General features: G+C 51.7%; 41 protein-coding genes, 1 tRNA gene, 3 rRNA genes, 1 other RNA gene and 1 other annotated feature (2 of these 47 only partly in view). Of the genes, 21 read left to right on the forward strand and 25 right to left on the reverse strand.

Translation table 11 applies throughout. The features are described from left to right. The 3 genes in view from iolC to iolB are tightly spaced (at most 14 nt apart) and all read left to right on the forward strand, a layout consistent with a single transcriptional unit that may run on beyond the window. On the forward strand, positions 1 to 1,876 hold the 3' portion of the coding sequence (iolC, locus tag IB222_RS05715) for a 5-dehydro-2-deoxygluconokinase (protein ID WP_149385056.1). The gene continues 29 nt to the left of window position 1, outside the view; 1,876 of the gene's 1,905 nt are visible here — the last part of the coding sequence; the start codon falls outside the window, past its left edge; it ends in the stop codon at positions 1,874 to 1,876. Positions 1,877 to 1,890: 14 nt separating this feature from the next. Next, positions 1,891 to 2,781, forward strand: coding sequence for a myo-inosose-2 dehydratase (iolE, locus tag IB222_RS05720; protein ID WP_003826107.1), 891 nt, complete (start codon positions 1,891 to 1,893; stop codon positions 2,779 to 2,781). A gap of 9 nt (positions 2,782 to 2,790) precedes the next feature. Continuing rightward, on the forward strand, positions 2,791 to 3,609 hold the full coding sequence (iolB, locus tag IB222_RS05725; RefSeq protein WP_149385055.1) for a 5-deoxy-glucuronate isomerase: 819 nt from the start codon (positions 2,791 to 2,793) through the stop codon (positions 3,607 to 3,609). 194 nt (positions 3,610 to 3,803) lie between these two features. On the opposite strand, the gene IB222_RS05730 is transcribed toward iolB, so the two are convergent. After that, positions 3,804 to 4,160: a hypothetical protein gene (locus IB222_RS05730; RefSeq protein WP_003826111.1), complete on the reverse strand. Its 357-nt coding sequence runs from the start codon at positions 4,158 to 4,160 to the stop codon at positions 3,804 to 3,806. A 166-nt stretch (positions 4,161 to 4,326) separates the two neighbouring features. Further along, positions 4,327 to 5,438, reverse strand: a protein-coding gene (locus IB222_RS05735; protein WP_126317629.1) for an IS3 family transposase whose coding sequence is annotated in 2 segments (ribosomal slippage) — positions 4,327 to 5,177 and positions 5,177 to 5,438 — 1,113 coding nt in all. Because the reading frame shifts where the segments join, the coding sequence is not laid out codon by codon here. 125 nt (positions 5,439 to 5,563) lie between these two features. Between IB222_RS05735 and IB222_RS05740 the strand changes: the two genes are divergently transcribed. After that, entirely contained in the window at positions 5,564 to 6,079 is a 516-nt protein-coding gene (locus tag IB222_RS05740; RefSeq protein WP_149385190.1) for a phage polarity suppression protein, read from the forward strand. A 614-nt stretch (positions 6,080 to 6,693) separates the two neighbouring features. Here the strand turns inward: IB222_RS05740 and IB222_RS05745 are convergent. The 10 genes from IB222_RS05745 to smpB all read right to left on the reverse strand — a co-directional run bounded on the left by IB222_RS05745 (position 6,694) and on the right by smpB (position 28,839). Further along, entirely contained in the window at positions 6,694 to 7,602 is a 909-nt protein-coding gene (locus tag IB222_RS05745) for a hypothetical protein (RefSeq protein ID WP_149385191.1), read from the reverse strand. Between the two features lies 1 nt (position 7,603). Further along, positions 7,604 to 8,671, reverse strand: coding sequence for a DUF3696 domain-containing protein (locus IB222_RS05750; protein ID WP_149385192.1), 1,068 nt, complete (start codon positions 8,669 to 8,671; stop codon positions 7,604 to 7,606). After that, the gene (locus tag IB222_RS05755) at positions 8,664 to 9,860 is read right to left on the reverse strand and encodes a DUF262 domain-containing protein (RefSeq protein ID WP_149385193.1); all 1,197 of its coding nucleotides are present in this window, start codon (positions 9,858 to 9,860) and stop codon (positions 8,664 to 8,666) included. Before IB222_RS05755 ends, IB222_RS05750 begins: the two co-directional genes overlap by 8 nt. 8 nt (positions 9,861 to 9,868) lie before the next feature. Beyond that, the gene (locus tag IB222_RS05760) at positions 9,869 to 11,062 is read right to left on the reverse strand and encodes an integrase domain-containing protein (protein ID WP_149385194.1); all 1,194 of its coding nucleotides are present in this window, start codon (positions 11,060 to 11,062) and stop codon (positions 9,869 to 9,871) included. A gap of 183 nt (positions 11,063 to 11,245) precedes the next feature. Continuing rightward, positions 11,246 to 11,609, reverse strand: a transfer-messenger RNA (tmRNA) gene (gene ssrA / locus IB222_RS05765). Between the two features lie 72 nt (positions 11,610 to 11,681). Continuing rightward, entirely contained in the window at positions 11,682 to 12,845 is a 1,164-nt protein-coding gene (locus IB222_RS05770; RefSeq protein ID WP_122973896.1) for an HlyD family efflux transporter periplasmic adaptor subunit, read from the reverse strand. Between the two features lie 7 nt (positions 12,846 to 12,852). Beyond that, positions 12,853 to 15,039: a type I secretion system permease/ATPase gene (locus tag IB222_RS05775; protein WP_148361621.1), complete on the reverse strand. Its 2,187-nt coding sequence runs from the start codon at positions 15,037 to 15,039 to the stop codon at positions 12,853 to 12,855. Further along, on the reverse strand, positions 15,036 to 16,445 hold the full coding sequence (locus IB222_RS05780) for a TolC family outer membrane protein (protein WP_003826391.1): 1,410 nt from the start codon (positions 16,443 to 16,445) through the stop codon (positions 15,036 to 15,038). The genes IB222_RS05775 and IB222_RS05780 overlap by 4 nt, the downstream gene beginning before the upstream one ends. Positions 16,446 to 16,545: 100 nt before the next feature. Further along, positions 16,546 to 27,771 carry a BapA/Bap/LapF family large adhesin gene (locus tag IB222_RS05785; RefSeq protein WP_149385195.1) on the reverse strand — a complete coding sequence of 3,742 codons (11,226 nt, stop codon included), beginning with the start codon at positions 27,769 to 27,771 and terminating at the stop codon, positions 16,546 to 16,548. Positions 27,772 to 28,356: 585 nt separating this feature from the next. Continuing rightward, positions 28,357 to 28,839, reverse strand: a complete 483-nt coding sequence (gene smpB / locus IB222_RS05790; protein WP_003031211.1) for an SsrA-binding protein SmpB — start codon at positions 28,837 to 28,839, stop codon at positions 28,357 to 28,359. A gap of 154 nt (positions 28,840 to 28,993) precedes the next feature. On the opposite strand from smpB, the gene ratA reads away from it, so the two are divergent. Continuing rightward, positions 28,994 to 29,437, forward strand: a complete 444-nt coding sequence (gene ratA / locus IB222_RS05795; RefSeq protein WP_003826396.1) for a type II toxin-antitoxin system toxin RatA — start codon at positions 28,994 to 28,996, stop codon at positions 29,435 to 29,437. Beyond that, complete coding sequence (locus IB222_RS05800) at positions 29,421 to 29,717, forward strand: RnfH family protein (protein WP_008785525.1); 297 nt, start codon at positions 29,421 to 29,423, stop codon at positions 29,715 to 29,717. Before ratA ends, IB222_RS05800 begins: the two co-directional genes overlap by 17 nt. A gap of 49 nt (positions 29,718 to 29,766) precedes the next feature. On the opposite strand, the gene bamE is transcribed toward IB222_RS05800, so the two are convergent. The 3 genes from bamE to nadK form a co-directional block, all read right to left on the reverse strand. Further along, complete coding sequence (gene bamE / locus IB222_RS05805) at positions 29,767 to 30,111, reverse strand: outer membrane protein assembly factor BamE (RefSeq protein ID WP_003826401.1); 345 nt, start codon at positions 30,109 to 30,111, stop codon at positions 29,767 to 29,769. 149 nt (positions 30,112 to 30,260) lie between these two features. Beyond that, on the reverse strand, positions 30,261 to 31,922 hold the full coding sequence (gene recN / locus IB222_RS05810) for a DNA repair protein RecN (RefSeq protein ID WP_003826404.1): 1,662 nt from the start codon (positions 31,920 to 31,922) through the stop codon (positions 30,261 to 30,263). Positions 31,923 to 32,007: 85 nt separating this feature from the next. Then, positions 32,008 to 32,886, reverse strand: coding sequence for an NAD(+) kinase (nadK, locus tag IB222_RS05815; protein WP_003826406.1), 879 nt, complete (start codon positions 32,884 to 32,886; stop codon positions 32,008 to 32,010). Positions 32,887 to 33,008: 122 nt separating this feature from the next. Between nadK and grpE the strand changes: the two genes are divergently transcribed. Continuing rightward, the gene (grpE, locus tag IB222_RS05820; RefSeq protein ID WP_003826408.1) at positions 33,009 to 33,602 is read left to right on the forward strand and encodes a nucleotide exchange factor GrpE; all 594 of its coding nucleotides are present in this window, start codon (positions 33,009 to 33,011) and stop codon (positions 33,600 to 33,602) included. A 49-nt stretch (positions 33,603 to 33,651) separates the two neighbouring features. Here grpE and IB222_RS05825 read toward each other — a convergent pair whose 3' ends face one another. Both IB222_RS05825 and IB222_RS05830 read right to left on the reverse strand, forming a co-directional pair. Then, a complete protein-coding gene (locus IB222_RS05825; protein ID WP_008324538.1) occupies positions 33,652 to 34,941 on the reverse strand; it encodes an HlyC/CorC family transporter in 1,290 nt (429 codons plus the stop codon). A gap of 18 nt (positions 34,942 to 34,959) precedes the next feature. Next, positions 34,960 to 35,751 carry an inner membrane protein YpjD gene (locus IB222_RS05830; RefSeq protein WP_003031224.1) on the reverse strand — a complete coding sequence of 264 codons (792 nt, stop codon included), beginning with the start codon at positions 35,749 to 35,751 and terminating at the stop codon, positions 34,960 to 34,962. Between the two features lie 165 nt (positions 35,752 to 35,916). Between IB222_RS05830 and ffh the strand changes: the two genes are divergently transcribed. From ffh to rplS, 5 genes are all read left to right on the forward strand, one after another. Next, complete coding sequence (gene ffh / locus IB222_RS05835) at positions 35,917 to 37,278, forward strand: signal recognition particle protein (RefSeq protein WP_003031226.1); 1,362 nt, start codon at positions 35,917 to 35,919, stop codon at positions 37,276 to 37,278. Between the two features lie 249 nt (positions 37,279 to 37,527). Next, a complete protein-coding gene (gene rpsP, locus IB222_RS05840; RefSeq protein WP_003031228.1) occupies positions 37,528 to 37,776 on the forward strand; it encodes a 30S ribosomal protein S16 in 249 nt (82 codons plus the stop codon). An 18-nt stretch (positions 37,777 to 37,794) separates the two neighbouring features. Next, positions 37,795 to 38,343, forward strand: coding sequence for a ribosome maturation factor RimM (rimM, locus tag IB222_RS05845; protein WP_003031230.1), 549 nt, complete (start codon positions 37,795 to 37,797; stop codon positions 38,341 to 38,343). A 44-nt stretch (positions 38,344 to 38,387) separates the two neighbouring features. After that, positions 38,388 to 39,155: a tRNA (guanosine(37)-N1)-methyltransferase TrmD gene (gene trmD, locus IB222_RS05850; protein ID WP_003031232.1), complete on the forward strand. Its 768-nt coding sequence runs from the start codon at positions 38,388 to 38,390 to the stop codon at positions 39,153 to 39,155. A gap of 39 nt (positions 39,156 to 39,194) precedes the next feature. Then, a complete protein-coding gene (gene rplS / locus IB222_RS05855) occupies positions 39,195 to 39,542 on the forward strand; it encodes a 50S ribosomal protein L19 (RefSeq protein WP_002914145.1) in 348 nt (115 codons plus the stop codon). Between the two features lie 132 nt (positions 39,543 to 39,674). On the opposite strand, the gene IB222_RS05860 is transcribed toward rplS, so the two are convergent. The 4 genes from IB222_RS05860 to IB222_RS05875 all read right to left on the reverse strand — a co-directional run bounded on the left by IB222_RS05860 (position 39,675) and on the right by IB222_RS05875 (position 42,440). Then, the gene (locus IB222_RS05860; RefSeq protein WP_126317543.1) at positions 39,675 to 40,157 is read right to left on the reverse strand and encodes an OmpA family protein; all 483 of its coding nucleotides are present in this window, start codon (positions 40,155 to 40,157) and stop codon (positions 39,675 to 39,677) included. A 15-nt stretch (positions 40,158 to 40,172) separates the two neighbouring features. Beyond that, on the reverse strand, positions 40,173 to 41,396 hold the full coding sequence (dgcN, locus tag IB222_RS05865; protein ID WP_149281624.1) for a diguanylate cyclase DgcN: 1,224 nt from the start codon (positions 41,394 to 41,396) through the stop codon (positions 40,173 to 40,175). Beyond that, positions 41,389 to 41,907, reverse strand: coding sequence for a YfiR family protein (locus tag IB222_RS05870; protein ID WP_003826451.1), 519 nt, complete (start codon positions 41,905 to 41,907; stop codon positions 41,389 to 41,391). The genes dgcN and IB222_RS05870 overlap by 8 nt, the downstream gene beginning before the upstream one ends. A 158-nt stretch (positions 41,908 to 42,065) precedes the next feature. Then, entirely contained in the window at positions 42,066 to 42,440 is a 375-nt protein-coding gene (locus IB222_RS05875; RefSeq protein ID WP_003826452.1) for a DUF2799 domain-containing protein, read from the reverse strand. A 215-nt stretch (positions 42,441 to 42,655) separates the two neighbouring features. On the opposite strand from IB222_RS05875, the gene aroF reads away from it, so the two are divergent. Both aroF and tyrA read left to right on the forward strand, forming a co-directional pair. After that, positions 42,656 to 43,726 (forward strand): 3-deoxy-7-phosphoheptulonate synthase AroF, encoded by a 1,071-nt coding sequence (gene aroF / locus IB222_RS05880; RefSeq protein WP_003031241.1) that lies wholly within the window; start codon positions 42,656 to 42,658, stop codon positions 43,724 to 43,726. A 10-nt stretch (positions 43,727 to 43,736) separates the two neighbouring features. Then, positions 43,737 to 44,858, forward strand: a complete 1,122-nt coding sequence (gene tyrA / locus IB222_RS05885; protein WP_003826456.1) for a bifunctional chorismate mutase/prephenate dehydrogenase — start codon at positions 43,737 to 43,739, stop codon at positions 44,856 to 44,858. A 96-nt stretch (positions 44,859 to 44,954) separates the two neighbouring features. On the opposite strand, the gene pheA is transcribed toward tyrA, so the two are convergent. From pheA to bamD, 4 genes are all read right to left on the reverse strand, one after another. Then, positions 44,955 to 46,115, reverse strand: a complete 1,161-nt coding sequence (pheA, locus tag IB222_RS05890) for a bifunctional chorismate mutase/prephenate dehydratase (protein WP_148361627.1) — start codon at positions 46,113 to 46,115, stop codon at positions 44,955 to 44,957. Positions 46,116 to 46,137: 22 nt separating this feature from the next. Beyond that, positions 46,138 to 46,263 (reverse strand) — a sequence feature (Phe leader region). Further along, complete coding sequence (pheL, locus tag IB222_RS05895) at positions 46,215 to 46,262, reverse strand: pheA operon leader peptide PheL (RefSeq protein WP_100250063.1); 48 nt, start codon at positions 46,260 to 46,262, stop codon at positions 46,215 to 46,217. (Overlaps the previous feature by 48 nt.) Positions 46,264 to 46,365: 102 nt before the next feature. Continuing rightward, on the reverse strand, positions 46,366 to 46,704 hold the full coding sequence (raiA, locus tag IB222_RS05900) for a ribosome-associated translation inhibitor RaiA (protein ID WP_003031244.1): 339 nt from the start codon (positions 46,702 to 46,704) through the stop codon (positions 46,366 to 46,368). 269 nt (positions 46,705 to 46,973) lie between these two features. Further along, on the reverse strand, positions 46,974 to 47,711 hold the full coding sequence (gene bamD, locus IB222_RS05905; protein WP_003826460.1) for an outer membrane protein assembly factor BamD: 738 nt from the start codon (positions 47,709 to 47,711) through the stop codon (positions 46,974 to 46,976). A gap of 131 nt (positions 47,712 to 47,842) precedes the next feature. On the opposite strand from bamD, the gene rluD reads away from it, so the two are divergent. From rluD to rrf, 7 genes are all read left to right on the forward strand, one after another. Then, positions 47,843 to 48,823 carry a 23S rRNA pseudouridine(1911/1915/1917) synthase RluD gene (gene rluD / locus IB222_RS05910; RefSeq protein WP_003826464.1) on the forward strand — a complete coding sequence of 327 codons (981 nt, stop codon included), beginning with the start codon at positions 47,843 to 47,845 and terminating at the stop codon, positions 48,821 to 48,823. Beyond that, positions 48,820 to 49,551: a purine nucleoside phosphorylase YfiH gene (gene yfiH, locus IB222_RS05915; RefSeq protein WP_063941895.1), complete on the forward strand. Its 732-nt coding sequence runs from the start codon at positions 48,820 to 48,822 to the stop codon at positions 49,549 to 49,551. The genes rluD and yfiH overlap by 4 nt, the downstream gene beginning before the upstream one ends. Before the next feature lie 129 nt (positions 49,552 to 49,680). Beyond that, on the forward strand, positions 49,681 to 52,254 hold the full coding sequence (gene clpB, locus IB222_RS05920) for an ATP-dependent chaperone ClpB (RefSeq protein WP_003826468.1): 2,574 nt from the start codon (positions 49,681 to 49,683) through the stop codon (positions 52,252 to 52,254). Positions 52,255 to 52,697: 443 nt separating this feature from the next. After that, positions 52,698 to 54,239: ribosomal RNA gene (locus IB222_RS05925) — 16S ribosomal RNA — on the forward strand. A gap of 85 nt (positions 54,240 to 54,324) precedes the next feature. After that, positions 54,325 to 54,400: transfer RNA gene (locus IB222_RS05930), tRNA-Glu, on the forward strand. Positions 54,401 to 54,621: 221 nt separating this feature from the next. Then, a 23S ribosomal RNA gene (locus tag IB222_RS05935) occupies positions 54,622 to 57,529 on the forward strand. Positions 57,530 to 57,626: 97 nt separating this feature from the next. Continuing rightward, positions 57,627 to 57,671 (forward strand): 5S ribosomal RNA (gene rrf, locus IB222_RS05940); it runs 71 nt beyond the window's last position. The 16S, 23S and 5S rRNA genes sit together here with 1 tRNA gene alongside, the layout of an rRNA operon.

Here is a 57,671-nt window from a genome sequence, read left to right on the forward strand (position 1 = left end):
GGGCCGCGTGGCGGTTGACCTCTACAGTCAGCAAATTGGCGCGCGCCTGGAAGATGTGTCGAGCTTTGCCAAATACCTTGGTGGTTCGTCCGGCAACGTGGCTTACGGCACGGCACGCCAGGGACTGCGTTCTTCAATGCTGGCGCGGGTTGGCGACGAACATATGGGGCGTTTCCTGCGTGAAGAGTTAAACCAGGTAGGCTGCGATACCAGCCATCTGATCACTGATAAAGACCGCCTGACAGCGCTGGTGCTACTCGGCATTAAAGACCGGGACACCTTCCCACTGATTTTTTACCGTGATAACTGCGCGGATATGGCGATTACCGCCAGCGATGTTGATGAACAGTACATCGCTTCTGCTCGTTGTCTTGCCATCACCGGAACGCATCTTTCTCATCCGCAAACCCGCGAGGCGGTGTTGACGGCGCTCAAATACGCCCGACGTCACGGCGTGCGCACGGCGCTGGATATCGACTATCGCCCGGTACTGTGGGGGCTTACTTCCTTAGGCGACGGTGAAACGCGTTTTATCGCCGCCGATCAGGTCACCCGCCAGTTGCAGGAGGTGCTGCATCTTTTTGATGTGATTGTCGGCACCGAGGAGGAGTTTCATATCGCGGGCGGCAGTACCGATACGCTGCAGGCGTTGGCGCAGGTTCGCGGCGTGAGTAACGCGACGCTGGTCTGCAAGCGCGGTGCACTCGGCAGCTCGGTGTATACCGACGCGATCCCGCCCCGGCTGGACGATGGCCTGACGGTCACCGGCGTACGCGTAGAGGTGCTGAACGTGCTGGGGGCGGGGGATGCGTTTATGTCCGGTCTACTGCGCGGCTATCTCAACGATGAGGGATGGGAGCAGGCGTGCCGCTATGCCAACGCCTGCGGTGCGCTGGTGGTGTCGCGTCACGGCTGTGCGCCGGCAATGCCGAGCAAAATTGAACTTGATGATTATCTTTCTCGCGCCGCAGAGGTTCCTCGTCCGGATCTCGATCCGCATCTCAACCATTTGCATCGCGTGACGACTCGCCGCCGCACATGGCCGGAGCTATGCGTAATGGCCTTCGATCACCGTAGCCAACTGGAAGAGATGGCGTTGCAGTGCGGCGCATCTTTGAAGCGTATTCCGGCATTGAAACAGCTTATTTTGCAGGCCAGCCGTGAAGCGGCGAACAGCGCCGGGCTGGAAGGTAAAGCCGGACTGCTGTGCGATGGCACGTTTGGTCAGGATGCGCTGAATGCGATAACCGGAGAGGGCTGGTGGATTGGTCGCCCTATCGAACTGCCGGGGTCGCGCCCGCTGGAGATGGAACACGGCAATATAGGCTCGCAGCTCATTAGTTGGCCGCAGGAACATGTGGTGAAGTGTCTGGTCTTTTTCCATCCGGAAGATGCCCACGCGTTGCGCCTGGAACAAGAACAGAAAATCGCTGAGGTGTACCGCGCCTGTTGCCAGTCCGGTCATGAGCTGCTGCTGGAGGTGATTTTACCGGCCAGTATGCCGCGCAGTGATGAACTGTATTTGCGCGCCATTTCCCGTTTCTACAACTTAGGGATCTACCCCGACTGGTGGAAACTCCCACCGCTGACATCTGCTGGCTGGACGGCGTTGAGTGACATTATCGAACGGCGCGATCCGCACTGCCGTGGCGTGGTGATCCTGGGCCTGGACGCACCGGCAGAGCAACTGCGTGCTGATTTTAAAGCGGCTGCGGGTCATGGGGTGGTGAAAGGATTTGCCGTGGGACGCACGCTGTTCGGCGACGCTTCCCGCGCGTGGTTGAAACACGATATTGACGATGCGCAACTGGTGGCGCGCATTAAAGATAACTACCTGCAGCTTATCGCCTGGTGGCGCGAGCGCGGACAAGCATAATTCAGGAGAAGATGATGACGGTACAATTAGGTATTAATCCACTGACATGGACGAATGACGATCTTCCTTCACTGGGCGCTGAGACGTCGCTTGATACGTGTCTGAGCGAGGGCAAAGAGGCTGGATTTGCTGGTTTCGAACTGGGTAATAAATTCCCGCGCGAGGCGCGACTGCTCGGCCCCATTTTGCAGCGCCACGACCTGCAACTGGTTTCCGGCTGGTACTCCGGACGTCTGCTGGAACGCAGCGTGGAGGAGGAGATTGCCGCCGTGCAGTCACATCTGACGTTACTGCGCGAACTGGGAGCGAAGGTGCTGGTCTTTGCCGAAGTCAGTGGATGCATTCACGGCGAGCAGCAGACGCCGGTACATCTGCGTCCGCGCTTCCCGCAAGAGCGCTGGCAAGAGTACGGTGAAAAGCTCACCGAGTTTGCGCGTTACACCCAGCAGCAGGGGGTACAGATTGCCTATCACCACCACATGGGAACGGTGATTGAATCTGCTGAAGATGTGGATAATCTGATGACGTATACCGGTGATGAGGTTGGCTTGTTGCTCGATACCGGGCATTTGACCTTTGCGGGTGCCGATCCGTTGGCTGTGGCGCAGCGCTGGGCATCACGTATCAACCATGTTCACTGCAAAGACGTGCGTGCCGACGTGCTGGCGGATGTCAAAAACCGCAAAACCAGCTTCCTCGATGCGGTGCTGAGCGGCGTCTTTACCGTGCCGGGAGATGGCTGCGTTGACTATCCGCCAATTATGGCATTGCTGAAGGCGAACCAGTATCAGGGGTGGCTGGTGGTGGAGGCGGAGCAGGATCCAGCCATCGCGCATCCGCTGACGTATGCGCGTCTGGGCTATAACAACCTTAGCCGTCTGGCGCGGGATGCTGGGCTTATATGAGGAGGTGATATGTCACGTTTATTATCACGCTGGCAGCAGCCGGACGCGCAAGGGTGTACGCAGTCAGTGACGCCGGAAAGCGCCGGTTGGGGATATGTTGGCTTTAGAGCGTATGAACTGGAGGAAGGGCAGCAGCTTACGCTGCCCGCCGTCAGCGAAGAACGTTGTCTGGTATTGGTTGCCGGACGCGCGACCGTCACTACGCCGGGCGCAACTTTTACGGATATTGGTGAGCGGATGAGTCCGTTCGAACGGATCAAACCGTGGGCGGTTTATGTCACTGCTGGTGAAACCATACAGGTTCAGGCGGTGACCAGACTGGAGCTGGCAGTCTGCGCTGCGCCGGGGAAAGGCACGCACCCAACGCGGCTGATCGCACCTAAGGATATTGACGGGGAAGCGCGTGGCAAAGGTCACAACCAGCGTTATGTGCATAACATCTTACCGGAAGATAAACCCGCAGATAGCCTGCTGGTGGTGGAGGTGTGGACCAACGAAGGTTGTACCAGTTCTTACCCAAGCCATAAACATGACACCGATAATCCCCCGCAGGAAACCTATCTGGAGGAGACTTACTACCATCGCCTCAACCCGCCGCAGGGATTCTGTATGCAACGGGTCTACACCGACGACCGGTCGCTTGACGAGTGTATGGCAGTCTATAACCGCGACGTGGTGATGGTGCCGAAAGGGTATCACCCGGTGGCAACCCTGGCGGGATATGACAGTTACTACCTTAACGTGATGGCCGGCCCGGTTCGCAAATGGATGTTTACCTGGGAAGATGAACATGCGTGGATTAACAGGGATTATCCGGTTGATCAGTAAGGATGAAAGCGTTTGGCGAGAGTGAAACAGGATTTGCTGTCGCCACTCGTGGAGTTAGGGGCTGTGCGTTACAGTGGCCCTGATCTGGTTTAACTTTAGAAACAGATTGCGATGAGGCCCGATGCTTGATTGCGGCTTATTCCTAATAATAAAAAACCGCTTTCGCGGTTTTTTATTATTCAATGTTTGGAAGATTATTCGCTGACTTTTTTCTCAACGGAGGCAGCACCTTCTTTAGTCTTATTCCAGCCTTTCTCGGTACCTTCTTTTGTTGCATTCCAACCTTTTTCAGTACCTTCTTTGGTTGTATTCCAGGCTTTTTGTGAACCTTCACTCACCTTGCTGCTCAGGTCATCTTGTTTACCTTCAGCAGCATGTTTGGCTTTTAATTTTTGCTCTTCGCCCTGATTCTGCGCCTGATGCAGTTTTTCTTTTGCAGTATTGGCATTTTCGTGTGCGGCGGCTACATCATTATCGGTTGCGTGTGTTGTTGCGGCAATAACCGGAGAAGCCAGCAGAATTGCAGATAATGCGATAATTGTCTTTTTCATAATATCCTCGCTTAGCGTTATAAGTTATTAGCGTGGTTAAGCATGGCATACAAACGAAGCGCTGGCTTTAGGAAAAAACTGTAAATGCTGATAACGGTATTTATCTATTTTGTGCAATTGCGAGTAATTAATACGTTTTTTTTGTTGGGGTGTAAATAGACCCGTTTTAGTTCCAGGCATTTTTTGAGATCCCGGCCAAATGATTGTGTTGCCGATATTCCTCCGGCGTCATATTGTTCAGTGATTCATGCGGGCGTTCACAGTTATATTCTGACACCCATCTTTCCGTGATTTCCCGCACTTCATTCAGCGTTCTGAACAGATAAAAATCGAGTATTTCTGTACGGTATGTTCGGTTAAAGCGCTCAATAAAAGCGTTCTGCGTCGGCTTACCCGGCTGAATAAATTCCAGTTTTACTGCATGTTGCTCTGCCCATTCAGCCAGTGCAAGTGAGATAAATTCCGGACCATTATCCATGCGTAGCATGACCGGATAGCCGCGATTTGCCGCGATCCTGTCGAGTACACGGACCACGCGCAAAGCTGGCAGATTCAGATCGATTTCAATCGACAATGCCTCACGGTTAAAGTCATCAACGACATTGAACGTGCGAAAACGACGGCCACAGACCAGAGCATCATGCATAAAATCGACAGACCAGCTCTGGTTCAGCGCTTCCGGTGTGGCCAGTGGCGAGGGATTACGCACCGGCAACCGTTGTTTGCCTTTACGGCGAAAATTCAGCTTCAGCAGACAATAAATACGATGGATCCTTTTGTGATTCCACGGGTATCCCTGCCGCCGCAGAACCTGGAAAAGTTTTGGAAAACCGTACCGTGGGTATCGCTCTGCCACTGCCTGTAACGCGACAATAACGGGTTCGTCACGCGTGGTATCCGGACGGTAATGGTAAACCGTTCTGCTCAGGTTCAGACTCCGGCAGGCCTGACGGATACTGAGTCCAAATGTCGTTATCAGATGAGTGACCAGCTCACGCTTAAAGGCTGGTTTTAAAGCTTTTTTTCGATAACGTCTTTCAGCGCCCGGTTCTCAGGGCTCAGGTCGGCAAACATCTGTTTGAGACGTCGATTCTCGTCCTCAAGATCCTTGATCTTTTTAATATCAGAAGCCTCCATGCCGCCGTATCTGGACTTCCAGTTGTAGTAGGTGGCTTCAGAGATACCGGCCTCCCGGCAGACATCTTTAACGGTTCGCCCGGCTTCAACCGATTTAATTACAGCAATGATCTGATGCTCAGTAAAACGGGCTTTACGCATAGCGATCTCCTTTGTTGGCAGAGTGATTATGCCGGAGGGTCTCTAAATGTGAATGGCACGATTATGCGGGATACTTACAACTGGAACAGGCCTTTGAAACCTGTCAGAAGAATAAATTGGACTGGATGAGCAGCAAGTCAGCACTGGCGCGGGCTGAAATGGCGCTGAAAGAGCTGGAGCTGACCTGCACCCGTTATGAACCGGAGGCAGCACAGGCGCTGCGGGATGATATTGACCTGAAAACATGGGCGGTAAATCAGTCGGCCGGGCAGTACATCCGGTCACATGAGGCCGTGCAGCGTATCAGTATCCGGCGACAGCTTCACGCATTTATGCAGATAAGCGGCGATGCGCTGGCCGCTGCACTGGCACCGGAATTAATGCACCTCAGCGAACAACCTGACATCGTCAGAGAACGGGCTCTCGACCGGGCGGCCGCCAGTGTTCGCGAAGCGCTGTCCGTTCATGTAACCCGCGGAGGAAATATTGATTACGCAGAGGAAGAACGCGACATTCTGACAACCATCGGTTTCCGGCCTGACAGAGCATCGAGAGACGACAACCGGGCAAAATATACGCCTGAACAGAGTCAGATTTTCATGTGTCGACAGGCCGCGCAGACCCGCAAAAAATCCGCATAAAACGCCCCGAAAATACCCGTCTTTTTAATAAAAATAGCCATGCATGCCTACGCTGCATGGCTTTGCATGCAAAAACCTGAATTTTCCACACCCTGCCGCACCAGTACTGGCGCGGCCTGAGCCCCTTCATGCTCCTGCATTAAAAACGCCCCACGAAGCGGGCAGGCGTGGCGGGGAGAGCATTGCGCGCCAGCAGTAATGTGCATATTTTTTACTGTTGTTGTTGAGATTCAAACAAGAGAGCTATAAATAGTGACAACAAGTTATTGGTAGGTAGGGGGATGTGGGATACTTACAGGACGAGGGGGCTCGCATCGTGAAGGCATACTTATTGGCGTCATGATCGCAACTCATAGATTTTAGAACGAATTATATGTGTACGTGCAATAATCCATCTTCGCAAATTAGATCCTGACACGTACTCTTACATTAAAATCGGCCCACGATGTAGATTGTGTGATATTTAAGAAGTTATTCTGCCGCTATACATGTGAATATTGTTATTGATTTATTTATTTGAAAAAGTGCTGATTTTTTATTAGGGGGGTTATTGAAATGAATAGGTGCCACTTATCATGAGTGATTAAAGTGGCAGCTTAATATTGAGTCGCTAATTAAGTTGATAAGTGTTTGCACACAATGCCAACTATTAGACGACCTCCGCTTAATTTATTTATTTTTTCGCTCAGGCTTGAGCCTATATGAAAATGGATTCTGCCTTTTTCTCTACTGAGTTTGGTGTGTAATTCAAAGAAAAGAGCCTCCTCATTTATTTTTTTTGTTCTTTCTTTAACTGCATCTTGGTTTCGTTTTGTACTGCTGCTTTCTCTAGATAGTTCTACACCATGAGAAAGTGCTTTTTGCTCAAACTGTTCTGGATCTATAAGGTAGTCATATTGTGCATGATCATTAAGATATGATAAATGCTTTATAATAACCGACAGTTTCGTGTCGTTTTTTTCGCTAATATCTGTTTTAGAAAAATCTCTCGCATCATCGAGAAAATATATATTTGGAAAGCATTTTTCTAGATAACTATCAAATTCGTCTAGACCCATATTGTGGTAAATAGGAAGTTTTCGGAATAAAGAAAGTATTTTGTCTTGGCAGTCAATTAATATCATAGAACTATCATCCCACCAAGGTAACTCTTCATTTTCTTTATATAAAAGGCCTCCTGTCTTATTATGGTGTAAAACCGCGTGAGCTTCTGAACTATATGCGTGAGTTTCAGGTTTGTCTATTTCATAACTATCAGCTTCATCAATGATTCTTGCCAGTCTTAAAAGGTAATCCCTTAAATCAGGATCTTGATTTAAAGGGCCGTATAAGATGTCACATAAATCATCGTGCCCGCATTTAATTATCCATATATTTGAGGTGAGAGAGAGGCTTGAACGCCCGCAGCTTTTCTTAACAGCTTCGGCTAATTCTAAGAAACACTCAAGTTCTTTGGAGTTATCTTGAATATTAGCACATAACTCCACCACCCACCTCTCATCTAAGTAGTTGATTATATTCATTTTATTTTTTTGCTAATTTAGATAAATTAATTGTGCTTTGGTCAAAGAAACCTTCTGGCCAGCTTGTGAGCTTCCCATCTTCTTTTATTCTGATTTTCTCTATTTTTGTATCCTTATCTTTCTCACGCGTAAAATAATAAATGATACTTTTTTGAGCCAGTGTAGCACCTACATTTTTGACTGCTAATCGAACGCCATCAATAAAATGGTCACTATGTGTTTCAACAATTATCTGGACACCACAAGACGATGCTATAGCTAACAATAATCCGAGAGCTGTTTGGCCTTTTGGGTGCAAATGCGCCTCAGGATTTTCTATTATTAAAATTTTATTTTTATTAGCATGCCATGCTTTCATTTTTGACTGCTTGAAGCTATCTAGGGGAGCCTCTGAAGACATTACTAATGCACTTAACACGATCGGGAGTGAATAACTTATTCCAAACCCTGTATTAGTTGCTCTGAAACCATTAACCCCTAGATGGGAAATATCTTGCTCTTTCGTAACGGAGAAATTCAAATCAACACCAGGTGATATTTCTCCCATCCAGTGATTAATTTGATGCTTTAACGTATTTCCTGTTGAATTAGCATGGCGAAGTTTTTCAGGTATTATAACACTTTCAAATTTTGAGTAATAATCTGCAAAGTACTCACCTTTTTCACCAACAGTAATATCATCAATATCCTGAGGCATAATAGGTAATGTTACGCATGGGCCATGTCTATCAGCTGAGATATATTCTACCGAAAACCTATCTATTCTTGTTCTGTGTTTGTTTATGTTTTCTCTTAGTGATAGATATAGATAATTTTTCATTTCTTTACTAGAAAGAAGAATCTGCACAGGCTTTTGTTGAGAGGTCAATTTTGATTTGAGATCGGTAAACCCACCAAATCCTTGAATATATGGTGAGTGGTCTTTATCTACTAATTTGCACATTCTTATTGCTTGTAGAACTGAACTTTTACCACTGCTATTTAGCCCAGTGAGTACAGTTATGTTAGAAAGTTCTAACTTTGAATAGATAAAGGATTTAAATGATTTCAAAATAAGTTCATCAAGCATTGATTACTCTCTTTAGTAAGTCCAAAAGACAATCTTTACGAAATTTAGCGCCTTGTACTCCAGCACCATGTCGGCTTATTGAATTCATAAACTCATAATTTTGAAGAAGGTCTTTATATTCATTCAGTAAAATATCTTTTTTCAAGATGATTTCGTCATATGAGTCTTTTTTAGCTCTTGTTAATAAGTACAACCAAAGTTCGAAAAGAGATTTGTTAACGGGTGTTTTTCTGGTATCTCCAGGTAACGATTTTCGAAAAGAATGTTCTCCAAAAATCTCATATGTTCGGTGCAAACCTAATTCGAATGTGTTAATGATAACGTCATCCTCAGGTATATCAATTAAAGGAAGTTCTTTAATTTTCTCATTATTTAAAGCTTTCATTGTGTTTGATAAAAAATCATCCATATCTCCATAATAATTATGGTGGCCGAATAATGTAAAAGCTAAATACCTTAGTATAAGCTCTCTACCAGCCATTCTGTCATCTTTGACTGTTCTACCTACAACATCATTATAAACATCATTTTCAACCATGGATTTCAATAGTATGCTGGCGCGCCCTTGGTATAACGCATGTCTAATCTCTTGATTTGATAGCCGCATTCCACCTGTGTTGATTCTCTTGAAAATATTTCTCTTAACTTTTTCTGGTGTTTCAGGGTTTATAATGATGAATGATAGTTCAGTCTCCATAATATTATTGATTATTTTTATATTTTCATCATTTTTCTCTAAGTTAAAATAATCATAGCCATCATATGGAGTGCTCCAGAACTCTAATCCAGATAATTTAAACCCTTTACCATCATAGTCTGGTCCTAAAATGAAATCTTTAATAGTAGTAAGGCGCTGCAATCCATCAACAACTTCCCATACACCATTTTTATCTTCAGAAACATAAAACATCGGTAATGGAATCTTCAGCATCATTGATTCAATTAACTGACTTTTCCTTTTTTTATCCCAAACATAACTACGCTGAAAATCTGGAGCTAGTTTTATTGTATTATTTTTTATACGACGTAATACAGTATCCAATGCTACTGTCTTAGGAGTAATTGAAATTGAATCTGTATCGAATGGCTCCTTGTCGGAGTTGTCATCCTGAGACATCTCGTCTTCGAGTTCTACGCCTGAGTAGACCCCTTCTCCTGCTAATTCCTCAATTCTATCGAAGTCGCTCATAATTTTATCTACTTACTTGGTTTAACTATTTCCGCCCACCAACTCATCAACTCTCTCCGTTGACTCAAGTAGGTTGACCTGTTGTATGCTCTACGAACTTCATTTTTATCAATATGCGCAAGAGCTGATTCAATGATATCAGCATTCCAACCATGTTCGTTCATGGCCGTACTTGCTATAGAACGTAATCCGTGAGCGACCAGTTTCCCACCATAGCCTATGCGTTTAAGTGCCGCATTAGCCGTCTGACTATTCATATTTTTTTTAGGATCATTTCTACTTGGGAAAACATACTCCCTATGTTTACTGATAGGTTCCATTGTATCAAGTAATTCTAATGCTTGTGCTGATAATGGGACAATATGTTCTCGCTTAGCCTTCATTCGTTCGGCGGGAATCGTCCAGAGTTTGGCATCGAGATCGATCTCGACCCACCGAACACCAGAAGCCTCAGAAGGGCGCACTAGGGTCAGAAGCTGCCACTCAATAAGACAACGAGTCGGAACAGACAGATTTGACATGACCAGAGAGCGCATCAACTTTGGCAATTCTTCTGGCCGCAGTGTCGGCATATTTTGTTTTTTAGGTTTCTCAAATGCCATCCCAACCCCTGATGCTGGGTTTGCGTCAATCAGGCCAGTGTTAACAGCATAAATCATGATTTCATTAATACGCTGTACTAGGCGGCGAACTGTCTCAAGAGCTCCGCGCGCTTTGATTGGCTCTAATGCTTCAACAATCGTTCTGGCCTTTATCTCCTGAACGGGTATTGCACCGATTGCCGGGAACACGTCCTTATCTAAAGAGCGCCATATATCTTTCGCATAATCCTCTGTGACGCTTTTGCTCTTCATTTTGAACCAGTTGGCAGCCACAGTTGAGAAAATGCTATCCAGCTCAATCTGACGTTGCTCTGATGCTTGCTCTTGCTGCTGTTGTGGATCCATCCCTTGAGCTAGCGCAGCTAAATGTTGGTCGCGTATCTGGCGAGCGGCTGCGAGCGTAAGGGCAGGGTATGAACCGAGACTCAGATTAGTGCGGCTATTACTTACAGGACGTTGGTATCGGAAGCGCCAGAGTTTTTTACCAGATGTTTTCACGAGTAAGAACAGGCCGTCCCCATCATGCAGAGTGAAATCTTTTTCTCGGGGTTTAGCTTTAAGGATCTCGTTGTTAGTGAGGGGGCGTGTGATGCGCGCCATGTCTGGATTCCTTCCATAATTGGTACACGTTTAATGGCCCATAGTATAGCGTGTACCTAAACGTGTACCAATTTTCTCTGGATTTAGCCGGATGCCCTCGGACAAGGACAGACACAAAAAAGCCCGCAGGGCTTGTGCCATGCGGGCTTTCTGTACTTCACCGGACGTATCCGGATCATAATGTGGTGGAGCTGGCGGGAGTTGAACCCGCGTCCGAAATTCCTACATCCTCGGTACTACATGCTTAGTCAGTCTTTACATTCGCCTGGCACCTGCGGACAGACACGCCACTACCAGACTAGCCTGATTAGTTTTAACGCTTCAACCCCAGGCAGGGCCTCCACGCGATCTCTTTTGGGTTTGACCTCTCTTTGATCCCCGTCTTAAGAGCGGAAGCTAGGGAGAGAGGGCTCAGAGCAGGTTATTAAGCTGCTAAAGCGTAGTTTTCGTCGTTTGCGACTATTTTTTTGCGGCTTTTTACGAGGCCAACCGCCCCTCGGCATGCACCTTGGGTTTCGCGAATCCCGTCGAATCCAGAATCAGCCCCAATGTGTTAGAGCAAGTATAACAGACTTGTGACACGCGTGACCAGCCCCCGCAACCCCTAATCCTCAAGGATTTAGCGCTCGCGCAGCGCTTCTTTTGCGCGATTAAACGGTTTGATTAAATAGTCGACGATGGTTTTTTCACCTGTTTTTATATCCACTGTGGCAATCATGCCCGGTACGATGGAGAAATGGCGTCCCAGTTTGTTCTGTAAGAAGTCCTGATGCGTGCGGATAAACACGCGGTAATAGAAGATTTCCGGTTTCACTTTGTCCTGAATGGTGTCCGGAGAGATGGTTTCGACTACGCCTTCCAGGCCGCCGTAAATGGCGTAGTCATAGGCGGTAATCTTCACCAGCGCCCGTTGTCCAGGATGGATGAACGCGATATCACGCGGCGACAAGCGGGTTTCTATCAGCAGATGATCGTCCAGCGGCACAATCTCCATCATCTCGCCGTTGGGCGGGATAACGCCGCCGATGGTGGTGACCTGGATGTTTTTCACAATACCGCGCATCGGCGCGCGTACGGTCAGGCGGGTGACGGAATCCTCGCGTCCTTTTAAAATCGCCGCCAGCATGTCCACTTCGGCGTTAGCTTTTGACAGCGCTTCCCGCGCCTGCACGAAATATTGCGAGCGCAGGTCGGTGATTTTTAATCCCAGATCGCTTTTTTGTCGTTGCAGGCGCAGCACTTCTACGTGGCTGGCGGCACCGCTTTTCTCCAGCCGTTGGGTGATGGCCAGTTCTTTATTTACTGAGACCAGGGCATCTTGCAGTTCCGCCATTGAATCCGCAAGCTGCGCGCGACGGCTTTTATACAGGCGAGTTTCGGAGGCGATGAGATCCGGCCAGGCGCGCAGTGAATCGGGAAAGACCAGCGGCAGATCGTTAACTTCGGCATTAAGCCTTGCGCTGGAAGCCAGTGAGGCGCGATAACGGGCGGCGCTCTCCCCAACGTTGGACTCAGAACGGGTAGGGTCGAGGCGCGCCACAATTTGATTGGCCTGCACTTTATCTCCCTCGCGTATCGTAAGCTCAGCGAGAATGCCGCCATCCAGCGACTGCAAGACTTGCTCTCGCGAGCTGGGGATCACTTTCCCGCTGCCGGTTGAGACTTCATCCAGCTTGCCGAAATATGCCCAGATACCCAGGACGGCAAACAGCAGCGTGCTGAGCAGAATAATGCGGCTGGCCCCGGAAAAACGGTGCTCGCGGCGGATATCGAGGTCGTCCATGGCGGCATCATGCGGATTGGTTTTCATTTTTCCACTCCCGACCGTGAGTTGGGGCGGGTGCCCGACTCGCATTTAATGCCTGCGCTTTCGGGGCATCCATAACCAGTTGGCCTTCTTTTAATACCACCACGCGTTCGACCAGCTCCAGAACCGGTACGCGATGGGTGGCGACAATCAATGTGCGGTTGCCTAGCCATTGGTTCAGGCGCTGAATAAACTCCCGCTCGGTATGTTCATCCAGCGAGGCGCTGGGTTCGTCGAGCAGCACGATATTGGGCGATCGCAGCAGCATTCTTGCCAGCAGGATCGACTGCCGTTGTCCACCGGACAAACCGTTGCCGCCCTCCATAATGGGATGCGCCAGCCCTTTGGCGAGCTGTTTAACGAAGGCTGCCGCGCCGCTGACCTCCAGCGCTTCGAAGATCTGCGCGTCGCTGGCATGCGGCGCGCCGAGGGTCAGGTTCTCGCGCAGGGTGCCGAAAAACAGCCGCGCATTCTGGCTAAGAAAACCGATGTTGCGGCGTAAATCAGCCATATCGATCTGCGCCAGACTCAGGTTGTCGAGCCGGACATCGCCCTGGATAATCTCCACTCCGCCCGCCATGGCCTGCAGTAGGGTTGATTTCCCGGCACCGTTACGCCCGAGAATCGCCACCCGTTCGCCGGGCATGACCTCCAGGCGCGAGATGCGCAGCGGAACGCGCTGATCGTCGCTGTGGTAGCGAAAGTGTGCGTTCTCAAACAGATAATGGCCGTGAAAAATCTCCTGATGCACCCGATCTTCGTCGTACTGCGTTTCAGTGGGAAGCTGCATGATGCTGTCTAATCCCATCTTCGCCGCCTTGACCTGTTGCCAGCGGGCCAGCACGCCGCACAGATTAGCCATTGGGGCAATCATTCTGGAACCGAGCATCGAAGCGGCCACTACGGCACCGGTGGTCATCGTGCCTTCAATGACCATCGGCGCGCCGAACATAATGATGGCGGCGTAGACCAGGCTTTGTACCGACATGCCCCAGCCAATCAGCCCCTGAGTCAGCCTGCGCGTGCGCAGCCCGGACTCTCCGGTAATGCGGATGTAGCTGTTCCACTGCTGTAAAAAGCGGTTTTCAGCCTGCATCAGCTTGATGTCTTCCAGCCCCTGGACGCTTTCGACCAGCACCGCGTTGCGCAGGGTGGATTCATGGGCAGCCTGGTTGGCGAGCACCGCCAGCTTCTTCTGTAACAGCAAACCGGGCAGGATCATCAGCAGGGCCGCGACGGGAGCTATCCATGCCAGCGGCGGGGCGATAAAAGCCAGCACCACGATAAACAAAAAGAAAAACGGCAGATCGACAATGGTCGACATGGTCGAGGAGGTGATCATCTCGCGAACCTGTTCCAGCTCGCGCAGTTGAGAAATGAAGCTCCCCGTCGAGCGGGGGACGGCGCTGTTGCGCAGGCGCAATGCATGGCTGAATACGCGATCGGAAATGCGCATATCGGCGCGTTTGCCGAGCAGGTCCATTATGTGGGTACGCGCTTCGCGCAGCAAAAAGCCAAACAGCACCGCCACCAGAACGCCAGTGGAGAGAACATACAGCGTTGGATAAGACTGAGCGGGGATCACCCGGTCATAAACCTGCATAGAAAAGATAATCCCGGCGAGCGACAGAACGTTAATCAGAAAAGCGGCAATCATGACCGGCAGGTAAGGGCGGATGTCCTTTAACACCAGTTCGCGCATCCAGTCGGGCTTGAAGCGCGAAATATAGCGGTCTACCCGACTGTCCTTCAGCGCCGACAGCGGGCGCAGCGCGGTAATACTCACGATCTCCGGCAGAAGCTCTGCGACCGTGAGCCGGTTACGCTGGCCCCCTTCGGCGATGATAAACACATCCAGTGCATCTTCGCCGTTGAAATGCTCTATCACCATTAGCTGGCCGTCGCGCAGTTCCGCCACCACCGGCAGATGCCACTGACCGAACGCCTGCGTGGCGGTATCCAGCGCATGAAATGACAGGCCCGCCTGACGCGCCAGTTGCGACAGGGCCGTTGCCCGGCTTTTTCCCGCAAACCACGGGGCGTTGGCCTGGATTGCGCCGGGAGAACAGGCCACGCGATAGTGATTGGCAATATGCGTCATCGCCAGCGCCCACTGGCTAAGAGCGTGTTCACTAATCGCATCTTCTGCATGTGAATCGAGGTCGCTCATAGCTTGATCTCCACCGATTGAATGCTGCGATTATTTAAGGCGAACGCCTGGCGAAGCGAGCCAGTGTTATAGAGGCAGTTCAGCTGGAGCTGGTGCAGCTGGTTTTGAGTCTGGAGTTCGGCAAAACGGGCCTGATACACCTCTTGCTCGGCGTTAAGCACGTCGAGCAGCGGGCGCGAACCGAGGTCCAGATACTGCTGTTGATAAAGCTCGCGCGTTTGTTCACTCAGTCGCTGCTGGCGGCGCAGAATCTGCAGGGCGGTGGCGAGGCTCATTGCCTGGCTGCGGGACTCCAGTAATTTTTGTCGTACTTCGAGTCGGGTGCGCTGGATGGAGTATTGCGCAGACTCTACCGCATGGCTGGCGGCGTTGCGCCTGGCGGTGAGTCCACCCCCCTGATACAGCGGCATCTCAACTTTTACCCACGTGGAGTACTGGGTTTTGTCGAGTACCTCATGGCTGGGGTATTTGTCGTTGAGATAATGCTGAACCGACGGTTCCAAAGAGATGGTGGGCGTCATCTGCGCGTTGGCGTAATCGAGATTTGCCTGTGCCACATTCGCTTGTGCCCAGGCCGCCAGAACCGCGGGAACCAGTTTATCTTCCGGTTTGACCACATCGCAGCTGCTGTCCAGTTTGGCCGGGAATTCGTTGCTGATGCCGTTAAGTGAGTTCCAGCCGAGGTAACTCATCAATGTGGCCTTACTGCTGTCGAGATTGGCCTGATACTGCGCCAGCTGAGAACGTGCAGACTCGATACGCGCATCGGTTTGCACCACGTCGGACAGCGAGGTTGCCCCTTCATCATTGCGTTGTCGGGTCAGTCGACCAATGTCGTTTAAGGCGGTGAGCTGTTCTTCGGCGGCATCCACCATTTGTTGCCACGTCTGCACCTGGACTATCGCGTTGGCGGTTGCGTGGGCGATGGTATCAATACTGAGTAACACATTCGCCTGCTGTTGTGCGGCTCCGGCGGTCTCGGCGCGGACCTGGCTTGCGACTTTACCGAAGTCGTACAGCATTTGTGACACCGAAATAACCAGCGCCGGGCTAAAGCCGTGGTCGGTATAGGTATTGCTGTAACCGTTATTCATTCCGGCAGAAACCTGCGGGTAATATTTCGATTTCGCCACGTCTATCTGCTCGTTTTGTGAGAGCAGTTTGCCGATCGATTCACGAATAGAAGGATGCCAGCTCACGGCACGACTTACCGCGTCGTTGAGCATCAGGTTGCCGGGGGCGGCAGCGCTCAGCGGCAGATCGGCAACCGCGCCGTCCAGCGAGGGAAGCATCTGGCTGGTGGCCAGTCCTTCCGGCGTAATAATTTGCGGTTCATCTTCGGCATTCACCCGCAGGGTACAGAGTGTTAATGCCAGAAGTAATGCAACAGGCGCGACATTTTTCATAGTTTATCCCTTACAAAATACGGCAGCGACGACTGTTATTGCCCCGGACGTCATGGCATCCGGGGCTGTAGTTATGGCGCTTTAACGCATTGCGTTAACGTCAGGGTACAATGTGATTTTGTTGCACCAGCTCATCGAGCGTGGTGTGTACGTTCTCCAGCGTTATGAGATTGGTTGAGTGATATGTGTTACCCGTACCGTCGCGGTCGATGGCAATCACCGTGTTGTTACCGCTGGTGGTTACGGTGAGGTAGTTGCCGAGTGTAGCGTTCTGCCCGTTCCAGCCCACCAGCAGGTCGCCGATATCGATTTTGTCACCCTGGGCCAGCGAGAAGTTGGTCCAGGTATCGGTAGCACCATTGCTAATGTTGCCGCCGGTAGCGTCGTTGGCGTTGAGCAGGTGATAAATCAGCGTATCGCCGTAGGCGCTGCCAGTCAGGCGATCGGCATCAACAGTACTCACCACTTGCGGATTCATATTGATGGTCAGCGTAGCGGTATCGGTATGGCCATTCTGGTCGTTGAGGGTGTAGGTAAATGTCTCTTTGGTGACGATGGTGGAGAGCGAGACATCGCTGTTTAGGGCGTAAGTGTAATGACCATCAACGCCAATGGTCAGTTTGCCGTATAGCCCGTTAATAATGGCGCTGGTCGTGCTGCTCAGCGGATCCAGCGTGGCGGTACTGCCGCCCGTGCCGTTCACCGTCAGCAAAGTATGCACGCTGGCAATATGGTCTCCGTCATAAATATTGCCGGTGACGCTGTTCGCTGTGGAAGTCTCGAAGTTTTGCAGGTCGATTATCGTGCCTTTCACGGTGGGGGTGATGGTGATATTCCCCAGCCCCAGCCCCCCGACGCTTCCGGTATAGTCGAGGCGATAGTTGCCGGGGTGCAGTACGATCCCGTTCAAGGCTATATCGATATTGCCGCCAACCAGCAATCCGCCATTGAAAGAGTTACCGGCAATCTTGATGTTGTTGCTGTCATACAGCGCCCAGGTGACGGTCAGCCCGCCCAGCGTCAGACCTGACGCGACGTTAAAATGCAGTATGGCGTTTTGCACCGCCGTTCCCGTAGCGATTTCAATGACGCCAGTACCACTTTTTGAGGTGGGTGAAAGGAGTTGGGCACTCCAGCTGGCGTTCCCGACGCTGTCGTCGGTAAACGACCGGGAAGTATCCGCCTGGGTGGTGACCGCCATCGTGCTGCTGACGTCATTTACTGCATCCAGCGCCTGCGGTGTTGGTTTGATATTCAGCGATGCACTGCCGGTATCACCGTTTGGCGCTTTGACCTTATACACGAAACTGTCCGGCGTATTGATACCGTCTGCGCCCAGTCCGCTTCTCAGTGTGTAGGTGTAGTTCCCTTTCGCATCAATAGTCAGCGTGCCGTACTGCCCGTTAATGGTGGTAGTGCCCGTTCCGTTTACGGTGACACCGTTAACTTCGGTGATAACGGTATTGGCCGGAGCCGAGTCGTTGACCAGCAGGTTTCCATTGGTTGTCGCACTCAGGCTGTCGACGGCGTAGGTGTGATCGGCCTGGATATTCAGGGTATAGCTGGTCAGCAGCGTCAAACCGCCGGAGGCGTTAAGCAGGAACAGGTAGTCACCGCCAGGTAGGGTGATGGTGTAATCCGTTGAGCTACCTCCTAGCAGCGCCGTGACCCAGTTGGGCTTCACGCGGAACTGCTCATACTGCTGAATGGACTCGTTGAAGCGATAAACATAGAGATCAAAACCGCCAACCGTGACGCCGAGAACGCTGGCCTTGACGGTCAGCGTGCGGGTTGCGCCATCATCCACATTAAATTTGATCGGATTGGTTAAACCGTTAACCAGGCTGACGTCCAGCACATTACCCAGTCCGACGTTGGCGAGGGTGAAGCCGGTTTGCTGTGATGTGCCATGATCAACCGCGATGACCTGCGTCCCGTAAGTCAGCGCAGCCACATCATCTGCCGCGGTTACCGTACTGGTGGTTGGAGCCTGACCGAGCGTTACCACCAGTTTTGCCGAGGAGTGATCGCTGCCATGCGTCAGCGTGTAGGTAAAACTTTCAGAACGGCCATACACCGAGATTGACGTATCGGTCAGGGTATAGGTGTAACTACCGTTCTGATTGATATGCAGGATGCCGTATTTCCCCTGCACATCAATGCCGCCCGCCGGGATGTTCACGACGTTGCCGTTACCGTCGGTGATGGCAGTGACCAGCGTGCCGGAAGGGGCATTATCCTGCCCGTTGGCGGGATCGGTATCGGTGATGATATTCCCGGATTCCGTGGTACCGCCGGTGATGGTCCCTGCGCTGGCTTTTACCACTGAGACATCAAGGCTGGTGTATGCCCCGGTCGCCAGCAGGTTGGTGTTGTAGCTGACCACGCGGTAATCACCGCCAGTCAGTCCGCTGTAATTGAGCGTTACGCCCGAGGCGCCCAGGGTGAGCAGGCTGGCAAAGTTTGGTTTCCCGGTATCCACCACTGTCACCCAGGTATTCAGCGCGGTGTCAAAGCGCTGGATGACGACTTCAAGCGTGTTTAAAAGCGACAGCACCACGCCGGTCGCTGCGGCATTGATCGTAATGGATCCGCTGCCGCCAGAGGCGATGCTGAAATTCACGCTTGCCGTATCGTTCCCCAGCACGTTGGCGACATTTCCCAGCGCATTGACCAACAGGAAACCATAATCGCTTTGATGCTCGGTGCTGACGGTGACATCGGTTTGTAGCGGCAGGCTGGTGACATTGTCTTCAGCCAGCAGCGGCAATACTGGTGCGAGAGCGCTTGTCGGCGATGAGGCATTTCCCGCCGCATCGGTCGCCGTGGCGGACAGCGACTGCCCTTCAATTTGGCGAACCGGCAGGTTGACGCTGTAGACACCGCTGCTGTTGGCGATTGCCGTCACGCTGGTGCCGCCGGGCAGAGAAATGGTGACGGTGCTTCCCGCTTCGGCGACGCCGCTGACGGTACCGCCATCGGCGCTGATCAGGATCGTTGGTGCGGTCGGTGGTGTGGTATCCACAATTACGCTGAACGAACCGGACAACCCACTTGAGCCGTTGGCGTTGGTTGCCGTGGCGGTAAACGCATGGTTACCTTCGCTGAGTGCACCGGATGGGGTAAAGCTCCAGATCCCGTTACCGTCTGCGGTCGTGAAGCCCATTAGCACGCCGTTGTTGTACAGATTGATGACGGCGTTAGCCTGCGCCGTTCCGCTGAGCGTTGGCAGGGTGTCATTGGTGGTTTTACCGGGAGCGACGGGTCCCATGATAGTGCCGACGTCATCGAGCACGCTGGCAATAACAGGCGCAGGTGGTACGCCGGTAAACGGTGCCAGCACGTTACCTGCCGTACCGATGTTGCCTGCGGCATCCTGTGCGCTGACCAGCAGAGTTTGCCCACTGATTTGCGGTGGGTTCAGAGTGAAGGTGAAATTACCGGAGGCGTTGGCGGTTGCCGTGCCGAGTACCGTTCCTCCGCTGGAGGTAATAATGACCGTGCTGTTTGGCTCGGCAACGCCGGTGAGCGCGGTGCCGTTGGCGTTTACCGCCAGCCCGGTTGGGATACCCGGGGCAACGGTATCGACCACGATCGCTGCCGCAGACGATATGCCACTGGTATTACCCGCACTGTCCGTTGCAGTGATGGTAAACGAGTGGGTACCTTGTGCCAACGCGGTAGTCGGGGTGTAGCTCCAGTTGCCGCTGCCGTCCGCCGTTACGCTGGTGACAAAGCTGCCGTTATCATAAATATCAACTCGCGCGTTGGCTTCCGTGATGCCGTTTAACGTTGGGCGCGCGTCATTGGTCGGCTGATTGCTGCCAATCGGCCCGGTGTTTGGCCCGACATCGTCAATAATGCTGCTGATTGAAGGCTGCGTCGGCGCCGTGGTGTCAACTACCACGCTAAAGCCTGCCGTCGCGCCGCTGGTGTTGCCCGCCGCATCGGTGGCGGTGACGGTGAAGGTGTGCGATCCATTTGCCAGCGGTGTGGTTGGGGTAAACGACCAACTGTTATTGCTTTGCACCAGCGCGGTACCCAACAGGGTGCTTCCGTCATAGATGCTGATGGTGCTGCCTGCCTCGGCGGTGCCGTTCAGCGTCGGACGTGCATCGTTGGTCAGCTGTCCGTTGCTGAGCGCTGCATTGAACACGCCGCCTGCGATATCATCCACCACAGAGACCAGCAGCGGGACGGATGGTGCAATGGTGTCGACATTAATCGTAAACCCGCCTGAGACAGGACTCACGTTCCCGGCGGTGTCGGTGGCGATGGCGGTAAACACATGCTGACCGTTACCCAGCGTGGCAGGCAGATATTCCCAGGTGCCGTCTATCGTCGCAGTCACCGTTGCCAGCAGCGCGCCATTATCGTAGATGACTACCCGGGCACCGGCTTCCGCTGAGCCGCTGAGTACGGGGCGGGTGTCGTTGGTAGAGGCTCCGTTCGATAGCGTTCCGGTTCCCGGCTGCACGTCATCAAACGCCTGGATAATCGTTGGCGCAAGCGGGGCGACGGTATCAACAACGATGTTAAATCCTGCAGATGTCGGGCTGACGTTTCCGGCCGCGTCGGTGGCTGTTACCGTCAGCGCGTGGTTACCGTTGCTAAGTTGGGTTCCCGGTGTGAAGCTCCAGGCGCCCGTACCATCTACAGGAGCAGATCCGATCAGCGCTCCGTTATCGTAAATTTTCACCGTGGAATTGGCTTCTGCCGTACCGCTAAGCGTCGGGAGTGGATCGTTCGTGGCCTGACCGTTGTTCAGATTTCCAATCAGTGGGCCGACATCATCCGCAACCTGAGTAATCACTGGCGCTGTCGGTGCCAGAGTATCGACAGTGTAGGTAAAGCCACCAGAAGGCAGGCTGGTATTGCCTGCGCTATCTGTAGCCGTGACGGTCAGAGTATGCTGGCCGTTACCCAATGCCGCGGAGGGTGTAAAACTCCAGCTTCCGCCTGCGCCGACGATGGTGGTGCCAATGGCCTGACCATCGCTCAGGACGGTAATCGTCGCGCCAATTTCACCGGTACCGCTGAGCGCCGGGCGACTTTCGTTGCTGATTTGCCCATTGGAGATTGGCCCGGTTGTCGGCGCGGTATTGTCCTGAACGGTCAGAATTACCGGTGCAGACGGGGCAATAGAGTCCAGCTCAATAGTAAACGATGATGATACTCCGCCTGTGTTCCCCGCCTGATCTGTGGCAACGACGGTGAAAATATGTTGCCCCTGTCCCAGCGGAGCATCCGGAGTGAAGCTCCAGTTACCTGACTCGTCCACCTGAGTTGTACCTATTTCAGCGCCGTTATCACGGATCGTGATGATGGCGCCAATCTCGCCTTTGCCGTTCAGGGTAGGCTGCGCATCGTTTGTAAGCTGTCCGTTGGTCAGCACGGTATTGCCGAGCTGATCGTCAATTACTGAGGTAATGCTCGGTGCGGCTGGCGCCAGCGTGTCGACGACGACCACAAATGGTGGCGTTGTCGGGCTAATGTTACCCGCGTTATCTGTAACGCTGGCAGTCAGCGAGTGGCTTCCTTCTCCGAGAGCAGGGGCAGGCGTAAAGCTCCAGTTGCCATTTTCGTCGCTGGTGGTTGTGCCGATTACCGTGCCATTATCGCGGATGGTAACAACCGAATCCGCCTCGGTAACGCCAGCAAGCGTTGGGGTATTATCATTGGTCAACTGCCCTGAGGTCAGGGGCTGAATCGTACCAACGTTGTCCGTGACCGTCGCAATAGATGGCGCATTCGGTACCAGGGTATCGACAATGATCCGGAAATCACTGGATGGATCTCCCTGGTTGCCAGCGGCGTCCGTTGCGCGGGCGGTAAAGAGATGATCGCCTTCTCCCAGCGGTGCTGTCGGGGTAAAGCTCCAGAATCCGTTACTGTTTACGGTCGTTGTGGCATAAGCGATACCGTTATCGTAGAGGGTAATGGTTGCCCCGGGTTCGCCAGTTCCGTTGAGCGTCGGACGTGAATCATTTGTAATTTGCCCTTTATCCAACGATCCAGTGCCGGGGGCAACATCGTCGATAATGCTGGTGATCGTTGGCGCTTGCGGTGCCGTCGTGTCGATGGTGATAGCGTAGTTGGGTGACTGACCGCTCAGTATGCCATTGACGGTTTGCGCCACAGTGAAGTTATAGGTTACGCCATTAGTCAGTGGGTCGGGTAACTGATAACTCCATGCGCCAGACACGGCATCGGCAGTTACCGTGATGGGGAGCAATGTGCCATTTATATAAATATTAACAGTCGCCCCTGCTGTGGCCGTCCCTTGCAGCAACGGTAATGTGTCATTGGTAGTTTTACCGTTGCCAATCACCCCCATGATGGGCGCAATGTCATCAACGATCTCAAGCGTTGGTGGATGAGGAACGCTGGAGGTAGCAGCGTTAAACGTTGTCGGATCGCTTTGATTTCCAGCGGGATCCTGAGCGATGGCGTTGAGCGCCTGACCGGTTGTTTGTGCTGGCGAAATTGTGACAGCGAAGTTACCTGAACCGTCTGCGAACCCTTGGCCGAGGATCGTGGTACCGCTGCGAATGATGACGGTACTGCCTGGATCGGCAGAGCCGCTAACCAGCGTACCTTTCGGGTCTACGCTGGTAACCGTAGGCGTTGCAGGCGGCAGGGTATCGACAATCAACGTCAGCGGGTTATCTGCTGTCAGTGAGTTACCTGCGTCATCCACGGCGCCGAAAGTCAGTGTGTGAGTGACATTGGGCGTGAGGGGGACATCCACACTCCAACTGCCGTTAGCAGCAACGGTAGCTGTCGCAATGGCGATGGGATTGTTACCATCGAAAATCAAAATCGTACTGCCCGGTGTGCCGGTACCGCTAATGGTTGGCGTTGTATCGTCCGTGACGCTGCCGCTGGTTAGCGAACCGGTAAAGACGCCAACGTTATCCTGGATATCCGTGACCTGCGGCAACGTTAACTTCGTGTTGTTAACCGTAAACGAAATGCTGTTTGAATTGTCGCTGACGTTACCTGCGGGGTCAGTTGCGGTAGCGCTTAATGTGTAGTTTCCGTTTGCCAGCGCAGTCCCGGGGGTAATACTCCAGGTACCGCCTGCCACCGTTGCAGTGCCGATCACCGTACCGCCGTTATACAGAGTGATGATGTCTCCATTGACACCTGTACCACGAATGGTTGGCGTGGTGTCATCGGTCACGGCGTTGGGCGCAAGGTCACCCATGATATCGCCGACGTTATCATTGGCGGCGATAATCACCGGCGGCGCAGACGGCGTCGTGTCGATGTTCAGTGTTATAGCTGTTGATGGCTGGCTGACGTTGCCTGCCGGATCGGTTGCGGTGAGGGTTACCTGGTAACTACCTGGAGTAACCGGTGCTGGCGGAGTAAAGCTCCAGGTTCCGTCTGCACCTACTGTTGTCGTTCCCTGCAAAGGGGGAGTGCCGTTCAGATAAATGGTAATCAAATCCCCGACGTTTCCCGTGCCGCTAAAGGTTGGCGTGGTATCGTTGGTGTTGCCGTTAGTGACCACACCTGTTACCGGAGCCACATCGTCGGTAATGATTGGCGCGGCTGGTTGTGCGGGAGGTGTGTTGTCTACCGTCAGGGTAAAGCTGGCTGATGGGATCCCCGTGTTGCCTGCAACATCAGTCGCTGTAGCGGTGAATTTGTGCGGTCCGTCGGCGAGTGAGGTTGGGGTAAATGTCCAGGTGCCGTCTGGCTGTACGGTGACGGTGCCAATGGAACCGCCATTATCATAAATCGTAATCTTCGCGCCGGGCTCGCCGGTTCCGGAGAGTTCGGGATTTAAGCTCTTGGTGCTGCTGCCGTTACTCAGCGTTTGTAGATTTGTCCCAATCAGACCTTCTGCGGAGCTGATAACTGGGGCTGCTGGTGGGGTGGTATCAATCGTTAGCGTAAAGGTCCCGGCATTACTGGCGTTGCCTGCAACGTCCGTGGCAATAGCGGATAAATTGTGTGAGCCTTCACTGAGCGGTTGGTCGAGTTGAATACTCCAGGTGCCTCCGGGCAAAACAGTCGTGCTTCCAATTGGCGTAGTTCCATCATAGAGAGTGATCTTAGAACCGTCTGTTCCGGTTCCTTTCAGCTCTGGCAAGGTATCGTTTGAACGGCTTCCGGTAGGCAGATCGATCGGTGCATTCCCAACGTCGTCGGTAGCAGCCAAAATGACAGGATCGCCTGGCGGTTGGGTATCTACGGTAACGCTGACCACTGTGGGTGAGGTGATGACATTACCGGCGGCATCAGTTGCCGATACCGTAAACTGATGGGTGCGATCGCTGAGCACCTGATTCCCCGGAACGGTATAACTCCAGGTACCCGAGCTGTCGACAAGAATAACCGTCAATAACTGAATGCCATCGTACAGGTTCACCAGTGAACCTGGCTCACCGGTACCCGAGATGGTTGGCGTATTGTCGTTGGTGACCCAACCGTTATTTGCAACGCTGCCCGTAATGCTGCCAACGTCATCGTTAACCAACGTTATCACTGGAACAGTTGGCGCAATGGTATCGACAATTATTTTCCAGCTTGCCGCGCTGCTGGTGTTATTCGCGGCGTCTGTGGCTGTCACCGTGAAGATGTGAGCGCCCTCGCTTAGCGCCGAGACTGGCGTATAGTTCCAGTTACCGTTGATATCAGCGACAACGGTCGTCAGCAGGGTGCCGTTATCGTAAATTTTGACCTGAGAACCTGCTTCGGCGGTGCCTTCCAGCTTAGGTTTGCTATCGTTGGTGACATCGCCGTTTTTGAGAGGGCCCTGGTACATGGGCTGGTCATCCGTCACGGCGGTGATGATGGGTGTTCCGGGGGCGGTAATATCCGGAGCCACCGCGGAAGTTGGCTGACTCTCGTTATTGCTGCTGTCCGTTGCGGTAACTTTTACCGTTTCGCCGTTCATTTTCGACGGCGTAATCGACACTGTGAAGTTGCCGCCGCTGTCTGCCTGGCCTGTGCCGATCTGATTACCATTGCTGTCTTTTACGGTGACGGAGCTTCCCGCTTCAGCATGTCCGCTTACAGAACCACCGTCCCCGGCGACGATGACGCCGGTAGGCGCGTCAGGTGCCGTGGTATCCGGGGCGGTAATCGCGCTGTTGCCGCTGGTATTGCCAGCCGCATCCGTCGCGTTGGCGACAAGATGTTCTCCGTTGGTCTGCGGCGGAACCAGCGTGGCGGTGAATTCTCCGTTCGAGCCGGCGGTTGCTGTTCCAATTATCGCGCCACCAGGATCCAGAATATGTACCGTACTGTTGGGTTCCGCCATGCCGGTAACCTGATCGCCTGTAGGATTAATCACCAGATTAGCTGGCGGTTGTGGTGCTGTGATGTCTGGCGCGAGCGCGGTTTCCGGTTGGCTTGGGTTCCCGGCGGGATCGGTGGCAATAGCGGTAATGGTTTCACCATTGGTCTGTGGCGGGTCAATGGTAATGGTAAATGAGCCATCCGTTCCGGCGACGCCGCTGCCGATCTGAAGACCGTTATTATTGATGGTCACGGTACTTCCTGGTTCGGCTGTACCGGTGACGACAGAGCCGTCGGCAGATACGTTCAGATCGTCCGGCGCTGACGGTGGCTGAGTATCGATAGTGATATTGAATGTCGCTGACGTTCCTCCCGTGCCCAGGTGGTTGGTTGCTGTGGTGGTGAAGGAGTATGAGTCGTCCTGCAAGTTGGTGTTGGAGGTCCAGGTCCAGTTGCCGCTGGAATCGGCAAGCACGCTTACAACAAGCGCACCGTTGTTATAAATGTTAACCGTGCTGTTGGCGTCTGCGGTACCCGAGATCGTAGGCGTTGGGTCGTTGGTGGCCTGATTATTGTTCAATGGTCCAGTTGAGGGGGTAATATCATCCACAATGCTGATGATAACGGGTACGCCCGGGTAGCCAGAGTTAGTGGCATTGAAGGAGGTATCTGGCCCGACGTTGCCTGCCTGGTCCTGAATCTTCGCGATCAGCGCTTCACCGTGCGTCTGTGAAGGTGAAATCGCGATGACGAAATTGCCGGTTTGATCAACGGTAGTTGAACCCAAAACCTGATTGTTACTACCGATGATAATGATCTGGCTTCCCACCTCTGCACTACCGGTTACCTCGGTGCCTTGCAGGTTTACGGAGGAAATGACCGCGCCTTCAGGCGGGGTGGTATCAACGGTGAATGTCGGTACACTCGTTTCCGTGCTCACGTTACCCGCATCGTCAGTTTGCGTCAGCGTCAGATTGTGAACACCGTCGCTTAGCGGTGTATCCGGTGTAAACGTCCAGTTACCATTGTCATCCACCTGAACCATGCCAATCAGAATGCCATTATCAGAAATACTGATGTAAGAGCCCGCTTCACCAGTGCCTGTGAGTGTTGGCGTGGCATCGTCGGTTACGCCGTTATTACCTATCAAGCCTTTAATGGAACCTGAATCGTCAGTTACTTCTGTGACCACAGGGGCGTCGGGGGCAAGCGTATCGACAATAATCTCCCAACTGTCCGACATGTCGCTGCTGCCCGTACCGTCTGATGCACTGACGGTAAACTTGTGGGTACCGTCTGCGAGCGGAGAGGATGGCGTAAACGACCAGTTGCCGTTGGCATCGATAGTGACCTGGCCGATTTCGACGCCGTTATCAAAAATATGCAATGTGGCATTTGCGGGGCCGGTGCCCTGGAGAGTGGGCGTATTATCGTTGGTGGATTCCTGCTGATTAACAGGACCAGTAATCAGCTCCTGGTTATCGATTATGCTGGTGATAACGGGTACGTCAGGCATGTTAGGGGTTGTTGTTGGCGGTGAGCCGCCATCCCCATTATTACCGTTGCCATTTCCGCCATTTCCGCCATTTCCGCCATTTCCGTTTCCGGCGTTATTATCACTCCCGCCGCCGCCGCCGCCGCCGCCGCCGCCGCCGCCGCCGCCACCTGCCGCGAGGCCAATTCCGCCTGCGACCGCGATCCCACCAAGAACCCACGGCCAGACGGCGCCGCCTTCATGGCTTCCCTCGGCAGTCATTAGTGGAGTGAGATCGTCCAAATGCTGGAAATGGAATGCCCCATCAGTATCCTGAACCCACCACAGCGCACCATTACTGTCTTCCAGAACAAGCTGGTTTTGCGCATCACCTTTTCCGACGTAGAAGTTCTTAATGGTGATGGTTTCACCTGAGCGGAGTGTGACAACTAGATCCTGATTAACGCGTGTCAGTTGACTCACCTCCTCACGCGACACCGACAGTTTCACGATAGAAGGCGAACTGAGCGTAACTTCAGAGGATTCAACATTTGTGGAAACGCCAGTTAATTTTGATACAACGGCGAGTAGACGCATATGTTCACTCCTGATGGCATGTCGGGAGTATTAATCCGCAACAGCGCGCTGGGAAAATGAGCAGACAGGGGCCCCGTTCATCATAAAGATGAATTTAGACATGTAATTACATTGATTAGGTCATACAGATGTTCGTTTACTTATCAAATACGTTCGGGACCTGTCGGCTGAATAGTTCTTTCGTATTAGATGATATAGTCAGAAAGAAAGTATTCTGCAACTTATCCATATTAAAAATATATTTGGCTTATTGAAAAGGATACTTTCCGGTGCGTATTTAATGGTTGGTTTTTTAGTTAATTTATTGTATCTAAAGGGTTTGTGATTTAACTGAAATGAGGGGGTGATATAATAAACAACAGTAATAATAGTGTTATTAAATAAGTTTAAATACAGGTGGTATGGTCTTGAAGTTTTATTTTATTAGACTATGGAGTGCTACGGTAATGCCAGGGAAGTTTATTTTATACCTGAACGATTCAGCTCAAATAAACCATAAACTCGATGAATGTATTGGGTGGGTTTCAATAACTAAAAAATAAGAACCAGTCTCAGGATGAGAGACTGGTCATAGGGGAGTAGCGATTAGCGACCAGCATTTTTCATAATACGTGCTTTATCTAACTGCCATTCGCGTTCTTTCACATCGGAGCGCTTGTCGTGCTGTTTCTTACCTTTTGCGACGCCAATTTTCACTTTGCACCAGGCATTTTTCCAGTACAGTGAAAGCGCAACGACGGTATAACCGTCACGATTCATACGACCATACAGGGAGTCGAGTTCACGCTGGTTTAACAACAGCTTACGGGTACGGGTGGGATCACATACCACATGCGTTGAGGCAACAGCCATCGGTGTGAAGTTGGCGCCAAACAGGAACGCTTCGCCGTCTTTAAGGATGACGTAGCTGTCGCCGATGTTAGCTTTACCCGCGCGCAGGGATTTGACTTCCCAACCTTGCAGAGCGAGTCCTGCTTCGAACTCTTCTTCAATAAAGTATTCGTGTCGTGCGCGCTTGTTCAGCGCGATTGTGGCTGAGCCAGGTTTGTGTGCTTTTTTCTTCGTCATAATGCCGCTCAGTATAGGTAATCTGGAATCGAAAAACACCCCATTTCATCCAGCGGGGCGCAAGGCGCTATCTTAGCACGAGTTAGGCTATAGCGTTTTTTTTAGCGGGGGATAAATGGTATTATTTGTGTGATTGATATTGATGGAAATTGTTATGCCTCAGATTAGCCGGACCGCTTTAGTACCTTACAGTGCGGAACAGATGTATCAGCTAGTGAATGATGTTAAATCCTATCCCCAGTTTTTACCGGGTTGCACCGGTAGCCGTGTGCTGGAGTCAACTCCGGGACAGATGACAGCGGCGGTGGATGTCTCGAAAGCAGGGATCAGCAAAACGTTCACTACGCGCAATCAACTGACCAGTAACCAGAGCATCCTGATGCATCTGGTCGACGGACCGTTCAAGAAACTCATTGGCGGATGGAAGTTTACGCCACTGAGTCATGAAGCGTGCCGCATTGAATTTCATCTCGATTTTGAGTTCACCAATAAATTAATCGAGCTGGCGTTTGGTCGTATCTTTAAAGAGCTGGCTTCAAACATGGTGCAGGCCTTCACGGTTCGCGCGAAAGAGGTTTACAGTGTCAGCGTCAGCTAAAATTGTCGTTGAAGTGGCGTATGCGCTGCCCGAGAAACAGTATCTGCAGCGTGTAACGCTGCAACAGGGCGCTACGGTGGAAGAGGCTATCCGCGCTTCCGGGCTGCTGGAATTACGTACCGATATCGATCTCAGCAAAAATAAAGTGGGCATTTACAGCCGTCCGGTAAAGCTTGCTGATGTTCTGCAGGACGGTGACAGGGTGGAAATCTACCGGCCACTGATTGCTGATCCGAAAGAGCTGCGCAGACAGCGAGCAGAGAAATCCGCTAAAAAATAGCAGACAATAAAAAAGGTGCTCATTGAGCACCTTTTTTGATCTATCAAACCTACTTGTTGTCGGTCAAAGCAGGTTTGTTATCAATGTTGGTCAAAACGCCGCTGCTGTTAAAGGTCAGCGTCAGTGTTTGCTGGGTTACGCCTTCATGACCAGGTTGCTGACGGAACACATAAAACCAGGTGTTAGTGCCAAAAGGATCGGACATCATTGGTGTACCCAGAGCATAAGCAACCTGTTGTTGCGTCATACCCGTGCGCACTTTGGCGACATCGGTAGGTGTCAGATAATTTCCCTGGTTGATGTCAGGGCGGTAAACCACTCGCTCCAGAGTGGAACAGCCTGCAGTCAACATCAGTAGTACTGCTGCAGCAGCAGTCAGCGTTTTACAGCGCATAGTGATTTGATTCCTTTTCGGGCCCGAGCAGTACGCGGCTCATATGTAATATGCCGATGATAATAGACCTTTCACCACTTTAAAACCTTTTGCTGTCGGGTCGGTCGGCGATTTTATGTTGAACTCAGACCTTAACAAGGTAAAAAAGTTTATGCCGCCAGCAGTTCTTTTGCATTTGCGAGGGTATTGCGCGTTACTTCGCTACCGCCAAGCAGGCGGGCTAATTCCTGCAGGCGAGCGCGTTTATCAAGCGGCTGCATGTGTGTTTCGGTCATCGCGCCATCCGTTTCTTTGCTGACGTAGAAGTGTTGATGGCCACAGCCAGCAACCTGCGGCAGGTGAGTAACACACATTACCTGAGTTGACTCGCCCAACTGACGCAGCATTTTTCCCACTACCGCAGCAGTCGGGCCGCTGATACCTACATCCACTTCATCGAAAATCAGCGCAGGTGTTTCCATTTTGCGTGCGGTAATAACCTGAATAGCCAGCGCAATGCGCGACAGTTCCCCACCTGAAGCCACTTTCGCAATCGGCTGCAACGGCTGGCCTGGGTTAGTGGTCACTTTAAACTCTACGCGATCGGCACCGTCTGCGCTCAAATGATGTTCCTCAAATTTCACATCAATGCAAAAGACACCGTGCGGCATTGAGAGAGTATGCATGCTCTCTGTAATCAGTTGTCCCAGTTCCTGAGCATAATGCTGGCGCTGTTTGTGCAGCATTTTTGCCGTTTCCAGAGCCTGCTGGTGGTGATTATTCACCGCCAGGGTTAAGGTTTCGAGCGAGTCGGCCTGATCGTCTAACTGCTGTTGTTCATCCAGCAATGACTGATAGAACTGTGGCAGCGCTTCAGGGGCAACATGATGCTTGCGGGCCAATGAGATTTGTTTGGAAATACGCTGTTCAAGTTCGAACAAACGGTTAGGGTCCAAATCCAGACGATCGCAATAGTGGCGCAGCTCGTCGCTGGCTTCGCTGAGCTGGATAGTGGCCTCTTCCAGCATATCCAGGATACCGGAAAGTTTGCCGTCCATGCCTGCCAGTTCAGTGACCAGGTGCTTTGCGGTGTACAGTTGGCTTTGCAGGTTGATGTCTTCGCCATCCGCCAGGATAGCCAGCGCCTGTTGGCTGGTGGTGAGCAATTGCCCGCTGTTAGCCAGACGCTTGTACTCTTCATCAATTTGCTCAAATTCACCCGGCTGCGGGTTGAATTCGTTCAGTTCCTTTAACTGGTATTGCAACAGTTCCGCCCGGGCTGCGCGTTCCTGACTTTGTTGTTGATGATGCGCCAGATCACGACAGCTTTGGTGCCACAGCTGGTAGCGCGCAGCCATTTCCTGAGTCAGGGACGCTTCATTGGCGTAACCATCCAGCAGAGACTTTTGGTGTTCTGATTTTGTCAGGAGCTGATGCGCATGCTGACCGTGGATTTGAATAAGCAACTGGCCCAGCTCACGCAGCTGTGACAGCGGTACGGCAGTGCCGTTAATGAAGCCACGTGAACGTCCGTCGCTGCTGATAACGCGACGCAGCAAACACTCACGGCCTTCCTCAAGCTGGTTTTCTTCCAGCCAGCGCAGAGCCGCGGGGGTGTCTTTTAAGGCGAATCGCGCGCAGAGGTCGGCTCGCGTGGCGCCTGCACGTACCATGTCGGCGTCTGCGCGTCCGCCCAGGCACAAACCGAGAGCATCAATGGCAATGGACTTACCCGCACCGGTTTCACCGGTAATAACGGTCATTCCGTTCTGGAAATCGATCTCAAGTTCACGAACGATAGCAAAATTGCTGATGGTCAGTTGTGCCAACATAGCTGTTTTCCTGTATGAAAAACCATAACTGTAATTACATACAGTATAAACTGGTTTTTTATACAGTAAAGAGGTTGGCGTTAAATTAGAATAATTTTTTTGACCAGCCTAGTTTAGTGCTTAATGTGTTGAAATAGCTGTAATCTTTTGGGTGTATCAGGTTTAGATGATAATCACAGCGGCGAATTAATACGTCTTCACCTTCCTGTATAGGCAGGGCGATCTGACTGTCGCAACTGATTTCCAGATCGTTACGGCGATGAGAGAAGCGCAGGCGAATGGTGCTGCTACTGTTGATCACCAGCGGTCGCGCGGAAAGCGTATGCGGGAACATCGGGACCAGCGTAATAGCATCCAGCGAAGGCGTCAGGATCGGACCTCCGGCAGAGAGCGAGTAGGCGGTAGAGCCGGTCGGTGTGGAAATAATCAAGCCGTCCGAGCGCTGGGAGAAGGCAAAAATTTCATCGATATAGACTTCAAATTCAATCATGTGCGCCACTTTTCCGGGGTGCAACACAACTTCATTGATCGCCGTGCTAATACGCTTCTGGCAATCCTGTTGGCACACCTGGGCTTCAAGTAAAAAGCGCTTTTCGCTGATGTAGTGGCCTTCCAGCACGTCAGCTAACTGTTGGTGGGCATTGTCTGGGTCAAGGTCGGTCAGAAAACCGAGATTACCGCGGTTAATGCCAATAACCTTGATGTCATAACGTGCCAGGGTGCGTGCGGCGCCCAGCATATTGCCGTCGCCGCCGACTACCACGGCGAGGTCTGCCTGCTGGCCAATCTCTGCGAGCGTACCGGTTTTCACATTTTTCAGCTGCAGCTCGTGGGCGATTTGTTGCTCAACGATAACCTCATAACCTTTGGCGCACAGCCAACGGTAGAGCATTTCATGTGTGGTCAGTGCAGTGGGGTGACGTGGATGCCCCACAATGCCAATACACTTGAAATGTTTGTTCATTTTCTCGAGGTCCTTGTAACGAAGATTAGTGACAATGTGAGTACTTCCCTTGAATCCCTGAATCTGATCCCCATAATAAGCCAAGTTAGCGAGATGAATGCGAAAAAAACGCGGAGAAATTCATGAGTAGTAAAGAACAGAAAACGCCTGAGGGGCAAGCCCCGGAAGAAATTATCATGGATCAGCACGAAGAAGTTGAGGCGGTTGAACCAGACGCTTCTGCTGAGCAGGTGGATCCGCGCGATGAAAAAATTGCGAATCTGGAAGCTCAGCTTGCTGAAGCCGAAACGCGCGAGCGCGACAGCGTGTTGCGTATCAAAGCGGAAATGGAAAACCTGCGTCGTCGTACCGAACTGGACGTAGAAAAAGCGCATAAGTTTGCACTGGAAAAATTCGTCAACGAACTGCTGCCGGTGCTGGATAGCCTGGACCGTGCGCTGGAAGTTGCGGACAAAGACAATGACGCTATGGCGGCTATGGTCGAAGGTATTGAGCTGACCCGTAAGTCAATGCTGGATGTTGTGGCGAAGTTTGGCGTACAGGTGGTTGCGGATATCGACGTGCCGATGGACCCGAACGTGCACCAGGCGATTGCAATGGTAGAGTCTGACGACGTTGCTGCCGGTAATGTGCTGATGGTTATGCAGAAAGGCTATACCCTGAACGGACGTACCATCCGTGCGGCGATGGTCTCTGTGGCGAAAGCCAAAGGCTAATTAGCCTCAGACCGGGTAATGCTGATGCGCTACCCGGTCTGGATTACTCTCACTGGTCCGATACGCTTTCCCGCAGCGGTTTGACGGGCAACACCTGCACCTGTTTAATCATATTATCCTGCACGTCGAGAATATCGATATCGTACTGCCCAATACGCACACGTGTGCCAGCAACCGGGATCTCTTCCAGCGCTTCAAGAATAATACCGTTCACAGTACGTGCGTCATCTTCCGGCAGGTGCCAGTTAAACGCCTTATTGATTTCACGAACGTTGGCGCTACCGTCAATGATCACCGAACCGTCATTCTGCGGCGTGACTTCTTCGGCAAGCGTCGGTGACATTGAGGTCGTGAAGTCACCAACAATCTCTTCCAGGATATCCTCGACCGTAACCAGTCCCTGAATATCGCCATATTCATTGACGACCAGTCCCACTTTCTTCTTATTGCGCTGAAATTTAATGAGCTGAGTGCTGAGTGGCGTGCCTTCCGGAACGTAATAAATTTCGTCGGCGGCGCGTAACATGGTCTCTTTGGTGAACTCTTTTTTCTCGGCCATCAATCGCCAGGCTTCACGTACGCGCAGCATGCTGATGGCGTCGTCGAGCGAGTCGCGATACAGCACAATACGACCGTGCGGGGAGTGCGAGAGCTGACGCACGATTGATTTCCAGTCATCGTTAATATCAATGCCGATGATTTCATTACGCGGGATCATGATGTCATCGACGCTGACTTTTTCCAGATCCAGCACTGACAGCAGCATATCCTGGTTACGGCGTGATATTTGCGAGCGCGATTCATTCACCAGTGTGCGTAGCTCATCTTTACTCAACGAACCGCTCACCACGATATCCGTTTTGATGCCCATCATGCGCATCAGCAGCCGCGTGATGGTGTTGAGTAGCCATACTAACGGCATCATCAGAATCTGTAGGGGAGCCAGCAGGACGCTGCTCGGATAGGCGACTTTTTCCGGATATAGCGCGGCAATCGTCTTTGGCAGCACTTCGGCAAAAACCAGCACCACAAACGTCAGTACCCCGGTGGCAATAGCGACGCCCGCATCGCCATACAGGCGCATACCGACAATGGTGCCGAGCGCGGAGGCCAGAATATTCACCAGATTATTACCGATGAGCACCAGGCTTATCAGGCGATCCGGCTTGCGAAGTAACTTTTCAACGCGTTTTGCCTGTCGATTTCCCTGCTTGGCCCGATGACGTAGACGATAGCGATTCAGGGTCATCATTCCGGTTTCAGAACCGGAAAAATAGGCGGAAATGACCACCATGATGAGGAGCGTGACAATGAGCGTGGTGGTGGAGATGTGTTCCACGTAGGATTCCTTAAAGATTTAACTCACGAACTGCTGCAGGATGCGACTGCCGAAATAGGCCAGCGTCAGAATGCCTGCGCCTGCGACGTTAAACCATACGACGCGACGTCCGCGCCAACCTTCATGGTAATGCCCCCACAACAGAACGATATAGACAAACCATGCCACGATAGAGAGAACGGCTTTATCAATGTTCTCGGTACTGAACAGGTTATGCATGTAAAACAGGCCAGTGCACAGGGTGAGCGTCAGCAGAACCACGCCAATTTGGGTGATATGAAACATTTTCCGCTCAATACTCATCAGTGGCGGCATCTCATTGCTGAAGGCCAGTTTCTTGTTTTTCAGCTGGTAGTCAATCCACGCAAGCTGTAGCGCATAGAGTGCGGCGATAATCAGCGTGGCGTAAGCGAACAGCGATAGCCCGATGTGAATCATCATGCCCGGCGTAGCTTCGAGATGAGTGATGAACTCGTTAGGCATAAACGTGGCGAAGGCCAGGTTTATCAGCGCAAAGGCGTAGACAATAGGCAGCAATAACCAGCCACGATTGCGGGACGCGACGATGGTCATTACCGTACAGATCATCAGGCTTACCAGCGAGCCGACGTTCAACAGACTCAGGTTTTGTCCGCTTTCACCGCCGGGTAGGATACGCGCTTCCAGGGCGATAGCATGGCTTACCAGCGCAACAACCGCAGAGAGAATAGCCATACGCCGCCAGCCGCTGTTTTTTTGCAGCAGTGCGGGAATAATCAGCGCGAGGCTGACTGAGTAGGCGACAAGGGCGAGCAGAGCAAAAACGGGCATATAGGTGTCGACAGTTGGCCAGTGATAAAGAAAAGCAGTATAGCGTTACGTGACCGCTGCTCCAACCGTTGCATAACAACAAAGGCGGCTTCATGTTATACTGCGACAAATTTCTGTTGATGTGTCGCTGTCGCGACCGACCGTTTCCACCCCAGGCGAGAGACAATGTTTGATAATTTAACCGATCGTTTGTCGCGCACGCTGCGCAATATCAGTGGCCGTGGACGCCTTACTGAAGACAACGTTAAAGAGACGCTGCGCGAAGTGCGCATGGCGCTGCTGGAGGCTGACGTAGCGCTGCCGGTAGTGCGTGAGTTTATCAATCGCGTAAAAGAGAAAGCGGTTGGTCATGAAGTTAACAAAAGCCTGACGCCGGGTCAGGAGTTCGTCAAGATTGTCCGTAACGAACTGGTTGCGGCAATGGGCGAAGAAAACCAGACCCTGAATCTGGCTGCACAGCCGCCAGCCGTGGTGCTGATGGCGGGCCTGCAGGGTGCGGGTAAAACGACCAGCGTCGGTAAGCTGGGTAAATTCCTGCGCGAGAAGCATAAGAAGAAAGTGCTGGTGGTCTCCGCGGACGTTTATCGCCCTGCGGCGATTAAACAGCTGGAAACGCTGGCCGAGCAGGTCGGTGTGGACTTCTTCCCGTCGGATGTCGGCCAGAAGCCGGTCGATATCGTTAACGCCGCGCTGAAAGAAGCCAAACTCAAATTCTACGACGTGCTGCTGGTGGATACCGCCGGTCGTCTGCACGTTGACGAAGCGATGATGGACGAAATCAAACAGGTCCACGCTTCTATCAAACCGGTAGAAACGCTGTTTGTGGTCGACGCCATGACCGGTCAGGATGCCGCGAATACCGCAAAAGCCTTTAACGAAGCGCTGCCGCTAACCGGCGTAGTGCTGACAAAAGTTGATGGTGATGCCCGTGGCGGTGCGGCGCTCTCTATTCGTCATATTACCGGTAAGCCGATTAAATTCCTCGGCGTCGGCGAGAAAACCGAAGCACTGGAGCCGTTCCATCCGGACAGGATTGCTTCGCGCATTCTCGGCATGGGCGACGTGCTGTCGCTGATCGAAGATATCGAAAGCAAGGTTGACCGCGCGCAGGCAGAAAAATTAGCCAGCAAGCTGAAAAAAGGCGATGGCTTCGATCTCAACGATTTCCTTGAACAGCTCAACCAGATGAAAAACATGGGCGGTATGGCAAGCCTGATGGGCAAGCTGCCGGGCATGGGTCAGATCCCTGACAATGTGAAATCGCAGATGGACGATAAAGTGCTGGTGCGTATGGAAGCCATCATCAACTCGATGACGATGAAAGAACGCGCTAAGCCGGAAATTATCAAAGGTTCCCGTAAACGCCGTATCGCTGCCGGTTGCGGTATGCAGGTTCAGGACGTAAACCGCCTTCTGAAACAGTTCGACGACATGCAGCGCATGATGAAGAAAATGAAGAAGGGCGGAATGGCGAAGATGATGCGTGGTATGAAGGGGATGATGCCGCCTGGATTCCCAGGCCGCTAATCGGCCTGGCTTGTTTGCCATTTCGGCACCGGGGTGTGCTCGCCATCCTCACGTACTGCGTGTACGCTCCGGTGGCTGCGCGCACGCCGGCACCGAACTGACGGCACCGCCAACGGCCTTTTATAGCAGAGTTATCAACTGCTGATTGCATTTTCCCCAGAAATCAGTAAAATTTTCGGGCTTTTAATATGACACCCGGGCTCCGTTCCTCGATGGGGCCTGGGTGTTTTATTCACACAAGAGGATGTTATGGTTACTATTCGTTTAGCTCGTCACGGCGCTAAAAAGCGTCCGTTCTACCAGGTTGTTGTTACCGACAGCCGTAATGCACGCAACGGTCGCTTCATCGAGCGCGTTGGCTTCTTTAACCCAATCGCTAGCGAAAAAGAAGAAGGCACTCGCCTGGATCTGGATCGCATCGCTCACTGGGTTGGCCAGGGCGCGACTATTTCTGATCGCGTAGCTACGCTGATCAAAGCAGCAAACAAAGCAGCTTAATCTGTCACGGTGGTCATGATGAGCAAGCAACTCGCCGCACAGGCTCCTGTGGAACCCATCGTTTTGGGGAAAATGGGGTCTTCTTACGGTATCCGTGGTTGGCTCAGAGTGTTTTCTTCCACTGAAGACGCCGAAAGCATTTTTGACTATCAGCCCTGGTTTATCCAGAAGGCGGGTCAGTGGCAGCAAGTACAGCTGGAAAGCTGGAAGCACCACAATCAGGATCTGATCATCAAGCTGAAAGGCGTTGACGATCGTGATTCGGCGAATCTACTGACTAATTGCGAAATTGTCGTGGATTCCTCGCAGTTGCCAGCGCTGGAAGATGGTTCCTACTACTGGAAAGACCTTATGGGCTGCCAGGTAGTGACTACTGAAGGCTACGATCTCGGTAAAGTCGTCGATATGATGGAAACCGGTTCGAATGACGTCATCGTCATCAAGGCAAACCTGAAAGATGCGTTTGGTATCAAGGAACGTCTTGTGCCGTTCCTCGATGGGCAGGTTATCAAGAAAGTCGATCTCGCTACTCGTACTATCGAAGTAGATTGGGATCCTGGTTTTTAAACCACCGGATAAACGGTAAAAGTCGGCGTTATGGGGATTGGCTTGTGTTTATAGGTATCGTTAGCCTGTTTCCAGAAATGTTCCGCGCAATTACCGATTACGGGGTAACTGGCCGGGCAGTAAAAAATGGCCTGCTGAACATCCAGAGCTGGAGTCCTCGTGACTTTACTCATGACCGGCACCGTACCGTGGACGATCGTCCTTACGGCGGCGGACCGGGGATGTTAATGATGGTGCAACCTTTACGGGACGCTATTCATGCAGCAAAAGCTGCGGCTGGTGAAGGCGCAAAGGTGATTTATCTGTCACCTCAGGGACGCAAGCTTGATCAAGCGGGCGTTAGCGAACTGGCCACGAATCAAAAGCTGATTCTGGTATGTGGTCGCTATGAAGGAATAGATGAGCGCGTGATTCAAACCGAAATTGACGAAGAATGGTCAATCGGCGATTACGTACTCAGCGGTGGTGAGTTACCGGCAATGACGCTGATCGACTCCGTTTCCCGGTTTATTCCGGGAGTTCTGGGTCATGAAGCTTCAGCAATCGAAGATTCGTTTGCTGATGGATTGCTGGATTGCCCGCACTATACCCGACCTGAAGTGTTAGAGCAGATGGAAGTACCGGCAGTGTTACTGTCGGGGAACCACGCTGAGATACGTCGCTGGCGTTTGAAACAGTCGCTGGGCCGGACCTGGCTTAGAAGACCTGAACTTCTGGAAAACCTGGCTCTGACTGAAGAGCAAGCAAGGTTGCTGGCGGAGTTCAAAAAGGAACACGCACAACAGCAACATAAACATGATGGGCAGGCGTAAGCCCCCAATATCAGTTTACCCAGGATAAGAGATTAAATTATGAGCAACATTATTAAGCAACTTGAACAAGAACAGATGAAGCAGGACGTACCTTCCTTCCGTCCGGGTGATACCGTGGAAGTGAAAGTATGGGTTGTTGAAGGTTCCAAAAAACGTCTGCAGGCATTCGAGGGCGTGGTTATCGCTATTCGTAACCGCGGTCTGCACTCTGCATTCACTGTTCGTAAAATTTCCAACGGCGAAGGCGTTGAGCGTGTCTTCCAGACTCACTCTCCGGTAGTTGACAGCATTGCTGTTAAACGTCGTGGTGCTGTTCGTAAAGCTAAACTGTACTACCTGCGTGAGCGCACTGGTAAGTCTGCTCGTATCAAAGAGCGTCTTAACTAAGATTCGCGCAAGCGACATCCTGTTAGAAAAGGGCTGGCCGAAAGGCTGGCCCTTTTTTTATCCCGACGTTTACTTCTTTTATTCTTTATGGCAATGGAATGACTGCGCGGCGCGCAGCCAGTTGGGGGATGATTATGGCGTTGAGATCACAACCGCCACGCGGCGGTTTTCAGCGCGACCTTTTGATGTCTGGTTGCTGGCAATGGGATATTTCTTCCCGAGTCCCTGAGTTGTCAGGTTGGTGCGGGGAATATTAGCGCCCTGCGCCCAGGCATCGGCAACAACATTAGCGCGTTTGAGTGACAGAGCTTCGTTATAGCTGTCTTCGCCGTAGTTATCGGTATGACCATCCAGACGCGCATGGTTTAGCCCGGTAGCTGCAAGTTTGGATGCCATTTCCTTGATCTGTTTTTCACTTTCAGGACGGAGCTTATAGTCATTTTTGTCAAACAGGATGTTGTCAGCCAGGCCAAGAGACCAGTCTCCTGATGCTTCAGTAAATCCATACGATTTCATGGCTGCAATTTGCTCTGGGGTAAATTTCCCCTGAGGTGCCTGACAGCCTGCAAGAATCAGTAAAAGCAGAAGAAACGGGGATAATAAACGTTTTAGCATGTGTGTAATTCCTTATTATTTAATAATGCGTTCAGAACGCAAATGTTTAGCCTGATACATATTTTGATCGGCAAGTTCTTGTAATTTTTCGGCAGAGGCATGTTCCCACGTCAGCGCAAACCCAATGCTGAGTGTCATGCTTGCCAGATGACCATTATGCAGGTCAAAAGGTCGGTTAAACTCTTGTGACAGTGCCGCGCAGATCCGCTGAACCTCATATTCAGAGTGAACGCTATACAGCACCATAGCGAACTCATCGCCGCCAAGTCTGTATGGGTAATGGCGACTCCCCCCAAACTCGGATAACCTTTTTGCGACTTCAATCAGGACCCGATCCCCCGCTGCGTGGCCCCAGGTATCATTAATAAATTTAAAATTATCGCCATCAAGGAATAACAATGCCGAGCTGCTGTGCGCTGCGTCGTCATTCATTAGGGCATTTATGCTGCTGCGAAATGCGGCGCGATTAGCCAGACCCGTCAGAGGATCATGTAGTGCAGTACGCAAAAGCTGAGCGTTTTTTGCCTGCAGTTTAAGTTGCCACTCCTCCATCTCGTCCAGCAGACTATTAAAGTCCAGGGCAAAGAGATGAAACTCTTCAATGCGTTCCTCTGATACGCGCCGTGAAAAGTTACGATTGGTACGAACATCATGTACCACCTCGGTAATGTTTTGCAGTGCATCCACAACGCCATTGTGTAAATAGCGAGTGAGCATTAATGCAATACCGGATGCCAACAGGATGCACCCGGTAAGGACGGCCAGCGACAAATAGATGAAATGACTGATAACGCTATCGCGCGCAGTCAATCGTACTTCACCGATGACGTTGCCATTATGCAAAATTGGCTGAGTGACCGGTTGTGGGAACAGCCAGTGGCTGATCATCCCGCTGATCTTTTCAGTGGTATCCTGCGCGTTATAGCGCCAGGTGGCGATCACCTTCTGGTTTTTATTACGAACTTCTGCAACAGAAAATTGCCCCTGCTGGCCCAGTGCCGCCAGCGTTTCAGTTGCTGCAACACTATCAGAAAAGACTAATGCAGCTTCGAGCGTACGGGTCATAGTAGCGGCAGTCAGATCCAGATTCTTTTGCGCATACTGTCTTAATGCCAGCACGGAAGAAATGCTGAGCAGCAGCCAGATCAGCATCATGGTTACCAGAACGCTGATTATGCTGATACGCCGTAATGTTCGCTTAAACGTCGGGCGTGCTATGGGAGAATGGCCCTTATCCATGCTTATTATTCCGTGCAAGCATCAATACGTCTGGACTGACCCTTACGCCGCTGCGTGAAAGGGAATCCATATTTACGGAAAATCTCACATCTTCGTCTTTAATTATGAGACAAAAGGCGCTGCCAATAACGCATTCGGGGTTCTGTTCAGCAATTAATAACAATGCCTTAGTCGGATATTTATTCTTTAATTCCACCTGATAAGTAGGGGATTCTTTTCCAAAATAAAAACCGTCACACTGCGAAACTAATATTTCTTGTTCCGTACGGATGATGACGGGAAGATAGGGTAATGCGCCTGCACTGGTATCTTTCAGGACACTGGAAAAACGCGATGAAGAGAAAATACACAGTTTTGGGGGCCCGGAAAGTGCGGGCCAGCGTGTATAACTGACGATGCCGGAAACCATAGCGCGTACCGATTTTGCTTCTTCCGTAACGCTTTGGGCATACAGCGGTAATCCGGTCAGGAGCAGTGCCAGTAGAAGTATGAGTCGGTAAGAATAGCTCATGAATAGTTACCTACCAGCGTTTGCTGTAAAACGTCGAAATACATTCAAGATTGTTTGCAACAAAATAACATTATTTTCCTAAGCCGTCATTATTCCTGGAATAATGCTATTGGTGATTTAAGTTAAATCTTAATGGTTTATAAAATATAACCCATTGTTTAATTTAACCTTATCGAGGCGGCACCCTCGTTTGCCCCTTGCTGCCAGGCGCTGTGTAACTGGTCAACATTTTCGACAGTATCGCAACTGGGCGGAAAAGTTTTCCCGGTCAGGCCTCTGGCATAAACAAAATCCTGCTGGCAGGTTTTACGCTGTCCCTCGGCGTAACCCTTAAGGTATTCCGTACGATCGACGTTGCGGTCATTGTAGTTGTCGGCAAGCGTTTCATTATCTTTAACGGCATAGCCCGAAATGGCATCTTGTATCCCGGCGTCGTACCAGTCGGTACCAGTCCAGGTAGGGGCATGGGTGTAGGGGTCTATCTGACATCCGCTAAGAAGTAATAGAAACAAGATGCTGATGAGTTGCTTCATTGCCTGTGCTCCTTCGTTTTTTTAAGCATAGTGGATCTGAAAATTCGGTGGTGTAAATTTAAATGTACATTTATAAGGGCTGTTTTTGTCTTAAAATGGCACAATGTAAATTAAAATTTACGGATTGTGGATTGAAATCTTTACCTGTTGTGATATCGTTATTTCCTCCTCGCTGAGGATCAACTATCGCAAACGAGCTAAACAGGATCACCATCATGCAAAAAGACGCGCTGAACAACGTACATATTACCGACGAACAGGTTCTGATGACTCCGGAGCAGCTGAAAGCTGAATTTCCGCTGAGCCAGGAGCAAGAGGCGCAAATCGCCCAGTCGCGTAAAACCATCTCAGATATTATCTCTGGTCGCGATCCTCGCCTGCTGGTGGTATGTGGCCCATGCTCCATTCACGATCCTGAAATGGCGATTGAGTATGCTCGTCGATTTAAAGCCCTTGCCGCAGAGGTCAGCGATAGCCTCTACCTGGTGATGCGCGTCTATTTTGAAAAACCCCGTACCACTGTCGGCTGGAAAGGGTTAATTAACGATCCTCATATGGATGGCTCTTTTGATGTTGAAGCAGGTCTGAAAATTGCGCGTCAGCTGCTGCTTGAACTGGTAAATATGGGACTGCCGCTGGCAACTGAAGCGCTGGATCCAAATAGCCCGCAATACCTGGGCGATCTGTTTAGCTGGTCCGCAATCGGTGCCCGTACCACGGAATCGCAGACTCACCGTGAAATGGCTTCCGGTCTTTCGATGCCGGTTGGCTTTAAGAATGGTACCGACGGTAGCCTGGCGACCGCCATTAACGCCATGCGTGCGGCTGCGCAGTCGCACCGCTTTGTCGGTATTAATCAGGCCGGGCAGGTTGCACTGCTGCAAACACAGGGGAATCCGGACGGTCACGTGATCTTGCGCGGGGGTAAAGCGCCGAACTACAGCCCGGCAGATGTCGCCCAGTGCGAAAAAGAGATGGAGCAGGCGGGACTAAGACCTTCTCTGATGGTAGATTGCAGTCATGGTAATTCCAATAAAGATTACCGCCGTCAGCCTGCCGTGGCTGAATCCGTGATTGCACAAATCAAAGATGGCAATCGCTCGATCATTGGCTTGATGATTGAAAGTAATATTCACGAAGGCAACCAGTCTTCTGAACAGCCGCGCAGTGAAATGAAATACGGCGTGTCCGTAACCGATGCCTGCATCAGTTGGGAAATGACGGATGCGCTGCTGCGTGAAATTAGCCAGGATTTAAACGGCCAGCTGTCGGCGCGTGTAGCATAAGAGGTTGGTTATGGTTGCTGAATTGACCGCATTACGCGATCAAATTGATGAAGTCGACAAGGCGTTGCTGGATTTACTGGCACGCCGCCTGGAGCTGGTTGCCGAAGTTGGTGAAGTAAAAAGCCGCTTTGGGCTGCCGATCTACGTACCGGAACGGGAAGCCTCTATGCTGGCCTCTCGTCGTGCGGAAGCGGAAGCCCTTGGCGTGCCGCCGGACCTGATTGAAGATGTGCTACGCCGCGTTATGCGTGAGTCCTACTCCAGTGAGAACGACAAAGGGTTTAAAACGCTTTGTCCTTCTCTGCGGCCGGTGGTGATTGTCGGCGGCGGCGGTCAGATGGGGCGTCTGTTCGAAAAAATGCTCACCCTGTCAGGTTACCAGGTGCGGATCCTGGAACAGCAGGACTGGGATCGCGCGCCGGAGATCGTCTCTGATGCCGGCATGGTGATCGTCAGCGTGCCGATCCACGTCACCGAGCAGGTGATCGCCAAACTACCGCGTCTGCCGTCTGACTGCATCCTGGTGGATCTGGCTTCAGTGAAAAATGGTCCTTTGCAGGCGATGCTGGCTGCACATGATGGCCCGGTGGTGGGGTTACACCCAATGTTTGGTCCGGACAGCGGCAGTCTGGCCAAGCAGGTCGTAGTTTGGTGTGACGGACGTCAGCCGGAAGCTTATCAGTGGTTTCTGGAACAGATTCAGGTATGGGGTGCGCGACTGCATCGGATCAGCGCCGTTGAACATGACCAGAACATGGCGTTTATTCAGGCACTGCGTCACTTTGCGACCTTTGCTTACGGTCTGCATTTAGCGGAAGAGAACGTTCAACTGGAGCAGCTGCTGGCGCTCTCTTCGCCGATTTACCGCCTTGAACTGGCAATGGTTGGCCGTCTGTTTGCCCAGGATCCGCAGCTCTATGCCGATATTATTATGTCGTCTGAGAGCAACCTTGCGCTGATTAAACGCTACTACCAACGTTTTGGCGAGGCGATCGGTTTGCTGGAGCAGGGCGATAAGCAAGCGTTTATCGACAGCTTCCGTAAGGTGGAGCACTGGTTTGGCGATTATGCGAAACGCTTCCAGAGTGAAAGCCGTACTTTGTTACGTCAGGCGAATGACAGCCGTCCTTAATTAAGATGCCGGATGGCGGCTTCGCCTTATCCGGCCTTCAAAAATCGTATGAATCGTAGGCCGGATAAGCGTAGCGCCATCCGGCATTGTCAAACGTTAGCTCGGATCGACTGGCACCACGTTCTCACTTGGATAGCATCCCAGTACTTTCATCGAACGCGTAATCTCACCCAGCTCTTTCAATGCTTTTTGCATCTGGGGCGATTCCAGGTTGGCCTGGATATCAAGATAAAACATCTCTTCCCACGGATTGCCGTGAATCGGGCGTGACTCCAGTTTAGTCATAATCAGATTATGGTTACGCAGTACCAGCAGCGCCTCAACCAGCGCACCGGCCTGTTGTCCTGTTGCCATCAGCAGCGTGGTTTTTGCCGGAACCTGGTCGGATACATTGATTGCTTTACGTGCCAGCACCACGAAACGGGTGATGTTTTGCGACTGGTTAGCCTCAATATGTTCGAGAACCTGCAATCCATACAGTACGCCTCCGGCTTCGCTCCCCAGGGCCGCCACGCGCGGTGAGTTAGCCTGCGCAACTTTTTCCATCGCCGCAGAGGTGCTTTCGGTGTACTCAATCTTCCAGTGCGGGTAGCGATTCAGGAACTTGCTGCACTGCTGGAACGGTTGCGGATGACTATATACCGTTTCAATGGTCTCAAGATCCGTTGTGCCAGACACCAGTACACAGTGGTCTATTGCAATGGTCATCTCGCCAACGATAGACAGGCTGGTGTGCTGCAGCAGGTCGTAAACGTCGTTAATCCCACCGGAGCTGGTGTTTTCAATCGGAACTACAGCATAGTCAGCCTGTCCGGTTTCGACCTGATTAAAGATATCGGCAAATTTTGCGCAGCCGCTTTCAATAAATTGTTCAAAATGGCGGGCAGCGTACTGACGTGCTGCGAGGTGAGAATATGACCCTTTTGGCCCAAGGAAGGCCACGCGCGCGGAGTGTGGGTTAATTTTGTTCAGGTGCTGCTGGAGCAGTGCCTGTTGAGTCAGGACGGAGTCTTCGATGATGAGCTGGAACAGGCGAGTAATGTAGTGAGCATCAAGATGATGTGCTTTGCCAAGCTGAATGAGTCGGTCCAAAAGGTCACGTTCACGGTCGATATCACGAACCGGACGATGCGAAAGCAGTTTGGCTTTACCAACTTCTACGGCCAGTCCACGTCGCTCAGCCAGCAGGGCCAGTAATTTTTCATCCAGCGTGCTGATCTTATCGCGCAGCGCCAGCAATGGGTTTTCCGATGTCATAGTGTTGCCTTTCTTGTTATCAATAAAAAAGGCCCCCCGTTGTGGGAGGCCTTATTGTTCGTCTTCGCATTCTTTATCACACGACGAAACGCCTCCCATTCAGGGGAAGGTAAAAAAGAATGCGAAGAAGAACGGGACAAGTTTCATGTAATTTTCCTTTGGCTACGTCAGTAAAGTACCCGTACTGTTTTCACCCTGTCAACAAAAAACGCGCCCGAAGGCGCGTTGGCGATACACTCAATGTAAGGGACTACTCTTCTTCTGCTTCGACGAAGTTGGCGTCTTTGACTGAAGTTGTTGCACGACGGGCTTCGCCTTTGTGCTGCACTTTATTGAGCTGCCGTTCCAGCTTGTTGATCAAATCGTTAATTGCGGTGTACATATCCTCGTGTTTTGCGCTGGCGACCAGATGTCCGTTCGGTGTATTGATGGTGGCATCAGCAATGAAACCCTGTGGCTCCTTAGACAGAATGATATGTGGATTAATCAGATGAGTTTGCCATTTTTCTAGTTTGGCGAGACGGTCTGCGACATGCTGGCGAATTGCCGGAGTAATTTCCATTTGTTTACTGGTAATGTTCATTGTCATAAATTTTACCTCTTGTCTTTCCCGTCTTGGTGATTCCAGCATACCGTTCCTAATGTCAAAATGTGTGATCTAAATCACATTATTTTGTCGCTTTTTGTCAAGAAAACCTTTTTGTGAGGCATCGCAGGAACAGGCGATTTTTTACTTGAGGAATACCTGAAAGCAGGCCATATTTGATGGGATGCGTTGGAGCTAAACCGCTTCAGTTGTGGCGTTAACGGATAAAAAAACGGCAGCCCAAGGGCTGCCGTTTTGCATTCTGAGGCAAATCAGGTATTGCTGCTGTTGGCGGCAATGATTTTCGCGACTTTTTCAGCTTGCGCATTCATCTGCATCTGGCGATAAGCGTTTTCCATCAACGGCAGGGCATTACGTGTTGCCTGGGTATCCGGGTAGTCGCGCAGCATGCCTTCCACACGGTTTACCACGGCAACCCATGCGCCGCGGGCAGTGTAGTATTCTGCAACGGAGTATTCATACTTCGCCAGCCGGTCTTTCAGGAACACCAGACGTTTGGTGGCGTCAGTGGTGTACTGGCTATTCGGATACCCACGCACCAGTTTGGAAAAGTCATTAAACGCAGCTCGGGCATGTTGTGGATCGCGATCGCTGCGATCAACACCAAAGAATCCTTGCAGTGCGCTATCATCCAACGCCATATTGGTCAGGCCACGCATATACATGACATAATCAATGTTAGGGTGTGTCGGGTTAAGACGGATAAAACGATCGATGGCAGCCTGAGCAAGTGGCAGATCGGCGTTTTTGTAGTAGGCATAGATGAGATCTAATTGCACCTGCTGAGAATACGGTCCAAATGGATAACGGTTATCCAACGCTTCCAATTGCGTTATTGCCTGTTTCCAGTTACCGTCCTGCAGCTTTTGCTGAGCAGTCGCGTAGATTTCATTTGGCGGATTATCGGGCACCTCTTCCTTTGAACCAGAGCAACCCGCCAAAAACAGGCTCAACGTGGCTGCTGCCACCAGATATTTCATGCGCGTCATGACGTTTTGACTTTCCTCAAAATGTAATACGGGAGATTCTCTGTTCCTGCTCCCGGTTAAGACCAGCTACAATAGCACACTATATTAAACGGCAAAGCCGTAAAACCCAACGTTAAACGAAGAAGCAGTTTATGGCACAACGAGTAGAACTCACCGCAACAGTCTCCGAAAATCAGCTCGGTCAACGCTTAGATCAGGCTTTGGCCGAATTGTTCCCTGATTATTCGCGATCGCGCATAAAAGAATGGATCCTCGACCAGCGCGTACTGGTAAATGACCAACTTTGCGATAAACCGAAAGAAAAAGTGTTGGGTGGAGAGCGTGTCTCCATCAACGCAGAAATTGATGAAGAGGTTCGTTTTGAACCTCAGGATATCCCACTGGATATCGTTTATGAAGATGACGACATTCTTGTCATCAACAAACCCCGTGACCTTGTAGTGCATCCGGGCGCCGGGAATCCCGATGGCACGGTATTGAATGCGTTACTGCATTACTACCCGCCAATCGCGGATGTTCCTCGTGCCGGTATCGTACACCGTCTGGATAAAGACACGACCGGATTAATGGTGGTGGCAAAAACGGTTCCGGCGCAAACACGTTTGGTGGAGTCGTTGCAGCTGCGCGAAATTACCCGTGAGTACGAAGCCGTGGCGATTGGTCACATGACTGCTGGCGGAACCGTTGAGGAACCGATTAGCCGTCACCCGACCAAGCGTACGCACATGGCCGTACACCCAATGGGGAAACCGGCGGTAACGCACTATCGCATTATGGAACACTTCCGTGTGCACACGCGTCTGCGGTTGCGTCTGGAAACCGGACGTACGCACCAGATCCGCGTGCACATGGCACATATCACTCATCCTCTGGTGGGCGATCAGGTCTACGGTGGCCGTCCACGTCCACCGAAAGGCGCTTCTGACGAATTTATCTCCGTACTGCGTAAGTTCGACCGTCAGGCGCTGCATGCGACCATGCTGCGTTTGTATCACCCGATTTCCGGTATCGAAATGGAATGGCATGCGCCGATTCCACAAGATATGGTGCAATTGATTGAAGTGATGCGCGCTGATTTCGAAGAACACAAGGATGATATTGCCTGGCTATGAGTAAGCTAATTGTCCCGCAGTGGCCGATACCGCAAGGTGTCGCGGCGTGTAGTTCTACCCGTATTGGCGGAGTCAGTATGCCGCCTTACGATTCGCTGAATCTGGGCGCCCATTGCGGCGATAACCCGGAGCATGTTGAAGAGAACCGCAAACGACTGTTTGCTGCGGGCAATCTGCCGTCAAAGCCGGTCTGGCTGGAGCAGGTCCACGGTAAGGATGTCCTGAAACTGACCGGCGAGCCTTACGCCTCCAAACGTGCAGATGCGTCGTACAGCAACACGCCGGGCACCGTGTGTGCGGTGATGACCGCTGATTGTTTGCCGGTGTTGTTTTGCAATCGTGCCGGAACGGAAGTTGCTGCTGCCCATGCGGGTTGGCGCGGATTATGCGCCGGCGTGCTGGAAGAGACGGTGGCGTGTTTTGCCGACAAACCTGAAAACATTATTGCCTGGCTAGGCCCGGCGATAGGTCCAAACGCGTTTGAAGTTGGACCAGAAGTCCGCGAGGCGTTCATGACGAAAGATCCGCAAGCGGACCTTGCATTTGTGCCGCGCGGCGACAAGTATCTGGCGGATATCTACCAGCTTGCCCGTCAGCGCCTGGCCAATGTCGGAGTGGAGAATCTCTACGGTGGCGACCGTTGCACCTTCAGCGAAAGTGAGACGTTCTTCTCTTATCGTCGTGACAATACCACGGGTCGTATGGCAAGTTTTATTTGGCTGATATAACCTAAAGAATCAAGACGATCCGGTACGTGTAATTTTCTTTTCACATAATTCAGGTCATTCACCTTGAATAATTGAGGGATGACCTCATTTAATCTCCAGTAGCAATTTTGACCTGTTATGGGAGGAGTTATGCGTCTGGATCGTCTTACTAATAAATTCCAGCTTGCTCTTGCCGATGCCCAGTCACTCGCATTGGGGCACGACAATCAATTTATCGAACCACTTCATCTAATGAGCGCCTTGCTGAATCAGGAAGGGGGATCGGTACGTCCTTTATTAACGTCTGCTGGCATTAATGCTGGCCAGTTACGTACAGCCATTGACCAGGCGTTGAGCCGTTTGCCACAGGTAGAAGGTACCGGCGGCGATGTGCAGCCTTCTCAGGAACTGGTGCGTGTACTGAATCTTTGCGACAAGCTGGCGCAAAAACGTGGGGACAACTTTATTTCGTCAGAACTGTTCGTTCTGGCGGCGCTTGAGTCACGCGGTACGCTGACCGATTTATTAAAATCAGCAGGCGCGACGACCGCCAATATCACTCAGGCAATTGAACAAATGCGTGGAGGTGAAAGCGTGAATGACCAGGGGGCTGAAGACCAACGTCAGGCCTTGAAAAAATATACCGTCGATCTGACCGAACGTGCCGAACAGGGCAAACTCGATCCGGTCATCGGCCGTGATGAAGAAATTCGCCGTACCATTCAGGTGCTGCAACGTCGTACTAAAAATAACCCGGTGTTAATCGGTGAACCCGGTGTCGGTAAAACCGCCATCGTTGAAGGGCTGGCCCAACGCATCATCAATGGTGAAGTGCCGGAAGGCTTAAAAGGCCGTCGTGTACTGGCACTGGATATGGGCGCGCTGGTGGCTGGGGCCAAATATCGTGGTGAGTTCGAAGAACGTTTAAAAGGTGTGCTGAACGATCTCTCGAAACAGGAAGGCAACGTCATTCTGTTTATCGACGAATTGCATACCATGGTTGGGGCGGGTAAAGCCGATGGCGCAATGGACGCCGGGAACATGCTGAAACCTGCATTGGCCCGTGGGGAGCTGCACTGCGTAGGTGCAACAACGCTTGATGAATATCGCCAGTACATCGAAAAAGATGCGGCGCTGGAACGTCGTTTCCAGAAAGTGTTTGTGGCTGAACCTTCAGTGGAAGACACCATCGCAATCTTGCGTGGCCTGAAAGAACGTTATGAACTGCACCATCATGTGCAGATTACTGACCCGGCGATTGTTGCGGCAGCTACGCTGTCTCACCGCTATATTGCCGATCGTCAGTTGCCGGATAAAGCTATCGACCTTATTGACGAAGCGGCATCCAGCATTCGTATGCAGATTGACTCCAAGCCGGAGGAACTCGACAGACTCGACCGCCGTATTATCCAGCTCAAACTGGAACAGCAGGCATTAATGAAAGAGTCTGATGAGGCAAGTAAAAAACGTCTCGATATGCTCAACGAAGAGCTGGACGACAAAGAACGTCAGTATTCTGAGTTAGAGGAAGAGTGGAAAGCTGAAAAAGCTTCCCTCTCGGGAACGCAAACTATCAAGGCTGAGCTGGAGCAGGCAAAAATCGCCATCGAACAGGCGCGCCGCGTTGGCGACCTGGCGCGGATGTCTGAACTGCAGTACGGCAAAATTCCTGAACTGGAAAAACAGCTGGAAGCAGCTACCCAGTCTGAAGGCAAAACCATGCGTCTGCTGCGTAATAAAGTCACGGATGCAGAAATTGCTGAGGTGCTGGCGCGCTGGACCGGGATCCCAGTTGCTCGCATGCTGGAAGGCGAACGGGAAAAACTATTGCGTATGGAGCAGGAGCTGCACAGCCGCGTGATTGGTCAGAACGAAGCGGTGGAAGCCGTTTCTAACGCCATCCGTCGTAGCCGTGCGGGCTTGTCCGATCCGAATCGTCCGATTGGTTCATTCCTGTTCCTTGGTCCAACCGGTGTCGGTAAAACCGAACTGTGCAAAGCGCTGGCAAACTTTATGTTCGACAGTGACGATGCAATGGTGCGTATCGATATGTCCGAGTTTATGGAGAAACACTCCGTGTCTCGTTTGGTCGGGGCACCTCCGGGATATGTCGGTTATGAAGAAGGTGGGTATCTGACGGAAGCAGTACGTCGTCGTCCTTACTCCGTCATCTTGTTGGATGAAGTGGAGAAAGCGCATCCGGATGTGTTCAACATTCTGCTGCAGGTGCTTGATGATGGTCGTCTGACTGACGGACAGGGGAGAACGGTCGACTTCCGTAATACGGTTGTCATTATGACCTCAAACCTGGGTTCCGATCTGATCCAGGAACGCTTCGGTGAGCTGGATTACGGCCATATGAAAGATATGGTGCTGGGCGTTGTGAGCAATAACTTCCGCCCGGAATTCATCAACCGTATAGATGAGGTTGTTGTGTTCCACCCGCTGGGTGAGCAGCATATTGCTTCTATTGCTCAGATCCAGTTGCAGCGTCTGTACAAACGTCTGGAAGAGCGTGGCTATGAAATCCATATTTCTGACGAGGCGCTTAAACTGCTGAGCGCGAATGGTTACGATCCGGTGTATGGCGCGCGTCCATTGAAACGTGCTATCCAGCAGCAGATCGAAAACCCGCTGGCGCAGCAAATTCTGTCTGGTGAACTGATTCCGGGCAAAACGATTCGTCTGGAAGTGAATGACGATCGCATAGTGGCAGTGCAGTAAGTCACAAAACAACAATAAACGGGCCCTGCGGGGCTCGTTTTTGTTTAAAATCCAGGCGGAAATGGACGTATTGATTGAAAAGTAATCGCTTGATGGGTTTTTTTTATTTTTAACTTGTCAGCCTGAAATAACTCCCTATAATGCGCCTCCACTGACACGGAACAACGGATTACAAGCCGCCGGGTCAGCGGGGTTCCACTGAGAACTCCGGCGAAGAAAGCGAAATTAAATGCTTGACTTCGTAGCGGGATGGCGTAATATGCACACCCCGCGCCGCTGAGAAAAAGCGAAGCGGCACTGCTCTTTAACAATTTATCAGACAATCTGTGTGGGCACTCGAAGATACGGATTCTTAACGTCGCAAGACGAAAAATGAATACCAAGTCTCAACGAGTGAACACGTAATTCATTACGAAGTTTAATTCATTGAGCATCAAACTTTTAAATTGAAGAGTTTGATCATGGCTCAGATTGAACGCTGGCGGCAGGCCTAACACATGCAAGTCGAACGGTAGCACAGAGGAGCTTGCTCCTTGGGTGACGAGTGGCGGACGGGTGAGTAATGTCTGGGAAACTGCCCGATGGAGGGGGATAACTACTGGAAACGGTAGCTAATACCGCATAACGTCGCAAGACCAAAGAGGGGGACCTTCGGGCCTCTTGCCATCGGATGTGCCCAGATGGGATTAGCTAGTAGGTGGGGTAACGGCTCACCTAGGCGACGATCCCTAGCTGGTCTGAGAGGATGACCAGCCACACTGGAACTGAGACACGGTCCAGACTCCTACGGGAGGCAGCAGTGGGGAATATTGCACAATGGGCGCAAGCCTGATGCAGCCATGCCGCGTGTATGAAGAAGGCCTTCGGGTTGTAAAGTACTTTCAGCGAGGAGGAAGGTGTTGTGGTTAATAACCGCAGCAATTGACGTTACTCGCAGAAGAAGCACCGGCTAACTCCGTGCCAGCAGCCGCGGTAATACGGAGGGTGCAAGCGTTAATCGGAATTACTGGGCGTAAAGCGCACGCAGGCGGTCTGTCAAGTCGGATGTGAAATCCCCGGGCTCAACCTGGGAACTGCATCCGAAACTGGCAGGCTAGAGTCTTGTAGAGGGGGGTAGAATTCCAGGTGTAGCGGTGAAATGCGTAGAGATCTGGAGGAATACCGGTGGCGAAGGCGGCCCCCTGGACAAAGACTGACGCTCAGGTGCGAAAGCGTGGGGAGCAAACAGGATTAGATACCCTGGTAGTCCACGCCGTAAACGATGTCGACTTGGAGGTTGTGCCCTTGAGGCGTGGCTTCCGGAGCTAACGCGTTAAGTCGACCGCCTGGGGAGTACGGCCGCAAGGTTAAAACTCAAATGAATTGACGGGGGCCCGCACAAGCGGTGGAGCATGTGGTTTAATTCGATGCAACGCGAAGAACCTTACCTACTCTTGACATCCAGAGAACTTAGCAGAGATGCTTTGGTGCCTTCGGGAACTCTGAGACAGGTGCTGCATGGCTGTCGTCAGCTCGTGTTGTGAAATGTTGGGTTAAGTCCCGCAACGAGCGCAACCCTTATCCTTTGTTGCCAGCGGTTCGGCCGGGAACTCAAAGGAGACTGCCAGTGATAAACTGGAGGAAGGTGGGGATGACGTCAAGTCATCATGGCCCTTACGAGTAGGGCTACACACGTGCTACAATGGCATATACAAAGAGAAGCGACCTCGCGAGAGCAAGCGGACCTCATAAAGTATGTCGTAGTCCGGATTGGAGTCTGCAACTCGACTCCATGAAGTCGGAATCGCTAGTAATCGTGGATCAGAATGCCACGGTGAATACGTTCCCGGGCCTTGTACACACCGCCCGTCACACCATGGGAGTGGGTTGCAAAAGAAGTAGGTAGCTTAACCTTCGGGAGGGCGCTTACCACTTTGTGATTCATGACTGGGGTGAAGTCGTAACAAGGTAACCGTAGGGGAACCTGCGGTTGGATCACCTCCTTACCTTAAAGAAACGTTCTTTGTAGTGCTCACACAGATTGTCTGATGAAAAGTAAATAGCAAGGCGTCTTGCGATTGAGACTTCAGTGTCCCCTTCGTCTAGAGGCCCAGGACACCGCCCTTTCACGGCGGTAACAGGGGTTCGAATCCCCTAGGGGACGCCACTTGCTGGTATGTGTGAGTGAAAGTCGCCGACCGAAGTATCTCAAAACTGACTTCCGAGTCACGTTTGAGATATTTGCTCTTTAAAAATCTGGATCAAGCTGAAAATTGAAACGACACACTGTTTCATTTCTCCGTAATAAGAAATGAAAAGCGGTGTGTTCGAGTCTCTCAAATTTTTGCAAACCGATGATGAATCGAAAGAAACATCTTCGGGTTGTGAGGTTAAGCGACTAAGCGTACACGGTGGATGCCCTGGCAGTCAGAGGCGATGAAGGACGTGCTAATCTGCGATAAGCGTCGGTAAGGTGATATGAACCGTTATAACCGGCGATTTCCGAATGGGGAAACCCAGTGTGTTTCGACACACTATCATTACGTGAATACATAGCGTAATGAAGCGAACCGGGGGAACTGAAACATCTAAGTACCCCGAGGAAAAGAAATCAACCGAGATTCCCCCAGTAGCGGCGAGCGAACGGGGAGCAGCCCAGAGTCTGAATCAGCATGTGTGTTAGTGGAAGCGTCTGGAAAGTCGCACGATACAGGGTGAAAGTCCCGTACACAAAAGTGCATGTGTTGTGAACTCGAAGAGTAGGGCGGGACACGTGGTATCCTGTCTGAATATGGGGGGACCATCCTCCAAGGCTAAATACTCCTGACTGACCGATAGTGAACCAGTACCGTGAGGGAAAGGCGAAAAGAACCCCGGCGAGGGGAGTGAAAAAGAACCTGAAACCGTGTACGTACAAGCAGTGGGAGCACCCTTTGGGGTGTGACTGCGTACCTTTTGTATAATGGGTCAGCGACTTATATTCTGTAGCAAGGTTAACCGAATAGGGGAGCCGAAGGGAAACCGAGTCTTAACTGGGCGTTAAGTTGCAGGGTATAGACCCGAAACCCGGTGATCTAGCCATGGGCAGGTTGAAGGTTGGGTAACACTAACTGGAGGACCGAACCGACTAATGTTGAAAAATTAGCGGATGACTTGTGGCTGGGGGTGAAAGGCCAATCAAACCGGGAGATAGCTGGTTCTCCCCGAAAGCTATTTAGGTAGCGCCTCGTGAATTCATCTTCGGGGGTAGAGCACTGTTTCGGCTAGGGGGTCATCCCGACTTACCAACCCGATGCAAACTGCGAATACCGAAGAATGTTATCACGGGAGACACACGGCGGGTGCTAACGTCCGTCGTGAAGAGGGAAACAACCCAGACCGCCAGCTAAGGTCCCAAAGTCATGGTTAAGTGGGAAACGATGTGGGAAGGCACAGACAGCCAGGATGTTGGCTTAGAAGCAGCCATCATTTAAAGAAAGCGTAATAGCTCACTGGTCGAGTCGGCCTGCGCGGAAGATGTAACGGGGCTAAACCATGCACCGAAGCTGCGGCAGCGACACTATGTGTTGTTGGGTAGGGGAGCGTTCTGTAAGCCGTTGAAGGTGTACTGTGAGGTATGCTGGAGGTATCAGAAGTGCGAATGCTGACATAAGTAACGATAATGCGGGTGAAAAACCCGCACGCCGGAAGACCAAGGGTTCCTGTCCAACGTTAATCGGGGCAGGGTGAGTCGACCCCTAAGGCGAGGCCGAAAGGCGTAGTCGATGGGAAACAGGTTAATATTCCTGTACTTGGTGTTACTGCGAAGGGGGGACGGAGAAGGCTATGTTAGCCGGGCGACGGTTGTCCCGGTTTAAGCATGTAGGCGGGAAGTTTAGGTAAATCCGGACTTCTTTTAACGCTGAGGTGTGATGACGAGGCACTACGGTGCTGAAGTAACAAATGCCCTGCTTCCAGGAAAAGCCTCTAAGCATCAGGTAACACGAAATCGTACCCCAAACCGACACAGGTGGTCAGGTAGAGAATACCAAGGCGCTTGAGAGAACTCGGGTGAAGGAACTAGGCAAAATGGTGCCGTAACTTCGGGAGAAGGCACGCTGATATGTAGGTGAAGTGGTTTACCCATGGAGCTGAAATCAGTCGAAGATACCAGCTGGCTGCAACTGTTTATTAAAAACACAGCACTGTGCAAACACGAAAGTGGACGTATACGGTGTGACGCCTGCCCGGTGCCGGAAGGTTAATTGATGGGGTTATCCGTAAGGAGAAGCTCTTGATCGAAGCCCCGGTAAACGGCGGCCGTAACTATAACGGTCCTAAGGTAGCGAAATTCCTTGTCGGGTAAGTTCCGACCTGCACGAATGGCGTAATGATGGCCAGGCTGTCTCCACCCGAGACTCAGTGAAATTGAACTCGCTGTGAAGATGCAGTGTACCCGCGGCAAGACGGAAAGACCCCGTGAACCTTTACTATAGCTTGACACTGAACACTGGTCCTTGATGTGTAGGATAGGTGGGAGGCTTTGAAGTGTGGACGCCAGTCTGCATGGAGCCATCCTTGAAATACCACCCTTTAATGGCTGGTGTTCTAACGTAGACCCGTGATCCGGGTTGCGGACAGTGTCTGGTGGGTAGTTTGACTGGGGCGGTCTCCTCCTAAAGAGTAACGGAGGAGCACGAAGGTTAGCTAATCCTGGTCGGACATCAGGAGGTTAGTGCAAAGGCATAAGCTAGCTTGACTGCGAGAGTGACGGCTCGAGCAGGTGCGAAAGCAGGTCTTAGTGATCCGGTGGTTCTGAATGGAAGGGCCATCGCTCAACGGATAAAAGGTACTCCGGGGATAACAGGCTGATACCGCCCAAGAGTTCATATCGACGGCGGTGTTTGGCACCTCGATGTCGGCTCATCACATCCTGGGGCTGAAGTAGGTCCCAAGGGTATGGCTGTTCGCCATTTAAAGTGGTACGCGAGCTGGGTTTAGAACGTCGTGAGACAGTTCGGTCCCTATCTGCCGTGGGCGCTGGAGAATTGAGGGGGGCTGCTCCTAGTACGAGAGGACCGGAGTGGACGCATCACTGGTGTTCGGGTTGTCATGCCAATGGCATTGCCCGGTAGCTAAATGCGGAAGAGATAAGTGCTGAAAGCATCTAAGCACGAAACTTGCCCCGAGATGAGTTCTCCCTGACTCCTTGAGAGTCCTGAAGGAACGTTGAAGACGACGACGTTGATAGGTCGGGTGTGTAAGTGTAGCGATACATTGAGCTAACCGATACTAATGAACCGTGAGGCTTAACCTTACAACGCCGAAGGTGTTTTGGCGAAAGACAGACATCGATTTCAGCTTGATTACAGATTATATCGACATGCTAAAAGCGTGTTGATAAACAGAATTTGCCTGGCGGCTGTAGCGCGGTGGTCCCACCTGACCCCATGCCGAAC

The organism is Citrobacter sp. C13 (assembly GCF_014596815.2).
Classification (GTDB): domain Bacteria; phylum Pseudomonadota; class Gammaproteobacteria; order Enterobacterales; family Enterobacteriaceae; genus Citrobacter; species Citrobacter portucalensis.

Bases quoted from the DNA above. Each gene is read 5' to 3' on its own strand.
- iolE (WP_003826107.1), top strand. From the start codon at position 1,891: ATGACGGTACAATTAGGTATTAATCCACTGACATGGACGAATGACGAT.
- iolB (WP_149385055.1), top strand. From the start codon at position 2,791: ATGTCACGTTTATTATCACGCTGGCAGCAGCCGGACGCGCAAGGGTGT.
- IB222_RS05730 (WP_003826111.1), bottom strand. From the start codon at position 4,160: ATGAAAAAGACAATTATCGCATTATCTGCAATTCTGCTGGCTTCTCCG.
- IB222_RS05740 (WP_149385190.1), top strand. From the start codon at position 5,564: ATGAGCAGCAAGTCAGCACTGGCGCGGGCTGAAATGGCGCTGAAAGAG.
- IB222_RS05745 (WP_149385191.1), bottom strand. From the start codon at position 7,602: ATGAATATAATCAACTACTTAGATGAGAGGTGGGTGGTGGAGTTATGT.
- IB222_RS05750 (WP_149385192.1), bottom strand. From the start codon at position 8,671: ATGCTTGATGAACTTATTTTGAAATCATTTAAATCCTTTATCTATTCA.
- IB222_RS05755 (WP_149385193.1), bottom strand. From the start codon at position 9,860: ATGAGCGACTTCGATAGAATTGAGGAATTAGCAGGAGAAGGGGTCTAC.
- IB222_RS05760 (WP_149385194.1), bottom strand. From the start codon at position 11,062: ATGGCGCGCATCACACGCCCCCTCACTAACAACGAGATCCTTAAAGCT.
- IB222_RS05770 (WP_122973896.1), bottom strand. From the start codon at position 12,845: ATGGACGACCTCGATATCCGCCGCGAGCACCGTTTTTCCGGGGCCAGC.
- IB222_RS05775 (WP_148361621.1), bottom strand. From the start codon at position 15,039: ATGAGCGACCTCGATTCACATGCAGAAGATGCGATTAGTGAACACGCT.
- IB222_RS05780 (WP_003826391.1), bottom strand. From the start codon at position 16,445: ATGAAAAATGTCGCGCCTGTTGCATTACTTCTGGCATTAACACTCTGT.
- IB222_RS05785 (WP_149385195.1), bottom strand. From the start codon at position 27,771: ATGCGTCTACTCGCCGTTGTATCAAAATTAACTGGCGTTTCCACAAAT.
- smpB (WP_003031211.1), bottom strand. From the start codon at position 28,839: ATGACGAAGAAAAAAGCACACAAACCTGGCTCAGCCACAATCGCGCTG.
- ratA (WP_003826396.1), top strand. From the start codon at position 28,994: ATGCCTCAGATTAGCCGGACCGCTTTAGTACCTTACAGTGCGGAACAG.
- bamE (WP_003826401.1), bottom strand. From the start codon at position 30,111: ATGCGCTGTAAAACGCTGACTGCTGCTGCAGCAGTACTACTGATGTTG.
- recN (WP_003826404.1), bottom strand. From the start codon at position 31,922: ATGTTGGCACAACTGACCATCAGCAATTTTGCTATCGTTCGTGAACTT.
- nadK (WP_003826406.1), bottom strand. From the start codon at position 32,886: ATGAACAAACATTTCAAGTGTATTGGCATTGTGGGGCATCCACGTCAC.
- grpE (WP_003826408.1), top strand. From the start codon at position 33,009: ATGAGTAGTAAAGAACAGAAAACGCCTGAGGGGCAAGCCCCGGAAGAA.
- IB222_RS05830 (WP_003031224.1), bottom strand. From the start codon at position 35,751: ATGCCCGTTTTTGCTCTGCTCGCCCTTGTCGCCTACTCAGTCAGCCTC.
- ffh (WP_003031226.1), top strand. From the start codon at position 35,917: ATGTTTGATAATTTAACCGATCGTTTGTCGCGCACGCTGCGCAATATC.
- rpsP (WP_003031228.1), top strand. From the start codon at position 37,528: ATGGTTACTATTCGTTTAGCTCGTCACGGCGCTAAAAAGCGTCCGTTC.
- rimM (WP_003031230.1), top strand. From the start codon at position 37,795: ATGAGCAAGCAACTCGCCGCACAGGCTCCTGTGGAACCCATCGTTTTG.
- rplS (WP_002914145.1), top strand. From the start codon at position 39,195: ATGAGCAACATTATTAAGCAACTTGAACAAGAACAGATGAAGCAGGAC.
- IB222_RS05860 (WP_126317543.1), bottom strand. From the start codon at position 40,157: ATGCTAAAACGTTTATTATCCCCGTTTCTTCTGCTTTTACTGATTCTT.
- dgcN (WP_149281624.1), bottom strand. From the start codon at position 41,396: ATGGATAAGGGCCATTCTCCCATAGCACGCCCGACGTTTAAGCGAACA.
- IB222_RS05870 (WP_003826451.1), bottom strand. From the start codon at position 41,907: ATGAGCTATTCTTACCGACTCATACTTCTACTGGCACTGCTCCTGACC.
- IB222_RS05875 (WP_003826452.1), bottom strand. From the start codon at position 42,440: ATGAAGCAACTCATCAGCATCTTGTTTCTATTACTTCTTAGCGGATGT.
- aroF (WP_003031241.1), top strand. From the start codon at position 42,656: ATGCAAAAAGACGCGCTGAACAACGTACATATTACCGACGAACAGGTT.
- tyrA (WP_003826456.1), top strand. From the start codon at position 43,737: ATGGTTGCTGAATTGACCGCATTACGCGATCAAATTGATGAAGTCGAC.
- pheA (WP_148361627.1), bottom strand. From the start codon at position 46,115: ATGACATCGGAAAACCCATTGCTGGCGCTGCGCGATAAGATCAGCACG.
- raiA (WP_003031244.1), bottom strand. From the start codon at position 46,704: ATGACAATGAACATTACCAGTAAACAAATGGAAATTACTCCGGCAATT.
- bamD (WP_003826460.1), bottom strand. From the start codon at position 47,711: ATGACGCGCATGAAATATCTGGTGGCAGCAGCCACGTTGAGCCTGTTT.
- rluD (WP_003826464.1), top strand. From the start codon at position 47,843: ATGGCACAACGAGTAGAACTCACCGCAACAGTCTCCGAAAATCAGCTC.
- yfiH (WP_063941895.1), top strand. From the start codon at position 48,820: ATGAGTAAGCTAATTGTCCCGCAGTGGCCGATACCGCAAGGTGTCGCG.
- clpB (WP_003826468.1), top strand. From the start codon at position 49,681: ATGCGTCTGGATCGTCTTACTAATAAATTCCAGCTTGCTCTTGCCGAT.